Here is a 57,671-nt window from a genome sequence, read left to right on the forward strand (position 1 = left end):
GCGACCCCGACCTTGGCAAGGTCGTGCTCTACCAACTGAGCTATTCCCGCATAACCAATTCTTGGTGCTTTAATCGCGCCGACAAAACAGTAAAAACTTCATCGGTACGGGGAGCGCATTATACGAAAAATTAAGATACTAGCAAGGGTTTGAACTCAAATTTTTTATTTTTTTGTTCGTTTGATGATAAAACAATCACAGTGATGATTTTATCATCGCTGATTGTTAAATAAGAATTTCAACGTGTTAAGTTTGTTAACCTTTTACTTTCTTATAATGACGTCACCTAATCTTCCACTCTCAAACCATCAACGCTTTCAAACTCGCGAGTGTAATTTGCCATAATGATATCTCCCAAACAATGCCATATAACTTGAGCATATGGCATTCTTAAGATTGCTATAATACTGGGTACTCTAGAGCCCGTTATTTAATAAACGTTTCTCGGTAATAAACCAGCTCGGCAATCGACTCGCGGATATCATCCAGCGCTTGGTGGGTATTTTTCTTGGAGAATCCAGCAAGGATCTCAGGTTTCCAACGGCGGGCTAACTCTTTTAATGTACTCACATCCAAATAGCGGTAGTGAAAATAGCTTTCCAATTCTGGCATATAATTAAATAAGAAGCGGCGATCTTGACCTACGCTGTTCCCACAGATTGGTGATACGCCTTTTGGTACCCATTTTTCTAAAAATTCAATGGTCGCTAACTCAGCTTCACGTTCACTAATCACACTTTTACGGATTCGCTCGACTAAACCGCTATTGGTATGAGTATTTACATTCCACTCATCCATTAATGCCAGCTGTTCCTCGGTTTGATGAACCGCAATAACCGGACCTTCCGCTAAAATATTCAGGTTACTGTCAGTCACAATAGTGGCAATTTCAATAATACGATCACGAATAGGATCGAGTCCGGTCATTTCTAAATCGATCCAAATTAAATTATTCTCATTCTTTTGCATGATATGCCCTAACTGAATACGGTGGAGTTAAGGTATGATAACACCCTTCGTGCTATCAGTTATAGGTATGTCATTTTTGAACAACGTACCTATCGGTTATAATATAGACGCCAAATTATTTATGTGAGAGAGGTCAGGTGGCTAAGCAGAAACTTTCGAAAGGCCAACAGCGCCGCGTGCAAGAAAATCATCAAAAAAGACTCAAAAAGCAGAAAACGATTGAGATTGATGATAGCCAATTAGGTGAGGCTCAAGAGGGCTTAGTGATTAGCCGTTTTGGTCAGCATGCGGATATTGAAGCCGCAGATGGCACCATACAGCGCTGTAACCTGCGCCGAACCATCTCATCCTTAGTAACGGGTGATAATGTTGTCTGGCGCCCTGCTCTCAATACCCAAAGTGACATTAAAGTGAACGGAATTGTGGAAGCGGTTCATGAACGCCACTCTGTCTTAACTCGCCCTGATTATTATGATGGGCTCAAACCGATCGCTGCTAATATCGACCAAATCGTGGTAGTTTCTGCGATTTTACCTGAATTATCTCTGAATATTATCGATCGTTACTTAGTTGCCTGCGAGACAACAGGAATTCAACCCATTATTGTCTTAAACAAAGTTGACCTGCTAGATGATGAAAATCGTGAGTGGGTTAGCGATTTAATGACAATTTATACGGATATTGGTTATCAAGTCCTCGAAGTGTCCAGCCACACAGGCGAAGGAATGGAAGCACTCACTAACATTCTAGCAGGGAAAGTTTCCGTCTTTGTCGGTCAATCTGGGGTAGGTAAATCCAGTTTATTAAATACATTACTCCCTGATAATGCACAGAGCATCTTAGTCAATAATGTTTCCGATATCTCTGGTTTAGGACAACACACCACGACAGCGTCTAGACTCTATCATTTCCCACATGGGGGCGATGTTATTGACTCACCTGGGGTACGCGAGTTTGGTCTATGGCATCTCACGAAGGAACAAGTCACTAAAGGGTTTGTCGAATTTAAAGATTACCTTGGCGGCTGCAAATTCCGTGACTGTAAACATTTAGATGATCCTGGATGTTTGCTGCGAGAGGCGATGGAAGATGGCAGGATTGCCGAATCACGCTTTGAAAACTATCACCGTATTTTAGAAAGTATGGAACAAGTGAAACTGCGCGGTAACTTTACCGCTAAAGAAAAATAATCCCCAAAATCAGTCTAAAATAAGTTAGTGGGCGCTTACATTCGATCGATCGTTTCACCCGCTTTCTGAAATAATTCGAAAGCGCATTAGTTTCGGTTACAATAGCGCCCTTTCACTAACTTACCTTTAAAATTCAGAGGTTAACGTGCTAGATAAAATCAAAATCCGCTTGCAGTTTATGCTGCCTAAACAAGGGCTTACCCAACTTGCAGGATGGTTTGCTAGTCGAAATGTGGGCATTGTCACCCAGTGGGCCATAAAACTGTTCGCTAAAGCGTATAAAGTGAATATGAATGAAGCTCAAAAAAGTGAGTTAACAGCGTATTCAACCTTTAACGACTTTTTCATTCGTACGCTAAAAGATGACGCACGCCCAATTGTGGCAACCGAACATCAACTTGCACAGCCAGCAGATGGCGCAGTTAGTCAGTTAGGCTCTATTGATAATGATTTGATTTTCCAAGCAAAAGGTCATAACTATACCGTTGAAGCCTTGCTGGCAGGTCAATATGAATTAGCGGATAAGTTCCGTAATGGTGATTTTATCACCACCTATTTATCCCCAAGTGACTATCACCGCGTCCATATGCCGTGTGATGGTTTATTAACCGAGATGATTTACGTTCCTGGCGACCTTTTTTCTGTTAACCCATTAACCGCAGCCAACGTACCTAATTTATTTGCACGTAATGAACGTTTAATCTGCGTATTTGATACCCCTTTTGGTGCCATGGTACAGATTTTAGTCGGGGCAACCATTGTCGGTAGTATTGATACCGTTTGGAGCGGTTGTGTTAATCCACAACGTGAAGGCGTAATCAAACGTTGGACTTACCCAGAGCAAGATGAAGAAGGGGCAATTTTCCTACGTAAAGGGGAAGAAATGGGTCTATTCAAGCTGGGTTCTACTGTCATCAACCTGTTTGAACCAAACAAAATTCGTTTTAATGCATCATTGATCCCTGGCTATGCAACCCGCATGGGTGAGCTGTTAGCAGAGTCTGTTGATGGACAACAACGCACTGAAACTGTTAGCTAATCATTTAAACTATAATTAAGTTATCTATCGCTGAAGGAGCTCCTCACTGTGCGTTTGATTATCAGTTTTTTACTTAGCCTGTTAATCGTTTTTTCATCTTATGCGGCGCCAGCCTCCGTACAAGATGAAGCACAGATTACGCAGGAGCTTAAACAGCTTGATCCAAGCAAAAACCCGAAGGACGCTGAGGTTGCTCAAGCGTTACAAGGGGCATTGAGCTGGATTAATGAAGCCCGTGAGTCAGATAGAAAAGCCAAGTCATACCAAGATGCGATTGATAATTTTCCTAAGATTATCAAAACAATCCGCCAGAATCTGCTCAATGAAGCGGATACACCGCCTGCCATTCCCACCAGCATTAGCTTAAGCGAATTAGAGCAACGCATCACCCAGCTCAGCAGCCAGTTGCTTGACCAAGGTCGATTAATGCAGCAAGAACAGGATAAAGGGCGCGAAATTAGCGAATCCCTAAATGTTTTGCCGCAACAATTATCTGAAGCGCGCCGCCAGTTAACCGATGCATCAACACGGCTTCAATCGCTCAATACTCCGGGAACACCATTAGCAGAAGCTCAATATACACTAGCTCAAGCCGAAGTAAGCGCTCGCAAATCTACTGTGAATGAGCTAGAAATGGCGCAATTGTCTGCCAATAACCGCCAAGAAATTTCCCGAATGGCGCTTGAGCTTGAGAAAAAGCGTTATCAACGCCTAGAGCTTGAGTTACAACAGTTACGCGATTTCCAAAACACTCAGCGCCAACAGAAAGCCATTTTGGCGTTAGAACACACGGAAATGTTGGCGGAACAAGGTGAATTGACGCCGTTCTTAAAAGAGCAGCTTGATATCAACCGTAAGATGTCTCAAGAGTTGACCGAGCAAGCTCAACGTATGAGTGCCATCACCACCAATCAAACAGAGATTTCCACAAGCATTCGTAATGCACGACAAGCGCTGTCAACGATCCGTGAACAAGCTCAGTGGATCAGCAGCTCGAGCACCTTAGGGGAAGCACTGCGTACCCAGCTTTCTCGACTGCCTGAAATTCCGAAAAGCCAACAGCTTGACCGAGAAATGGCAGATTTACGTGTCCAGCGCTTAAATTACGAAGATATGCTTGAGCGCCTCGCTAAACTCGACGTTTCTGTACAAGAAAGTGCGAATGATTTAAACCCTGCTCAGTCGCAAGTGTACCAATCCTTAATGAAAACCCGTAAAGAGCTATTAACCTCACTTATTTCGGGTTTTGACGGTGAAATGTTGGAGCTAACCAAGCTCAATGTGGCGACAGGACAATTGACTGATGCATTAAAAGAAGTGAAAGATGCATCAAACCGCTATCTCTTCTGGGTTGCGGATGTTCCAGCAATTAGCATCAATTACCCTGTTATTGTGGTCACAGACATGACCCAATTACTATCACTGGATACCCTCTCCCAGTTGGCCGGGGCACTAGAGGTCATGGTCACCAGCCAAGATTCATTCTTGTATCTGCTGGGTTCTATTATCTTAGTGATTTTTAGTGTCAGTACACGTCGCCATTATCAAGCTTTCTTAGACCGCTCTAGCTTGCGTATTGGCAAAGTGACACAAGACCGCTTTTATCTAACGATTCGTACAATTTTTTGGTCCATTATCGTTGCACTTCCCCTGCCCATGATGTGGTCGGCTATTGGTTACGGGTTGCAAAGTGCTTGGCAATATCCGATGGCAGCCGCTATTGGCTACGGTGTTAGCGCAACCACCCCGCTGCTCTGGCTATTTATGATCAGTGAAACGTTTTCACGACCAACAGGACTATTTATTGCGCATTTTGGTTGGGATAAAGACGCGGTCAAACGGGCAATGCGCCATTATCGTTTAGCGATTTTTGTGATTGTCCCACTTGTGATGGCCATCATCACCTTTGAACACTATAGCGAAAGAGAGTTTTCTGCGACCTTAGGGCGCCTCTGTTTCCTCATTCTGTGTGTCGCATTAAGCTTAATCACCAATAACTTACGCCGTTCTAAAATTCCATTATATTTGGACCGACACGGCTCCGGTGAAAACTTAATCAATACCGCATTATGGTGGCTGATCTTTATTGCCCCTGTGATTGCTGCATTTTTCTCCGTATTAGGGTACTTCTCTACCTCTCAAGCGTTATTAGCTCGCTTAGAAACATCTGTGGCGATTTGGTTTGTGATTTTGATTGTCTATCACACTATCCAACGCTGGATGTCGATGCAACGCCGTAAATTGGCATTTGAACGGGCTAAGCAGCGCCGTGCGGAAATGTTAGCTCAACGAGCCAAAGGGGAAGAAGACGCACAATTTCCGAATGCCAGCGGCGAAGGGAATATTGATATCGAAGAGCAGGTTATCGATCTGGATGCCATCAGCTCCCAGTCTGTGGGATTGGTCCGCTCCATTCTCACGATGATAGCGCTGGTGTCATTAATTTGGTTGTGGTCTGAATTGCATACTGCATTTTCATTCCTTGAAAATATTCGTTTATGGGATGTCACCTCATCTATCAATGGTGTAGAAACTGTTCAAGCCATTACCATGGGGTCGATTTTTATCGCCATCTTGGTCATTATCGTCACTGCACAATTAGTGAGAAACCTGCCCGCACTCTTGGAACTGGCTGTACTTCAACATCTTGATTTAACACCCGGTACCGGGTATGCCATCAGTACCTTAACCAAATACAGTATTACCATTATAGGGACCATTGTCGGTTTCTCCATGTTAGGGATCGACTGGTCGAAGCTACAATGGTTGATTGCCGCAATGGGGGTTGGGTTAGGATTTGGTTTACAAGAGATTTTTGCCAATATTATTTCTGGTTTAATGATCTTATTTGAAAAGCCAATCCGTATCGGGGATACCGTCACTATCCGTAACCTAACGGGCAGTATCACCAAGATTAATACCCGTGCGACCACCTTAACGGACTGGGATAGAAAAGAAATTATTGTGCCAAACAAGGCATTTATTACCGAACAGTTTATTAACTGGTCTCTGACTGACACCATTACCCGTATCGTGATGACTATCCCTGCTCCGGTGGATGCCGATAGCGAAAAAGTCACTGAAATTATCCTTCGTGCAGCGAAACGCTCGACAATGATCCTTGAAAATCCTAACCCTGAAGTCTATTTAGTGGACTTACAGCAAGGGATTCAAATTTTCGAGCTACGGGTGTATGCCGGTGAAATGGGGCATCGTTTACCTGCACGCCACGAAATTCATCAACATATTTTGGAAGCTTTTGCGGAACAAGGAATTACCTTACCATTCCCACCTTTCCAAGCGCGTGTCGATGTGCGTAATAACACACTGCAAAGTGCCACAAATAACCTTTCAGGTCGCAATCCATCACGTGGTACTGGGGAGCTCTAAGTTTTAAGTTTATAGAGGGAGCTTGCTCCCTCATTCTTACTCGCAAAAAAGGCAATATAATGATCCATACAGTGGAAGCCCAAGACGAATCCATCAAATTGAGAATCACGCAATATGAGCGAGTGGGCTCCATACTGTTTTTTCTGATCCCATTGGTGATTTTACTGATTGTTGGCAAAAGCTTTGCCTTTAATACACTCTATCTATGGCAAGGCTTGAGTCTGCTATATTTGGTGGCTTATCGTTTACAAATTCGTCGATTGTCGACCCAAAAGCTACAAATCATGGTGCGTCGAAGCTGGGGATATAATCGGTTTTATCGCTTCTGCTGGGGATATTTGATTCTGTCGATTATTGGATTGACGGGATACCTACTGATATCCCGTTAAATTGAGGTAGATATTTAGCTTTCTTGGTTGTTACCGTAGGTTTTAATGTAATTGTCAGCAAGCTTCTGTGCTTGTTTTAGCTCTTCTGCACTCAGCTGTTCTGCAATTTTTTTCTGTAAGCGCTGACTCTCTTTGTTTCCACTATACACCGCGGTAGACAACCAAGCATAAGCTTGCTGAAGGTTCTTTTTCACCCCTTTACCCTCGGAGTACATAACCCCTAAACGGTCTTGGGAGTTAGCATCACGCTGTTTCGCTGCTTTTCTGAACCAGAATACCGCTTTTTCATTATCTAATGCGACACCACTACCTATCGAATACATTTGCCCAATTTTAAATTGCGCAATGACATTGCCGCTTTGTGCCGCTTTTCTAAACCAATAGGCGGCTTTTTCGAGATCTTGCTTGACCCCTAAGCCCTGTGCATACATGGTTGCCATATTTGTTTCTGCCCGAGTATCACCATTTTTGGCAGCTTCTTCATACCACAACATCGCTTTATCATAGTCACGGCGCACACCAAAGCCATTAACATACATCGTTCCCAGTCGGAACTGCGCGTCTGAGTTACCTTGATCCCCTGCTTTGATAAACCACTCAGCGGCCACTTTCGAGTCTTGAGAAACCCCCTGACCTTTGAAATAACGCTCACCTAATAGGAATTGAGACGCGGGATCGCCTTTTTCAGCTAACTGCGTGATTTGCTCTATCGTCGTCTGTTCACTTGCTGTTGTAGGTTTCGCCGGTGTAGCAAGTAATAATGAACTATAACAAACAGATCCTAACAACAGCGCTAACGCAATTTTTTTCATCCTAAACAACCCTCAACAGTGCAGTATGGCAATTGGCAACACAGTAATACCCGTTATTATCGGCTGATCTTTCAGATTATACAGCCCAAACTTGCTTTTCATCTGAGTAGTTTAAATTTACTCGCCAACAGACAAAATAGGATAAACACCTTAATTTAGATAAATAGCACTTTTCGTTGCCATTTCATCTCAAAGGTAAATAAAAAGCCAGATAGCTTTTTATTCTATCTGGCTTTCTACTAATGCACATACAAAAACTAATTATTTGTTGTCTAAATATTTACTTCTCAAATAACGCGCTACCGCATCATCTTGGTTAGAACCGATCACTTCCATATGAGGCAATGCATCTTTTAGCAATTGATGAGCATTCTGCATGATGCAGCCTTTACCCGCTAGCGTCAGCATCTCTTTATCATTCATGCCGTCACCAAACGCAATGCTATCATGGGTTCCATAGCCATGTAATGCCGTCACTTGCTTTAACGCTTCCCCTTTAGACACAGAGCCTGCCATCACTTCAAGGCAACTACGTAAGGAGAAAGTCACATGCACTTTATCTTTCCAGCGGCGCTGAATTCGCTGCTGAAGATCCACCAGTAAATCATGATCTTCACTGGTGTAGTACACCTTACAGACTTCAGAAGTTGGAAAATCATGACGATCAAACAACTGATAATTAAAGACGGATTCCTTAAAAAACTCTTTTTGCTCTGGGCTTTCACGGTTAATAAACCAATCATCACCATGATAGTAGTTAGTGATGATTTCTGGATGATCAAACTCCATTAAGCAGAGTTCCTCAGAGATATGAGGGTCAACATTATGCTCAAAAATCAGATCACCATTTGTATTGTGAATACGAGCACCGTTCGAAGTGATCATATAGGCATCAATCCCCAGACCATCACGGATCTGTGCAACATCGATGTGATGGCGCCCCGTTGCGAATACAAACCGCACACCTTCTGTTGCCACAAGCTGCTTGAGCGTATCTTTGGTGTATAACGTTAAATCATGATTGGGAGATAAAAGTGTTCCGTCCAAATCGGAAGCAACAACCGGATATTTCATACAGGATCCCTAACTATGGCTAATACTGCTCAAAAAAATCACAAATTGCATTGAGTGCCATGGCTCTCAATGCATCTATTTCAAATAGGATTTCGTGGTGAGCCCCTTCGATAATGAGGGGTAATTTTTCTTCTCGTCCTATTTGCGCTTTTTGCCGACTTTGACAAAAAGCTTGTAGCTCTCGATTGCTGACCACCTTCTCTTCGCTCGCTTCAAGTAGCATCAGAGGGGTCTCAATCTCTCCCGCTTTCGCAACCAGCTCTTTGCCAATCGCAAAACTTTCTCGTAACCAGTGGTAAGTTGGACCACCGAGACGTAATTCAGGATAATCCGCATAGTAACGTAAGTAACGTCGATAACGTTCTTGGCTATGGGTTAATACATTGATTAAATAAGGTAATGGCTGCCACTTCCCCGTTGATACAGCGTAGTCATTTCGCACACTTCGGCGCGGTTCTGCCCGCTCAACAATAAAGCTTGCTAACCAATGGGGCATCGGTAAATTGACCCCAATCATGGGAGCACATAATGCAGCAGCATCAAATGTCACGTTGTCTCGAAGTAAATAACCCGCGAGAATAGCTCCGCCCATTGAGTGCGCCAGTGCATAGCATTTAAGATAGTGGCGATCTCTGACCTCTAAATCAATGAATTTAGCGAAGTCATCAATGTAATCTGTAAATTTTTCAACGTGTCCTTTTTGCGGATCGGCTAACATACGCCCAGATCGCCCTTGTCCACGATGATCAATAATAAAAACATCAAAACCTAAATGATAAAAATCATAGGCAACTTCAGGGTATTTAACGTAACTTTCACTGCGACCTGGTGAGATAACCACCGCTTTGTGATGCTTTGCATGAATAAAACGCACATAGTGAATAGGAAGCTCATCAACACCGAGAAATTTCCCCTCTTCACGTAACTGCCAAAAATCTAAAAGCGGACCGTTGGTAAAGGCCGAAAACTCAGTTTCTCGATTTAACCAACTGGCTTTTAGACTATCTGGCGACATGGCGTTTCCTCATTCATAACCTTCTAGATGGTCTTGGATCAAGGTCATAAATGCCTCTCCAAAACGTTCTAACTTACGCTCGCCCACCCCATTGATCAGCAAGAGTTCAACCGGTTTAGTTGGGCAATGCTCTGCCATTTCAATTAACGTTGCATCATTGAAGACCACAAAAGGTGGGATATTCTCTTCATCTGCGATGGATTTACGTAATTTACGCAATTTGGCAAACAGCTTCTTATCATAATTGCCATGGTAAATTTTGTTTTGTTGATTCCGGCTTTTGGTGACTAAAACTCGAGGAACCGCCAACTGTAATGGCATTTCGCCTCGGAGTATCGGTCTGGCCGCTTCGGTTAACTGTAATGCTGAAAAATGGGTAATATTCTGGGTGATCATCCCTAAATGAATCAATTGGCGCAATACACTCACCCAATGTTCATTCGTGTGTTCTTTACCAATGCCATAGACTGGTAGCTTATCGTGCCCTAAATCACGGATCCGCTGATTATTCGCTCCCCGTAGCACTTCAACAATATAGCCAATACCAAAACGCTGTCCAACACGATAAATGCACGATAAAGCTTTTTGTGCATCCACTAATCCATCATAGCGTTTTGGTGGATCGAGACAAATATCGCAGTTACCACATGGCTTTTGGCGGTTTTCACCAAAATAATTCAGTAACACCAAACGGCGACACGTTTGTGCTTCTGCAAACGCGGCGATCGCGTTCAATTTATGACGTTCAATATCCTGCTGCATTCCTGCCGGCTTTTCTTCTAAGCACCGACGCAACCATGCCATATCCGCAGGATCATAAAATAGAATAGCTTCCGCCTCGACGCCATCACGCCCTGCTCGTCCTGTCTCTTGGTAATACGCTTCAATATTACGAGGGATGTCAAAATGCGCCACAAAACGCACATTGGATTTGTTAATTCCCATCCCAAATGCGACGGTCGCCACGACAATTTGCAGGTTGTCTTTCTGAAAAGCATCTTGTACCCACTCACGCTGAGCATTTTCTAAACCCGCATGGTAGGCCGCAACACTTAAACCTCGCTTTTGTAATCTTTCTGCGGTTTCTTCCACTTTGCTACGGCTATTACAGTAAACAATACCGGACTTGCCTTTTTGAGCCTTAATGAAAAACCAGAGTTGATCTAACGGCTTATATTTTTCGACTAAAGTATAGCGAATGTTTGGTCGGTCGAAGCTGCTAACATGGATTAATGGGTCGTTCAGTTCCAATAAACGAACAATATCAGCGCGAGTAGTTTCATCGGCTGTTGCCGTCAGAGCCATCACTGGTACATTAGGTAACGCGCGGCGTAATTGACCTAATGAACGGTATTCTGGGCGAAAATCATGGCCCCATTGGGAAATACAGTGTGCTTCATCTACCGCCAGTAAGGCGATATCCCAACTCTCCAACTGTTGAATAAAATAGTCAGTCAGTAAGCGTTCTGGTGCCACATACAAGAGTTTAATTTTCCCTTGGGTGCACTGTTCCATGATTTGGCGTTGTTCGAGAGAAGTTTGCGAAGAGTTCAAACAGGCGGCTTCAACACCGTGTAATTTCAGTTGGTCGACTTGATCCTTCATCAAGGATATCAAGGGAGAAACCACCAATGTTATCCCTTGTTTCACCAAGGCTGGAACTTGATAACAGAGCGATTTTCCGCCCCCCGTAGGCATCAATACTAAGCAATCGCGACCATCGAGGATCCCACCAATGACAGCATCTTGCCCTGGACGAAAGGATTGATAACCAAACGTGCTGTTTAGCACATTTTCAGCGAGTGAAAGTTGATTGATAACGCAAGCGGTAGACACGAATTTCCTCTAGAGGTTGAAACAAATAGCTGCCCGAAAAGAGCAGCTATTGGCAAGATATTACCTTGAATTGACCGGAATGTCTGCCCAGATCACATGATATCGTTCAGCATAACACCGATACCAAAACGCGTTTGACGGTAGTTATAGTCTATCATCGACTCACCATAACCACTAAACAGTTGGGTATAAAGGCGCACATGTTTCGTCATCGGGTAGCTCCATCCCAACTCTGCATTGCCATAACCAGAGTTCCAGTTATAGTGTCCTGCTACCGAAATTACACTTTCGCCAAGGTCATAGCCCACTTTGACGCGATAATAACCAAGGTATTTATTGATATCTGGGTTGTCATCACTGCTTTCGCTTTCAGGAATGCGGTACCACGGTTTTAACTCAACTTGCCAATCCCCTTTTTGTGCCATCGCTCGGGCATAAACTCGATTCCAGCTACGAGATGTAGGATCTGAACGACCGTTCGACTCGTGGTTAAAACCTGTTTCAAACTCACGTAACGTCCAGCCAGCAAATTGGTTATCTAGCGCCCAGCCCACAAAAATTTGGGGTTGATAGTTGGTTTCACGAAATGGTGAAGATTCTTTCTTGTTACTTAGTTGCCACCAAGAACGCTGAGTATAAGAGGCGGCGAGCACTGAGTTTTCCCCTGCGATGCCACGCCAAATTGGAAATGCCAAACTCAATTGGAATTTCACTTCATCGTTAAGCGCATCATTCCCCCAATCATAGCTCGCGATGGCTTTTTTATTCATCGACGAAGTATAGGTATAAATGATGTAGTTAGGTTCGTAAGGATATAAAACAAAGGGGTTATCATAATTTTGCAGTAACCCAGAAATAATACTTCCGCGAACGGGGGTATGATTTGCTGCATCCTGCTGTGCCGGTTCTTCGGTATTATCAGATGCAAAGAGTGAAACAGACCAGAAACAGAGCACAGAACTCAACAACATTTGTAAAGCGCGCATTTGCCATTCCTATTTCAACAGCAGTGAAAAAAAATTTGTCTCATTTTACACCGAAACATGATTAACCGTTGAAAGATTATTCATTTGTTTTCTAGATATTAGCACATACATAATGTTAACTTATGATTAACATCATAGACAAGGATCCTAAAATGAATGACCGCATCTATACCTTCGAAGAAGCCAGTAAATTTATGAGTGATGCTTTTATCTACAAAATGCCATTTAATCAACTGCTTGGGATTGAGCTTTTGCAAATGACGGATGACTTAGTTCAATTGTCCGTAAAAAATCGCCCTGAACTTATTGGAAATTTTACCCAAAATATTCTGCATGGCGGTGTTATTGCATCCCTGTTAGATGTGGCAGGAGGCATGGTCTGTATCAATCGGATCCTACAACGCATTGACACTCTCACATATCAAGATATTGCAGATAAGATGTCAAAGATGGGCACTATCGACTTACGCGTTGACTACTTACGTCCTGGTCGTGGTGATGTATTTATTGCGAGCGCCAGCTTACTCCGTGATGGCAATAAAATAGCAGTAACTCGCAGTGAATTGCACAATGAAAAAAACCAACATATTGCGACGGCAACGGCGACTTATTTAATCGGATGAAACACCCCAATAAATAATTAATAACCTCATTAACTAATAGCTTGTAAAAAAACCTGAGCAATGTCACATTAATGGCATCACACATCGAACCATCCGCTTTCTTGGTTTCGATCTCTCAGTTTGACTTTATATCAATTTCAGAGCTATTCATGAGCCAACAAAATACTACCAAAGGCGTGTTATGTGCCTTAGGCGCTTATTTTATTTGGGGTGTTGCTCCCATTTATTTTAAATCTATTAAAGAAGTTCCAGCCGAAGAAATTTTGACTCACCGGATTATTTGGTCATTTTTCTTTATGCTGCTACTGCTCACTATTTCACGCCATTGGAGTTATTTCCGCCAAGTATTAAAACAACCTAAAAAAATCTTAGTCTTAGGTGTCACTGCGGTAACAATTGCGTCTAACTGGTTGATTTACATCTGGGCAGTAAATAATGGTCATATGCTACAAGCCAGCTTAGGATACTTTATCAACCCTCTGGTTAACGTACTGTTTGGTATGCTATTTTTGCATGAACGTTTTCGTAGAATGCAATGGGTCGCGGTTGGACTAGCATTGACGGGCGTGTTAATTCAGCTATGGCAGTTTGGCTCTGTGCCTATCATTGGGTTAAGTCTTGCGGTGACATTTGCAACCTACGGATTATTACGCAAAAAATTGGGGGTTGATGCCCAAACAGGCATGACATTTGAAACCTTATGGTTACTACCTGTTGGTATCATTTTCTTATTGTTCTTTGCAGATAGTCCTACAAGTGACATGACGATGAACAGTTGGCATTTAAATATCCTCTTAATTGCCGCAGGGATTATCACCACTGTTCCATTGTTGCTATTTACTGAAGCTGCCAATCATTTAAGGCTATCAACATTGGGCTTTTTCCAGTATTTAGGTCCAAGCATTATGTTCTTACTGGCCGTCTTTATGTATGGTGAAGTGATGACCCAAGAACTGCTCATCACATTTGGCTTTATCTGGGTTGCATTAATTTTATTTACTTTAGATGCGTTATATACACAGCAGAAGCTTAGAAGAAAATAACATTTAATTTTTCCTATTATGGGCATTCGTGCCCATAATATCGGACTTAAATTAGTGCTAACACGCTAATTATATTATTTTGTTTATATAGGTTTCATTTAATGGAACTAGAAAGATTAAATTATTTTATATAAATAAGTGATTTTTATTAAAATTCAATTTAACTTTTTATCATTTTTATCCCGTTTTCAACCTCTTTAAAGCAAACCCGTTTTATTCTTTTATTTCAATAAATTACAAATATTTTAATCACTTGATTTTAGATAAAAAATGATTCATATTTAACTTACATTAAATTCTACGTTATTTATTTACCTTTCAAACATCAACTCGTTGAAATAAAACAGTATATTTATTTATTGAAATAAATGATTGCTTAATAGGAGCTTGATAATTATATTGTACGCCGCTTGTATTCACCCCAGCGGATGGTAATGGTCCGATTCATTACTGACGTTTCATTAAAGTGCGCACGATGACAGTGATTTTATATTCTGTCCTGGTGCGAGGTTTTCTGAAATTGAATACAAAGCGTCTACCACATACCTAATTCAATAATTAACGTATGTAAAAAACAAGACATGTAGTGCTATAGCTGAAGTTATATGGCTGCATTTTTAGGTTCACTCGGCCTGTGTATTCAGACAGAGTTAACGTTGTTAAGGGCTTTTGGGAAGGGCTTCAAAATGCAACAGAATACCGTTCAAATGAAACGTGTACTGACCACCCCTGCGTTAGTGTTTTTCGGGCTTGCCTATATGGTACCGCTCGGGATTTTTACCACCTATGGACAAGTTACTGTATTAAGTGAAGGCCACCTGCCTATCGCTTATTTAATTACACTTGCTGCTGTCTTCTTTACAGCCATGAGCTATTGCCGCATGACCAGCGCACTCCCACTTTCTGGGTCTGCCTATTCATATGTGCAAAAAACCTTTGGCGGCACTCTTGGATTTCTTGTTGGTTGGGCACAACTACTGGATTATCTATTTCTTCCGATTATTAACTACATTGCCATTGGGATCTTTGTCCACGAAGCACTCCCCAATATCCCAATGCCAGTGATAATCTGCTCAACCATTGCGATTGTTAGCATCATGAACATTCTGGGTATCAAACTGGTATCTTGGATGAATATGCTGATTATTCTGATGCAATTTGTGTTTATCGCCATCTTCTTATACATCTGCTTCCAAAATGCCTATGTTTTAGATGTCGAAGCACTAATGGCGCCATTAACGGTGATGTCATCACAAGTATCAGGGCTCTTCGCCGGTGCTGCGGTACTGTGCTTAGCCTTCTTAGGCTTTGATGCTATTTCGACGATGGCAGAAGAGACTAAAGATGCTCGTCGTGCTTTACCAAAAGCCATTTTATATACCGTATTTATCGCGGGAGCGATGTTCATTGCTATCTCTTACGGCGCACACTTAATGTACCCGGTATGGCAAGACTTTATCCCGAACACCGATGTTGCCAGTATTGCAGTGATGCAACAAGTGGGCGATAAAATGAAGTGGATCGGCGCATCCTTAATGGCATCAAGCTTTATTACCGCTTATGTTATTGGTGTATTTGCTTCCGCAATGACATCTCAAGCCAGTATTGTGCGTATTTTCTATGCTATGGGTCGTGAAGGTGTGCTACCGCGTTCTATCTTTGCCTATTTACATCCACGCCTGAATACACCGGTATATTCCATTATTTTTGTGGCGGTAGCTTCGCTGCTGTCTCTTGTGCTATCTCTTAGCATGGTTGCCTCCATGATAAGCTTCGGTGCACTGATCGCCTTTACCTTCGTGAATTTATCGGTCATTAAACATTTCTATATTGACCGTAAAGCTTCCTTGGATAATACCAAACTGCTCACGTGTTTGATTATGCCATCGATTGGGGTTGTTTTAACCTTGTGGTTATGGACAAGCCTAGATGCAGAAGCCTTTACAGTGGGTTTATGTTGGTTAGCCGCAGGTGCAGGTTATCTCACTTTATTAACCCATGGTTTTACTCGTCGTCCGCCTGCTATATCCGATGCCGAGACTGAGATGATTATCAATTAATTTTCCCAGTACCTTTCGTTGATTATGGGGAAGCTTATCTTCCCCATTGAGGTTGTTGACAAAGCAGGATAAAAACGTCGTTTTTCCTGCTTTGTGTTATCAGCCGAAAATCAATGAATTGATTTTCCTAATTATTTTCAAAACCTATTCAACCTGCCACCAAACCTAGCCGGTTTGTCAGCAGTCTGTATGGGGAAGTATATCTTCCCCATTATTTTTTTGGTTCTGGCTCCTTAGGAGCCCCTGATACAGACGGTTTACGATGAATAATAAAATTGCTGATGTTATTTATTTCAACGGTTATATCTATACCGCAGACAGTCAAGATAGCGTTGTTGACGCTATCGCCTTGAAAGATGGTTATATTCTTGGAACAGGGACTTCAAATGAATTGCATCAATATGTAGGTCCAGAAACAGAGAGCATCGATCTTGAAGGCAAAATGATGATGCCAGGGATCATCGATGGACATATGCACCCATTTTGGGGAGGCATTCAGCTTTTTGGCTGCCATCTGAACTATGAATCCCTGACTATCGAGCAAATTTTACAACGCGTGCAAAGCCACCTCGATAAAGACCCGCGCACGGGAGAAAATGACTGGCTAAAAGTCACTGCGTGGTTACGTCAAGGCATGTTACCTGCGGGTATTGATATGTATCGTGAAGATATGGATAAACTCAATACCAAACGCCCTGTAGTCCTGTTCTCCAATGACTGCCATACGCTATTAGCCAATAGCCGAGCGCTCGAATTATTTGGGATCTCTAAAGATACTCCTGAGCCGCCAGATGGCAAAATTGGTAAGTACGAGAATGGTGAACTCAATGGTATTCTCGAAGATGCTCCAGCCATGCGTGCTGCCGATAGCATTCCATCGATCCGCGATGAACAAGCGGTAGAAGTGGCTGAGCTCGTTCAAAAAGTATTGAACCAGCAAGGTGTCACGATGGTGATGGATGCCCGTGTTTCTGAGCAGCAATTAAACGCATTCCACCAACTTCAACAACGTGGCGAACTGACATTACGTTTCCAAGCTGCGCGAGAAATCACGCCTGATGATACGCCAAATGTTGCTGCGGTCGCCGCTGCGGTTGATAAAGCTGTTGCTTTCGCCAAAAAATGGCACCAAGCCGAATGGACACCAGCACCTGGCATCGGATTACGTAACATCAAAATGTTTGTGGATGGTGTGCTGCAATATCCAACCATGACTGCGTCATTACTACAGCCATATCGTGTGAATAAAGGCACCGATAGCGCCCCTAATTGGGTTGAAACCGATAACTACGGCGATCTCTATTTTACCGCTGAGATCCTCAATGAGCTACTCGAAAAAATTGCTGCCGCAGGCTACGATCCTCACTTACACACTGTAGGAGAAGGTGCCGTCTCTATCGTGTTAGATGCGATTGAAAAAATGCGAGCTGCACATCCTGAAAAAGATATTCGCCCAGGACTCGCTCACAATGAGCTGGTTGACGCTAAAGACTATGCGCGTTTTGCACGTCTAAACACTATCGCCTGCTTATCATTCCAGTGGGCTGCTCCAACACCTGAACTGGCTGCATTCGAGAAAAACATGCTCGGTGAAACCCGCTTCCAGCAACTAGAGCCTATTGCTAAGTTTATTGATGCAGGTGCCGTGGTTGCTTTTGGTAGTGACTGGCCAATCGATGATTTTGACGAATGGTATGATTTGAAAGTCGCAGCCACACGTCGTGGACGCGATATTAATGGTCAACCCGCGCCAAGACTCGATAATGATCGGGACATGACTGTGATTGAAGTTTTGCGTTCTGCAACAATAGATTCCGCTTATGCACAGCATCGTGAAGATGTTGTCGGATCCCTTGAGGTGGGTAAATTTGCAGACATGATCGTGTTAGATCGCAATGTATTTAAAATACCTGCTGATGACATTGAAAATGTGAAAGTCTTGCGCACTATTGTTGGGGGTAAAACTGTTCATATTGCTTCGTAGTTTTTTAATTAGTTAAAATAGTAAAAAGTGCCCCAATTATATTGGGGCACTTTAGTTTGAGTGCTTGATATCCCAACCGGTAATAAGAAAGAAGAAAGAGTGGGGAATTCATTGTCATTAAATTGAATTAATTAAAATTCTCTCCCCACTCGGTGATTAATTGATTTCGTAATCCAATTTCACCTGAACGACTGTATTGTCATTATCAATATGCAAATAGCTTAATCTATCCTTTATTAAAAATGAGCAACCCAATATTGTTACGCAAATAGAAACTACAGCTATCATTGCGTACTTTGTCATTTCTCCTTGACCTCTCTTTTATTAAGAGGCACACTCCCGATTGTCTGGTTGGGAGTGCAGCCTCGTTGGTGAATATCACTAACGGGGCTTTTTCTTTCCCAGACCAAAAATAAATGCTTGAACTGAGCAAGATCAAGCACCCAGCAAAAGAGTAGCAAAGTTACAATAGCGAAAATATACCTGTTTGCACTTATCTTAATGAAATATTTTAATAATATTCAAATCTGTAATTAAATATCAATTTTCGTTTTGGATTATTATTTATCATAAAAATAATTAATTTCTAATTTATTAATTACTTTAGGATAAAAATTAATTTTACTTTTTTCCTCTTTTCTCTCTTGCAAAAGAAAAAAGTTCCCGTTAATATCCGCCGCGTTTTCATTCAATCAATTCACTGCAAGGAGGTTCATCATGACAACAATTAATCAAACTCTTTGCAGGCAGACCCAGAAATAGTCTTAAACGTAAAAATAATCTTAAACGTTAGTCCAGCTATCTTCTCAAAACTTGCCTGCTAATTACCTTATTTTTCACTTTAGAAATGAGTCAATAGCTTATGGGCAATACCCTTCATTCTGTGAGCGAACATGTTAATTACATCGCTACAGAATCTACATGGATTGAAAGTAAAGCAATCCAACAATTACAAACAACAGCAAATTTACCCAACATGCTTGCCGTCGTTGGTATGCCAGATTTACATCCTGGTCGAGGTTATCCAATTGGTGCCGCATTTTTCTCAGAAAAACGCTTTTACCCTGCACTGGTAGGCAATGATATTGGCTGTGGAATGAGCCTATTCCAAACAGATATTAAGCGAGCAAAAGTTAACTTAGATAAGCTAGAAAAGCAGCTTTCTGATATGACTGACCACGCTTCCCAAGAATGGCTAGATGAGCATGTGCCTGACAAAATGAAATCCCACCGTTTTATGACGTCACTTAGCTCGATTGGTGGTGGTAATCATTTCGCAGAATTTCAAGCCGTTGATAAGATTTTGAACACTGAGCTGTTCGAGCAAAGCGGTCTTGATAAACAAAAATTACTCTTGTTAGTACACAGTGGCTCGCGTGGTTTAGGGCAGTCTATTCTGCGCCAACATGTCGAACAACATAGTCACAACGGGCTCGATGAACATTCCGATGAGGCCGCAACTTACCTAAATGCTCATCAAGATGCATTGGATTTTTCGCAGCTCAATCGCCAGTTAATCGGGCTACGCATGATGCAACAAGTGAAAACGTCAGGCGAACAATATTTGGACTTGAATCATAATCTTGTAGAACCTTGTCGTATTGATGAGACAGATGGCTGGTTACACCGCAAAGGCGCAACCCCCGCTGATCGTGGTATGGTGATTATTCCCGGTTCTCGAGGTGATTACAGCTATTTGGTCGCACCAGTGGCTAATGAAATTAGCTTGAATTCCCTCGCGCATGGTGCTGGTCGAAAATGGATGAGAACTGAGTGTAAAGGGCGATTATCTCACCGCTACACGCCACTCCAATTGTCTCGAACATCCTTAGGTAGCCGAGTCATTTGTGCCAATAAGCAATTGATTTATGAAGAAGCTCCACAATCCTATAAATCAATTGATACCGTGATAGACAGTATGGTTGATGTGGGGATTATTCAAGTCATCGCACGTTTAATCCCCGTAATCACCTATAAAACCAGCGGAGACTGCGAATGATCTTATTACAGTTTTCTTCTGCTCAAGGTCCTGAAGAATGTTGCATTGCAGTAGAAAATGCATTTGCATGTTTTGTAAAAGAGGCTGCTTTACTCAAGGTGAATACCGAATTACTAGAGTCATGCCCATCTAAGCAAGGGCTAAAATCAGTGCTGATTGCTTTAGACGGTATACATGCCGAAAAAATGGCAGAACGTTGGAGTGGGACGATTCAATGGCAATGTCAAAGCCCGCTGAGACCACGCCATAAGCGCAAGAACTGGTTCATCAGTGTGATGATGTTTACACCAATACAACCTTTAGAAAACAGTGAAATCGAATATGAATTTACTCAATCTCAAGGTGCAGGGGGACAGCATGTGAATAAAACATGTTCCGCCGTTCGTGCCAAACACGTAGCAACCGGAATTAGTGTCAAAGTACAATCGGAGCGTAGTCAACATGCTAATAAAAAATTAGCCAAGGAACTCATCCATTGGAAGCTTTGCGAATATCAATCTCAACAGCTAAACACGTTAGATAAACAACGCCACCTTTCTCACTACCAGATTGAACGAGGAAATGCGGCATTAATTTTCACCGGCAAAGAATTTAAGCAAATGAACTAAAAACAGGGGCGCCACACTATTGCGTGGCACCCCATGATTACGCATTAAGCACAAACAGGATAACCAAGATAAATATCACAAGTAGGATACGTCGAGGCAAATGAGCTGATGGTATTATTACCCATAAAGCTGCTATCAGCAGAATCCATCGCGGTGATCTGCTCAGCTAATCGTGTTGCACGTGAAGAACCAAAGCAATCAGGTAATTGAGGTTCATTCAACGTATCGAGCTCTGCACTCACCATCTCAGACAAACGAATACGCTGCGCATCTAACGTTGCGAATTCTCCATTGATCCATTGGTTTTGGATAAATAGCGATATTACCGCATGGCGCACAAAGGGTGAATCTGAAGGGATTACTGAAGGGAATGGGGATTCCGTATTCGAAAATGACGCCAAACTCAGCTCTAGCGCATTAATACTGTCCATAACTTTATCAAAGTTATCTGCATCACCAATAGTATTAATATATTTTTCTATTTCCACGATGTTATTTTTAATAATTGAAAATTTTTCTTTATTATTATTTAAATTCATCTCTTCCTGATATATGAACTTATCGGTGGGTTTAATCTCCCGGGTTGTTAACGTATCTAAACTTCTACCTGTATGTTCTCTTAAAATATTAATATTTCTTTGCTGCTCTTTTTCATAAACTGCAAACTTTGCACTATAATCTTCAAATTTCAACTTAAACGAATTAAACTCGATTTGTGACTTAAATTTATTATTTAAACTCATTATATAATTCATCCTTTATTTATATTTTGAAATAGAAAATAAACTCATCTGATTTTCATTAAAAATCAAAATTAAAATAATCTAAAATATGAAAAATGACAAAATCATAGTTTATATACTACGTTTAGTTTTATTATTATGATGATTATATAACAACCAGCCCCCTAACGGGGGCGGCATACAAGGGGAACGTTAAAGTATTTTTTCAGTTAAAAACCAACCCGCTATACTTTCACGCTTATTTTCTGTGGGTAAAACTTCATGAGGAAAATTTTCTGACATAAAAAAGATCATTCGCCCTGCAACGGGTTCTAACTTAAACAAATGATTATCTTCATGGTCATAAACAACCAATTCTCCACCATCTTGAGGCTGCCATCGCTCATTCATATATAAAACCGTTGTGATTTTACGACGTCCAACTCCTCGCGGGTTATCAACATGTTTTTTATAGAATCCACCATTGGGATAGCGGCAAAAATGGGTTTCAAAATCACGTAAACCAAGATAAAGCTGACGATTTAATGCTTGCCTGATGTGCTCCATCTTATCCATATAACGCGCAACAGCATCTCCCATCTCGGGTTCTAACCAAATTGTTTGGTCGCCACGAATACTTTTATTACCCTGCAATGAATCACGATGCCCAATGCGAGCGTCTTGTAATTTATCGGGGATACAATCTTTAATGGTATGAATCTCTGACAGATTCAGAAAATCGTCCCACACATACCAACCTTGTGAAGCAAGTGAATCAATAAGTTGATCAATTGACATGATGAATTTAAGAGTGGTTACTAGGTAAGATTTTATACTTTATTAGTGGAAAAATTTAAAATTAAAAACTCAAATCCTAATGATTCAATAACCCTATCAATGCGAATCACTAAAACATTATGATTGCGAGAGTAAAACAAACAACTCCTTTTATATCATTAGCATAGAAAAATTGGAGACAAAAAAAGGACTTAAACAAGATTAAGTCCCTTATCTCATCAGCGAGAAATTAGTTCACTAATTGTAAAACTATTTAAAATTAAGCGCACATTGCTGTTCGACCAACACCGCCACAGTCACAGAAAGGAATTGATGCTTTCATAGAATTTATAGGCATAGAATTGATTGGGTTCTCTGCTGAAAAATAGCCTTCATTCGTGGGTTCAAAGCCTGACTGCTGTTCGGAAAGCATATCCAATAATGCAGGTTGTACATCTAATTGTACGGGATCTTTCATTGCCTTAAGCGCATCTAACTCAATATTCAAACGTTCTTCATTTATCTTTTTAACTAAAACGTCAATTTCATAGCGCACTTTGGCGAGTTCATCATTTTTTTTATTAAAATTAGCAATAGGCGTGAAAATCATCCCTCTCAATCCGCCATGATTAGTGAAGTCTATTTTTTCAAAGTTATTTTTTGGTTGATTCCAACTTTCATTATTCTTTAAATCTTGTTGAACTTGTTTAATATAAAAATCAATTTCATTTTGACTATAAAATACATTATTTTCTTTCAAATCAGTAAGGATGGACTCTTGTTCCAACAGAGTATTATGGCTTAGGCTTACTTTATTCACTTGCTCACGCAAGCTATTATTTATTTTATTCTTAACTGCATCCATGGTTTGTTGCATTTTATTAATACCATGCCTTCCAGATATTAATAATTTTTCACTCACAGAATTCATATTCTCTATGGCTGCATTGGCTCTATCATTTAATTCAGCCAATAACTCTTTACTTCTTTTTATTTTCACTCTAACTAAATCTAATTTTTTATCTAAATTAGCAAATATTTCCATTTCCATATGATAAATCTCCATTGATTATTTTAATTAATTAAAATTCAATCGGAGACTATAGTAATTTAACGTAGAAAACAAATATTTAAATTATATGTTTTTAATATAAAAATAAAGAGAATTTATTATAATTTGGGGGGATTTATTTTTGAGTGAGCACCGCGATTCTTTGCGGTGCTATATTTAATCTGGATCTACAACATTTCTAATCGAGCATAAGACGCTACCAGCCATTTAATGCCTTGTCCCTGAAACGCAATTTGCAATCGGCAATGCTCACCACTTCCCTCAAGGTTAATGATGGTGCCTTCGCCAAATTTCGCATGTCTGACTCGCTGCCCTAATGCATAACCTGAATCATTCTGGCTGATTGGCGTACCAAGACGTTGATGACTGACAGGACGAGAAACTGTCGCTCTTAAACGTACCTCTTCCACACATTCTGTTGGCAACTCACCAATGAAGCGAGAAGGACGATGATAAACTTCTTTACCATATAAACGACGGCTTTCTGCATAGGTAATCGTCAGCTTTACCATCGCACGGGTAATCCCTACATAAGCCAGACGACGCTCTTCTTCAAGGCGGCCGCTTTCGTCCATAGACATTTGACTTGGGAACATACCTTCCTCCATTCCTACGATAAATACCACAGGAAATTCAAGCCCTTTAGCAGAGTGCAATGTCATCAATTGAACGGCATCTTGGTTGACATCAGCCTGTCCTTCACCAGACTCTAATGCAGCGTGAGATAAAAATGCCTGTAATGGCATTAAATCTTGGTCTTCATCTTGATAGCTAAAGTCACGTGTCGCGTTGACTAACTCTTCCAAGTTTTCAATTCGAGCTTGGGCTTTCTCACCCTTTTCTTGCTCATACATTGCTCGTAAACCGGAATCATTGATCACTCGGTCGGCTTGAACATGTAATGGCATCTCTTGGGTCTCTTTCGCTAATGCTTCGATTAACTCAAGAAAACGTTCAATTGAACTCGCAGCCCTGCCGCCCAATACCTGTTCGCGAAGTAAGTACTCACAACTCTCCCATAAAGTCAGTTGCTGATCCCGAGCAGTTTGACGAACTGTATCCAATGTTCTCTCACCAATGCCTCGCGTTGGTGTGTTCACCACACGCTCAAAAGAAGCGTCGTCATTACGGTTAGCAATCAATCTCAAGTATGAGAGCGCATCTTTAATTTCTTGGCGCTCAAAGAAGCGCTGGCCGCCGTAAATACGGTATGCCATCGCACCTTGAATTAACGCTTCTTCCATGACACGAGATTGGGCATTACTTCGGTAGAGGATCGCGCAATCTTGTAAAGCACCACCGTTTTCATGCCATTGCTTGATGCGTCCAACCACATAGCGGGCTTCATCAAGCTCATTGAAGGCACAATAAAGGGAAATAGGTTCGCCATCGCCGCCCTCTGTCCACAAATTTTTACCGAGTCGGTCACTATTATTGGCGATGAGCGTATTCGCTGATTTCAAAATATTATTGGTTGAACGGTAATTTTGCTCAAGACGGATAGTTTCAGCGCCGGGAAAATCATTCAAGAAACGCTGAATATTCTCAACTTGTGCACCACGCCAACCATAAATTGATTGGTCATCGTCCCCCACGATCATCACTTTGCCCGTATCGCCAGCTAATACCCGAATCCAAGCATATTGAATGCTGTTGGTATCTTGGAATTCATCCACCAAGATATTAGTAAAACGCTCACGGTAATGCTGGAGAACATGAGGCTTGTTCAGCCATAACTCATGAGCACGCAACAGTAATTCAGCAAAATCCACCAGCCCAGCGCGATCACAGGCTTCTTGATAGGCTTGGTATACCTTCAACCACGTCGCCTCTACTGGATTACCATAACTTTCAATATGCTGAGGACGCAGCCCTTCATCTTTTTTACCGTTGATGTACCACATACCTTGGCGAGGTGGCCACTGTTTCTCATCGAGATTCATAGCTTTAAGTAGACGGCGGATCAGACGATATTGGTCGTCACTGTCTAGAATTTGAAAATCTTGTGGCAAATTGGCATCTAAATAGTGCTGACGGAGTAAGCGGTGTGCTAAACCGTGGAAAGTACCAATCCACATTCCACCTTCGCTGGTTCCCACTAACTGATTAATACGATGACGCATTTCTGCGGCAGCTTTGTTGGTAAACGTCACAGCCATAATCGAAAACGGAGACGCATTTTCCACCGACATTAGCCAAGCAATGCGATGTACCAACACACGCGTTTTACCGCTCCCCGCCCCAGCGAGTACCAGTAAATTAGTTCGCGGGGCGGCAACCGCTTCGCGTTGTTTGTCATTAAGACCTTCGAGCAGATATGAGACGTCCATAGTTACCATCAAAGCAAAACAGTGACTTGCACCACTGTGGGGTTACTGACAAAGAGGGAGTAAAATGTGGTTTTTCACTCTTTGTGTTATTAGGCGAAAATCAATAAATGATTTTCCTCGTTTATTTTCATAAACCCAAGAAGCCATTTCAAAACCCGATGGATTTGGAAATAGTTTAACAGTGGCTTACACCACTGTGTTTTTATACAGAGAGAGGATTATACCAATGACAAAAGAGAATCCAACCGACAAATTTCTACGTGAGGTAATAAATGCCCTTCTTTCTCGTTCATCAACGTTGAATGGTCCACGTTAAACCAGCAAGCTTGCATTCCACTTTTGATTGCCCCTTCCACATCCGTTAGTAGGTTATCCCCAATATGTAAAATTGCGCTAGGCTCAATGTTTAAGCGCTGAGAGGCTAGATGGTACATATCACAATACGGTTTTGAGCGCCCATCAGGACCTGCTTTTAAGACAAACTGGAAATATTGCCCTAACCCACACTCTTGTGGTTCTGCATTACCGTTAGTGATGGCTACCAGTGGTAATTTTTCGGCTAATTTTGCTAACGTTTCATGTGTTGATTGCGGCACATCGATTTGGTTACGCCAGTAAGTAAAGTGCGACATAATCTCATCCGCACCTTTCAGAGCATCTTCTTTACTGTAACCATAGTGGCATAACATCATTTTCGACGATAACCAGCGCCAACGGGTAATATCATGACGAATATTGGGTTCTTGCTCTTCAACTAAATAACGAAATGCATAAATATCATCGTTAGTAAAATGATGAAAACGCGGGTCATATTCACGGATAAACCGTAAAACTTCCTCTTCGGTTTTATCAATTACTGGGTGGTTGTCGTACAACGTATCATCCAAATCAAACGTCATCGCTTTGATGGGTGATAACGGACGGTAAAAGTGCATTAAGATTTCTCCCTCTTCGCTCGCGGATGCGCCACATCATAAACATTTGCGAGATGTTGGAAATCAAGGTGGGTATAAATTTGGGTTGTTGAGAGATTGGCATGACCCAATAACTCTTGGACCCCGCGTAAATTACCACTTGATTCGAGAATATGCGTTGCAAAAGAGTGGCGTAATTTGTGGGGATTGATATGGCTATTCACCTCTTGTTTGATTCCCCATTGTTCGAATCGCTTTTGCACATTACGATTCGAGATACGTTTACCACTTTGCGTCGAAATAAATACCGCACCATCAACTGGCTCATACAATTCACGCATTTCAAGCCAGCGCTTTAACCAGCTTACCGCTGTTTTTCCTAGGGGAATTTTACGTTCTTTGCTACCTTTCCCCATCACCCAAACCTCGCCTAAATCGAGATCTAGATGCTTCACATCTAAGCCAACTAACTCAGATAGACGTAATCCTGCGCCATACATCACTTCTAACATCGTCCTATCTCTCACGACGAGAGGGTCACCACTGTCCATATTCAATAATTGAGAGATTTCATCCACATCCATATTTTTGGGCAGACGTTTTTTGGCTTTAGGTGCATGGAGAGTTTTCACCGGATTTGCAGGTAGCTCCCCTTGCTGCACCATCCAATCACAAAAACTGCGAAGGGCTGAAAGCCTTAGTGCCATACTCGCGGCTTGTAAGCCAGTTCGACGGCTTTTCGCCGCAATACTGCGCCCTAAGGTAATATCCAGTTTTTGCCATTGATTGACTTTTAGCTCACCCAAAATTTGGCACACGACACTTAATTGACGACGATAATTGGTGATAGTCACTGGACTTAACCGCCGTTCGACGCGCAGATAGCGAAGAAAGGCTTCGACTTGGATCATCAGCCCTTCTGGCTGAACGTCTACAGACGCTCTATCCATTGACATAATAACCTCGGTAGGATTTGAGCCACTTTTTCCAGCATCACTGTTCCCATACCATGTTGATAGTGTTCACGGTCGCGGCTACTAAAAATAACCATACCTGACTCACCATGATGACCAAACAGTGAAATCGCCACTGAACCTACATTTTGTGCATCAGGCAGTAAAAGTTGAAGTTCAGGACCATTAAGACGACCAAGATAATTGAGGCGATCCCCAAAACGCTGAATACGTACAGGCTCGAAAATACGACGCGGAAGCACTAATTCGTGAGCATCTAATGGGGCGGATAACCGCCAACTGTCACTAAACAGGCGTACTGATGCTGATAAACCCAGTTTTTTTGCCCAACGGTTTAATGAAAATAACATCTCCCGCAAACTGTTTGCAGAAGACATCTCAATCACAAGATAAAGAAGTTCATCGAACAGCAGCCCATTTTCATGCGCCTGTTCCACCATGAAGCGAATATCCTGTTCAAGATTTTTAATTTTTTGACGTTGACGACTCATCACGAGCTCAGGAAGCGAAATAGCCTCCTGAACAACGTGAGGAACCTTGATTTGCTCAGCAAGAGATACATTGCGAATAAAGAAATAAGGGTTCTGTTTTAAATATTGCACCACATCCTGCTCATCCATTCGCTGAGCAATCTCTGGCACCGTTTCACGCTTATCCATTATTCCCCTCTTTGCACTCAATCAAGATTAAATTTGGATCACTCCATCATAGACATGGGTTGCAGGTCCCGTCATGTATAACGGCGATCCGGGACCATCCCAACTAATATCCAGAGAACCGCCTGGTAAATCCACGCGAACTCTGTTCGCTAACAACCCCTGCCCAACACCGACGGCCACAGCCGCACATGCCCCACTCCCGCATGCTTGGGTTTCCCCTGCACCACGTTCATAAACACGTAGACGAATGTAATCCGCACTGACAACCTCCATAAACCCGATATTGGCACGTTCAGGGAAGCGCTCATGGCTTTCTAGTGCAGGACCTAAAACTTCCACTTCAGCGGTCTGTACATTATCGACTTGTACAACACAATGGGGGTTTCCCATCGAAACAACCCCCGCAAACACTGTACGTTCTTGTGCTCGAATAATATAGGTTTTTTCCGCTTTCACGGCGCGAAATGGAACGTTTTGTGGCTCGAAATCAGGCTCGCCCATATTCACGCAAACATCATCATTTTCATTAATGGTAAGAGTCATGCGCCCTGATTGAGTGCTCACTTTAATTTTTTGCTTGTTCGTCAGTCCTTTTAAGCGCACAAAGCGCGCAAAACACCGTGCACCATTGCCACATTGTGCCACTTCGCTACCATCCGCATTAAAAATACGATAATGGAAATCAAGATCGGGATCATAAGGGGCTTCCACCAGCAAAAGCTGATCAAAACCAACGCCAGTATGTCTATCTGCAAGGCGGCAGATCAGCTCTGGTGAAAAATAGACGTTCTGTGTGACGCCATCTACCACCATAAAATCATTGCCTAGACCATGCATTTTTGAGAACTGCAATTCACGTTCCATAGCAGAGGCTTACTGTTTATTCGCAGCAGGCTCTTTGTTTGAGCTGCTTGGAGCTTTAGGTTGCACGTCAGATTTAGCAGGCGCAGCTGCATTGTCTTCAGGCGGAAAATACAACGGACCTTTTAAGCCGCAGCCTGAAAGGGTAAGTAAAACGAGAAGTGCACTAAGCCCAAATAAACTTTTTTTCATTATGTTTCGCCTGTAAGACTAAATTTTGCAATCTGATATTTCACACAGTAACAGGAGTCGCTTTTCAAATCACGCCTGTTTATCAAACATATTAATATTATATACGTTAAATAATTCAAATGGCATCTCACATCTGAGATGTGAGCCGTTTGACCCCTGAACACATTCAACCCTATAATTTCGCCTAAATAAAAGTATAAACAGGAAATACATCATGAACGATAGCGAATTTCATCAGTTGGCAGAGCAATTGCTTAGTTCGATTGAAGAACATTTAGATAATTACGATGGCGATGCAGATATTGATAGTGAAATTAATGGCGGCGTCATGACATTGAGTTTTGAAGATGGCAGTAAGATTATCATCAACAAACAAGAAGCGTTCCACCAGATCTGGTTAGCGACAAAACAAGGTGGCTATCATTATGATTACAAAGATGGAAAATGGATTTGTGACCGCTCAGGTCAAGAGTTTCTGTCTATGTTAGGCAATGCAATTACCTTCCAAAGCCACTTCCCTTTTTCGTTCTAAACACGCACTCATTCTAAAACCACAGGCAGAGGCAATAATATACTCTGTCTGTCGTTTATCACGATTAAAACCAATAATCATATTACGCGTGCTGTTTAGATAGGCTTAGCGGCTCAGGCGAGCTTAATGGTGGTGCAGAGGGGTAATCATCATTATCTTCTTCGTCTGCAGTAAATGGCCAAGTCGCATCAGAAAAGACCATGACTTGCTTTTTGCCTGCCTCTTCTACAATTTGATAAAACTGAGGTAAATTGAAATTAATAAAGTTCGCACCGTAAGTAAAACGGTCATGGGAAGATGAGTAAAATTTACTCACATCACGCACCAATTCTTCTTTTGAACCTTCGCAGTGAGAATAGATTTCCACGCGATTGGCTTCATCCAACACGTAAATATTAAAGCCAGTGTTGTCGTCAGTATTTTCAAAGAAAAACTGCACAATACCTTCACTTGCGTAGCCATCAACAACCGCAGGAAGATGATTATCCCCCTTCGCTTGTAATTTTACTGGCCAACCATGCAATTTGTTATGGGAGATAGCGCCATAGAACTCAACCGCATTTTCAAGCTTTTGCACAGAAACGTTTAAACGTTCAAAGAACAGACCCCATGTTTGCCCAGCGATACGCAGAGCCTTAAAGCGCCCTGGCTCATTATGGTTACTGGATAAACGCAGCTCAATACACTCTGATACCAACTGTTGGACACGAGTACGAATAAGACCGCGTAAATGTTCGCTATAACAAAATACTTCAACTGCCTCTGGCGGCGCCGCGTCTTGGTGCATTTTGCCAAGGATGGTTTTCAGCGCTTCTAACATACACTGCTCACCACTGAAATGCAGAGTACGAACCTCATTCCATGAATTACGGTACAGCAGGTCAATGCTGCTAATCAGGCATTTTTGTGATTCACCAAAGCTGAAAATATCTAGCTTTCTAAAATCCACATGCACCACTTGCTCAGAGTAAACCTGAGTCGGGTCTTTCTCCAAGTTAACAATAATGGCTAAGTGGCGGATTTCACATGGACTATACAATGCTTTAGGGGTTGGAGCTGGCAATCTTATTGGGAAATGGCTCGATACATCATGCATTAATTCCAATAACTTACGCTCATCGCATTGGGACTTGCCATGATGCATATGGACTTGCGTATTTTCAGTCAGTAACCCATTAAAATAGGCCCACGCCACTAACTTATTCAAATAGCGGTTATATTCTAAAGGTTGATGACCAATAATGGTGTCAATTTGCGGTGCTTGGTTATACAGGTACCAACCACTGCGATTTGCACGACCTTCAGGGACATAAATAAACGTCAGATGCTCTTCACTGAGGTCTGGCGAAATCTGAGGGTTAACCAGAGTCACTTTCCCTGGTAGCGCTTCAAAGGCCGCATATAACTTACGGGTTAATACCCCAATATCTTGTGGGCTAGCACTAACACTTAAATTATTACGGCGCGCAAACCGAATTAAATTACGGTAACTTTGCATCATCGTATCGAGCAGCTCATTATGAGCTTCACGTACTCGCTCAATTTTCCATTGGTTACGCGTATCCAATAATGCCAAACGCTCTGAACTCCATCCCCACGATTCCACTAACTGAGACAACACATCACGACGCCAACCTGAACACGAATTACCTTCATCTTCAGACAGTTTTTCACAGACTTTGAGATAGAAACAGCGGCGAATTAAATCTAAACGTGTTGAGTCGTTAATTTCAGTCAAATAACGAGTAACACGTTCCAACATCAAACAGTATGAATCCAACCCGTAACAGACAATTTCACCTGCATGTAAATGACGTTTGAATTCTAACGCTAATAATTTACCGTGTGGATAATCCCAAGAATAGGATTCCAGTAAAATGCTTTTTAATACCGCTTTATAAGGAGAATCGACACTTTTATACAGCTGCCACAGGCTCGCGCCAAAGTATTCCGCAGCTGAAAGTTCACCAAGGCCCCCTAAATCTAGCCATTCGTTTGGTGTCAAAACGCCTTGCGCATAGAGTCCCATGACATATTCGTCATAGTGTTGCTCTTCCTCAACAGGGACCATCGTCCACAATAAGCGTTTTCCGGCCATTCTTACCGCAGTACGGTAAAATTCATCCAGCAGTAAAATATGTTGAGTAGAACCGCAATCTTCACCACCGATATGTCCACTCGCATTATGGCGAAAACGGTTTTCATCAATTAAAAAAATCGTGACATCAATCCCCAGAGAAGCTGCCCACTGTTCGATTAATGTGCATTTTTTCTGTAGGAATCGTTTCTCTTCGTTATCTAACCAAGAAGGATGACAGACCCAAACGTCAATATCTGAACAGTGACTTTGGCCCACTGAAGACGTACTTCCCATCGAGTAAATGCCCGTAATTGGCAATTCACCATTCGCTTGGTTTTTGGTGGGTAAAAAACGTTCTAAAGGTTGTAACCATTTGAGTTGTTCTGCATCGGGAGAAAAGAAACAGACACCATGAGGGACGTTGCCTTCAATATAACCCGGCATCATTGGATGATGATAATGAAACAAAACCGGCAACAAGTTGTAAACCTTCGAAAAGGTTTCACTCATAGAAGCCGTCGCGCGTTCCAACCGCAGTTGGTTTATCGCATCAAGTCTTTGCTTTAAAGTTTCAATATAGAGGTACAAAGGTTACGCCTGACTGAATGAATGTAATGACAAACCTGGGGGAATTTTCCCAGCACCCAACAGATAGAGAAAAACTTAAATTACTTTTCAAAGGGATTGTCGGAAACGTGATCAATTTAACACCTTGGAGCAAAAGGGTAAAGTAGATCACAGAATTTTTCCCGTCTATTTTTAGTACAAATTATTTTTCAACATATTGTATAAAAAGACTTTTTATTTTTGTATCACGGAAATATCCCTTGTTTTTCAATGGAATAATATCAGTGCCGTCGATTGTCTAACAAAAAGGCAGCCATAATCTAAATCCAGCTTAGTGCTGTCCGGCTCTACGCTTACTCGCTTCAACAAAAATCGCTTAATCCGCTCTCCATTTTATTTTAAAAAAAGCACGAATAGCTAAAGAATTTTGTTATATAGATCTTTTTTTACCCGTTTTTCTTCACTCTCTGCCCCAAAAAGATGTAAAAAAGCGAACGTAAGATTATTCACTCTCTCTGCACACTCACTGAATATCGTTCATTCTGCGACCAACTGGAAAAATGGCCGCTAACATGTTAAAACTAACGCCAATTGTATGGTTAATCTGCGGCAATATTCGCCTGAGAAAACAGTGAAATGACATCAACAAATATCGTACGCATCGCGACGCGTAAAAGCCCTCTCGCTCTATGGCAAGCTTATTTCGTCAAAGCGAAACTCGAGCAACTCCACCCAGGTTTACAGGTAGAGTTAGTTCCAATGGTCACCAAAGGGGACATCATTTTAGATACCCCATTAGCAAAAGTGGGTGGAAAAGGATTATTCGTCAAAGAGTTAGAGTTGGCTTTACTCGAAGGGCGTGCAGATATTGCCGTTCACTCCATGAAAGACGTCCCCGTTGAATTTCCTGAAGGGTTAGGTTTAGTCACCATTTGTGAGCGAGAAGACCCACGGGATGCATTTGTTTCAAACCATTATGCCAATATTGATGCGCTTCCTGCGGGTAGCATCGTCGGGACATCCAGCTTACGTCGCCAATGCCAATTAAGAGAATTACGCCCGGATCTCGTTATCCGAGACTTACGCGGCAACGTGGGTACCCGCCTATCCAAGCTTGATAATGGCGAATATGATGCCATTATCCTTGCAGTCGCTGGTTTAAAACGCTTAGAGCTCGATGAACGTATCAAAACCGCGTTGGAACCAGAACAATCTCTACCTGCGGTAGGACAAGGCGCGGTAGGCATTGAGTGCCGTTTAAATGATCAACGTACTCGCGATTTATTGGCAAAATTGAACCATGATGCAACATCGATTTGCGTTCTCGCGGAACGTGCAATGAATATGCGCCTCGAAGGGGGTTGCCAAGTCCCTATTGGCAGTTACGCCATCTGGCAAGGCGATAAAATCTGGTTACGTGCCCTTGTGGGAGCGCCAGATGGTAGCCAAGTCATCCGTGGTGAGCGTTTAATCGCACCTGTGGATGCAATCCAAGCAGGTATTTCTCTCGCGGAAGAGCTGCTTAATAAAGGCGCGCGCGAAATTCTAGCTGAAGTCTATAAAGGAAATGCACCAGCATGAAGGTCCTTGTTACTCGCCCTGAGCCATCAAGCTCAGCGTTGATAACAGCCATTAATGCAATAGGGGCACAAGCTTATGCTGCCCCCCTAATTACGATTGAAGCTGGCGCGGAACTGAATACGTTAATCCCACGCTTAGATGGATTATCGAAAAACGACCTCGTCTTTCTTTTGTCCAAAAATGCCGTCTGGTATGCAAATTTAGTGCTGCAACAAGCAGGACGAGACTGGTCAGATAAGTTATCCTATTATGGTATAGGACAATCGACAGGACACTATTTTCAACGGTTAACTGGACAGACTATCCATTGGGCTGAAGCGGGTGAAACCAGCGAAGTGTTACTCACTCACCCTGACCTACAAAATTTAACCGGAAAATGTGCCATACTCCTGCGAGGAAATGGTGGGCGTGAGCTTCTTGCCTCAACATTGCGCGCACGAGGTGCCAATGTTGATTACTGCGAATGTTACGCAAGACGCCCTGTACCGTATGATAAAACTGAGTTTAACCAAACTTGGTTTAACGCTGATATCACTGACATCGTCATCACCAGTGGAGAAATGTTAACGTTGCTTAATGATTTGCTCTCTGAAGAGATGAAACAATGGTGGTATTCCCGCCGACTACTGGTTGTCAGCGAACGAATTGCAGAAAAAGCCCACCAAAGTGGGTGGCGTCGAGTCTGCGTAGCAACTAGCGCAGAGAATAACGCTTTACTTGAAGCATTAATTTCAACCGATATGGGATGCTAATTTATGACGGAACAAGACAAAATTACCGATACTGTTAATGATGAAGTGGTCACCGAGAAGCAAAAATCTCGCCAGCCTGCACCTTCATCCAAGCAGAAACGCTCTGGTCTTGCAGTCAGTGCGATTGCTATCGCAATCCTCGTCGTCATGGGCGGCGGGATGTACTACTTTACTCAACAAAGCAATGCGCAATTAGTTCATGATAACAATCAACTGAAACAGCAAGTTAGTGAGCTAGTTGAGCAACAAAATGCCGATAGACAACGTGTTGATGCGCTCATTGCCAACAATACCGAACTGAAAAACCATGCTCGTGATTACGAAGATCAACTCAATCGTCGCATGCAAGAATTACAAGCCCATGTCACCGCACTTTCCAGCTCTGATGTAAAAAATTGGCTGATCGCACAAGCTGATTTTATGGTGAAAATGGCAGGTCGAAAATTATGGAATGACCATGACCCTGTTACAGCGGCGGTCCTCTTAAAAAGTGCGGATACCAGTCTGGCGGAAATGAATGATCCGAGCCTACTCGATATCCGTAAAGCCATCGCTAATGATATGAATCGTTTAGCCGCTATCAATCAAATTGATTATGACGGTATTATTTTGCGCCTGAATCAGTTAAGTAATGACGTTGATAACTTACGTCTTGCTGATTTAAATAATGGTGATGCGCCAGAAGAAACTGGAACAGATGTCAGTGAGGACATCGCTGACTGGAAAGATAACCTCGCGCGCAGCTGGAAAAGCTTCACGAGTGATTTCATCACCGTTCGTGCTCGTGATGGCTCTGAAGCCCCACTATTAGCGCCGAATCAAGATATCTATCTACGCGAGAATATCCGTTCCCAACTGCTTATTGCGGCACAAGCAGTACCTCGTTATCAAGAAGAGACCTATAAACAGTCCCTTGAGCAAGCCTCAACATGGGTGCGGGCGTATTTTGACGTGGATGATCCAGCAACTAAGGCATTTTTGACTGAGCTGGATGATTTAATCAATCAACCTATCGACGCAGATATGCCAGAAGCCTTAGAAAGCCAAGCTAAGCTGGAAAAAGTGATGCAAACGCGAGTACGTAATTTGTTATCTCAAAATCCAGAACCAACTGGTGTTTCCGAAGATGCCGCGCTTGAGGCGGTAAAAGAATCTGACAAAGCCGCCCAAGAGGCAACGGCTCCTGCGGATACGCAAACCAACAAACCGGACGTTGCCGTCGAAGCTCCTGTAACGGGTGCGGCAAACGCCCCTGAGCATAAGGGGTGATCATGATTAAAGTCTTTGTTCTGTTTATCGTTTTGATTGCTGGCATTATTTTGGGTCCCCTGCTCGCTGGGCACCAAGGTTATGTATTTATCCGTACCGATAGCTACGATATTACGACCAGCGTCACTAGCCTTGTGTTGTGCTTTATCTTGCTGCAATTTGTATTGTTATTCTTAGGCTGGTGTTACCGCCGTTTTATGAGTACCACCTCACGGACAAAGGGTTGGTTTACGGGTCACAAATACCACAAAGCCCATACCCAAACCCAGAAAGCCTTGCTCAAATTAGCGGAAGGGGATTTAGAACAAGTTGAGAAGTTGATGAGTAAACATGCTGATTTCTCGCAGCAACCCGTCATTAACTACTTGATGGCAGCAGAAGCAGCGCAACAACGTGGTGATAGCTACCGTACTCATCAATATTTAGACAGAGCCGCCGAAGCCGCAGGAAAAAACCAACTCCCTGTCGATATTAGCCGCGTTCGAATTCAGCTAGCAGAAGGTGAAATTCATGCTGCGCGTAATGGAATCGATAAATTACTCGACCAAGCACCACGCCACCCTGAAATTTTACGCCTAGCAGAACAAGCTTACCTAGGTACTGGCGCATACCAAGCATTAATCGAGCTGCTGCCAATCATGGCGAAAGTTCAATTACATAGCGAAGATGAGCTTGAAGCCCTAAAACTCAAAGCTTACAAAGGGCTAATGAACCAGTGCATGGCTGAAGGTGGAAGTGATGGGCTAAAAACGTGGTGGAAAAACCAGCCTCGTAAAGTCCGCCATGAAGTCCCTCTACAATCATTCCTCGCTGAACATTTAATCGAGTGTGGGGATGCCCGTAGCGCAGAGAAAATGATTATTGAGGGATTAAAACAGCAATATGATGAGCGTTTACTCCTCCTGATCCCAAAATTACACAGTGATCAGCCAGAAGCTATTGAGAAAACGTTACTAAGCCTTGTAAAACAGTCTGGCGCAACGCCATTACTAAATAGTACATTGGGCATCCTTGCACTACAGCATGCCCAATGGGAAAAAGCAGAAACCTACTTTAAAGCTGCATTAGCACAGCGTTTCGATGCCTATGATGCAGCTTGGTTAGCGGACGCTTATGATAAGCTACATAAACCGCATGAAGCGGCGAAGATTCGCCAAGAAGCGCTAACGCACTCTCTGAAACAAGAGCGAACATAGTCTTAAATTTCTACGCATACCTATTTAAAAACGCCTCCTAATCCGAGGCGTTTTTTTGTGATTAAAATCGAGTCATCTTTAAAAGATAATCGTTCTAGGCGTCATTTTTAGGCAATCGAGGTAAACCGCATATTGCTATGTTATAAAAGAGACACATAGTGTATAAATGGTCGTATACATTTTCGTTTTGAATGGTTTTAGGATAAAGATATGAATGTAGTGAAAACTCTCTGGCGTTGGATTGTAGCGAGTCAAAATCGTTTACAGATCTTTTTTGACCTGCTACTTCTGATTTTATCTCCATTTATTTTTATTTCGATCATTGGATTCAATACCGCCGATCTGAATAAAGATATCTTTATTATTACCTTTATTATTATTGCCTACACATATGTAACTCGCTGGATCAGCAAGTGGTTAAGCAAAGAGAAAAAAGCGTAAGTACGATAATGACTTTTCTTTCCTAATGCTAATCAGGTTAGGAAAGAAAATAAAAACGCAGATTAATACCAAAAAAAACACCTGCCGAAGCAGGTGTAAATACAATCAGGTCTACAGACGGATGGTGCCTCACTCAACGTTTCGCCCGTTCGTTGATGGTAAGAGGATGAGCTCTTGATCATCTAAGTTGGACAATAGGCACCGATAATCGGCTTTGCGTCATCTCTGGGTTTATGAAGCATTGCTATCATAAGAAGTGAGATGAGCATCTACATATTTAATAATGCAGGATGCGTGCCAACTTTTCCTATCCTCCTACTTTTTCCATTACCTTCCTAATTTTTCCGTATCACCTCGGTTTTTCTCGTTATTTTGCATCGGCTCAATTCACCCACTGCGCTCACGGCACGTTATGGGCTATGCCCCATTATTAAGGTAGATTTTCTTGTCTCAATTTAGAGACATCTTAATGCAGTTAAAAATTTACTCTTATAAATCAATGAGTAAAATGTCTCTTTTTGGAGACATTAAAATGTGGGTTTGTATAAAAACCACGACACTTATTTTTTATATAAAAAACAATATATTAGAGACCATGATTTAATATGAAAAATTCAATGGTGACCGAGACCCAAAAGGAGCAGAAGAGGAGAGGAGAGGAGAGGAGATTTAGAAAATAGCAAGCAGACTCGTTCAGCAGTAAGTATGAAAAATAAATATTACTAAATGCAAAAACCCCGCTATTAAGCGGGGTTCTTTAAATTGGTCGGCGAGAGAGGATTCGAACCTCCGACCCACTGGTCCCAAACCAGTTGCGCTACCAAGCTGCGCTACTCGCCGAAATGTACTGCTTCACATCAATTTTTTTCGTGGTGCGAAAGGGGGGACTTGAACCCCCACGTCCATAGGACACTAACACCTGAAGCTAGCGCGTCTACCAATTCCGCCACCCTCGCAATGTCACAAAAAAAATGGGGTGGCTAATGGGACTCGAACCCACGACAACTGGAATCACAATCCAGGGCTCTACCAACTGAGCTATAGCCACCATAACTTCACTTTTTTCAAAGCGTTGCTATCATACTACATACAACGTCATTTTGCCAACCGTAGCGACGCGCTAAAACTGGTGCGCCCGACAGGATTCGAACCTGAGACCTCTGCCTCCGGAGGGCAGCGCTCTATCCAGCTGAGCTACGGGCGCTTAACGCCGTTGCGGGAGAGGATAGTACGGATTTATCTACCCGCTGTCTAGTCCTTTTTGAAATAAAAATATCGATTGCTTGCCTTTTATCCATTTCGTCGAGAAAGAGAGCATTTTTGCCCTCTTTTTCGCTCGGCGCACATAAAATTGCCGAGAAAATATCTTCCCTAGGCTTTTTTACTGCGGCCGTTTAACGCCTGAATTAGAAAATAAAGCAAAGAAACCGCCCCTAAAAAGAGTGCACCGACAATTAATGACATCCGCGTATCTGGGTTTATTGCCATGCCCACGAGTACACAGGCCAAAAAGAGTAACGTGGCATAGTTGACCCACGGAAATAAAATTGATTTAAACGGGTGTCCCACTAATTTTTCTTTATTTTGCTGGCGAAAACGAATTTGGCTAGTGAGCAAAACTAACCATGGCACCATCCCTGGTAAGACGCTTGCACTGTACACGTACACAAACACTTTTTCTGGATTCGGGATGATGTAATTCAAGCTAGAACCTGCCACGAGGCACAATATCGTAAAACCAACACAGCGTGCGGGAACGCCATTTTTCGTGAGTTTCAGTAACCCACTCGGGAGCTGCTTATTTTGCGCTAACGCGTACAGCATGCGGCCGCCACTGTACATGCCACTATTACACCCAGACAGCGCCGCAGTAAGCACCACAAAGTTAATCACGGCTGCCGCAGAGACAATCCCCACTTTAGCAAAGGTTAACACAAACGGGCTCCCTTGCTGCCCGACCTCAGTCCACGGAAATAAGGTAACAACAATAAAAATCGCACCTACGTAGAAAATCAAAATACGCCATAAAATGTTATTAATGGCTTTTTTCAGCGTCACTTGCGGGTTTTTCGCTTCTCCAGCCGTGATCCCAACTAACTCAACACCTTGATAGGAAGCCACAACGATACACAGTGCAAATAAGAAGCCTTTCCAGCCCCCCGCAAAGAAGCCACCATGTTCCGTCAGGTTACCTAGGCCAATCGGCTCAAAGTTATTTCCAAGGCCGAAAAAGATTAAACCTAAACCAATCAGGATCATGACCACGATGGTGGTAACTTTAATCATCGCAAACCAAAACTCTAGCTCACCATACAAGCGAACGGCAGCAAGGTTGGCCAATGCGACTAAAACCACAGCGACTATGGCAAATACCCACTGAGGCACATCTGGGAACCAATATTCGGCGTAAACACCGATGGCGGTAATTTCGGAGATCCCAACCGCTACCCACATAAACCAGTAACCCCATGCAGTGAGGCATCCCCAAAATGGGCTCAGATACTTATAACCGAAAGAGGCAAACGACCCCGTGACAGGTTCAAGAAACAGCATCTCCCCCATGGAACGCATGATGAAGAACACAAAAATACCCGCAATAATGTACGCCAGCAGCACGGAAGGCCCTGCCCATTTTAACGTACTGGCTGAGCCCATAAATAGCCCAACACCAATTGTTCCTCCTAGCGCAATAAGCTCAATATGCCGAGCTTCTAACCCGCGCTGAAGTCCCTGTTGTGGATTCCCCATAAATACCCCTGTCATCAATTATTATCGTTAAATCACAGCGTGAATTGGAACGGAATTAGTCATAACCACTGTAATTTATTAAAAACAGCCGACTCGCCGACTGAAAAGCATGTCATAGACCCAAATTAGAGAGAAAAACCATGATCTACATTTATTTTTGATGAATTATAGAAATATTTGAGGAAAGAGACCAGCGAATACGCAGTTGAATAATTCTGCAATCCGTATGGAAGGTAAATAACGTGATAAGCAAACAAAAATAAAGCGGGAAAAGTTAACCTTTATCCCGCTTTATTCGTCAGCCATTGCTTGGAAGCAAACTTATAGCTTACCACCGTAGTAATAGCCTAAAAACTTCAGTAACTTAAACTGACGAGTGATACGTGAAGGTTGGGATAACAAGCGATACAGCCATTCTAACCCTAAGTTTTGCCACACTTTTGGAGCGCGCTTCACATGGCCTGTAAAAACATCGTAAGTTCCGCCAACGCCCATATACAGCGCGTCTGGATGAACAACACGGCAATCACGCATAAAAAGTTCTTGTTTTGGTGACCCCATGGCAACAGTGACAATTTTAGCACCGCTTGCATGAATGCGTTCAAATAAAGCGCCGCGGTCTTCTGCGGTAAAATAGCCATTTTGCGAGCCAACAATGTTCACATTCCACTGAGCGCGCAGTTTACTTTCGGTTTGTTCAAGAATTTCAGGCTTACCACCAACCAAGAACACAGGCGTACCTTCACGCCCTGCTCTTTCCATCAGCCCTTCCCATAAATCTGCACCTGCAACGCGGGAAACCTGAGCTTCTGGGTACTTACGGCGGATTGCACGCACAATGCTGATCCCGTCGGCATATAGATATTCTGCTTGACCTAATAAGGTATTTAGCGCGGCGTCTTTTTCCGCAATCATCACTTTTTCCGCATTAATCGCGACCAAAGTTCCCGTTTTGGTTTCGCCCTTCGCAAACAAATAATCCAAAAAATGGGCCATATCTTTAAAGCCCCAAATATTATGTCCACGAATCGAATACTGAGGAACAGATGAAGATTGAATTGATGACGGTTCCATGATGCTTCCTTAACGACTTTCACGTTGTTGGCTTCTCAAGAAAGAAGCCGTTTTTGTGCGGATAAGCCCCGCACTTTCAAATAACCAATACAGGAGTTTTGCCAAAATCAGGCATAACCCGAAAATTAAGCAGAAAAAAACCACCCGCGAGACAAAAGAATCGACGCCTTCCCGCGCTAATACGATAATGTTGAAAATCGCACCGAAACAAAATGCCTGCATAATTGCGGCTTTATAGCGGTTTGGCTCTTGCAAGCTCATACCATAGATCCAGTCAAACCACTTAATAATCAAGCCTACAGCGATTGCACCAAGCGGAATGAAAATCACCCCGCCCATCACCACTAATGAGCCAATCAAGGTCGGGGAAATGGCTAAGCCAGAATGGTTATTCAACACTTCCCAAGTAAAATAGTTCGCTGAGTTCAGCACAGTATCTGGCCGCTCAGGCCACACCCACGACGGAATAAACACATAGAAATCACGAATGATCGGCGCAAGCCCTTGGAAATCCATCTCATCATAATGACTGAGTAATAAGGCGAGATTTTCCCATGGTGAGAACGTATCTCGGGTCAGATACAAGAAGGTGTAATACGCCTCCGAACCGCTTACATCCAGCCCATAACGTTTTAATGCCAACCAGAACATCCCGACAATACTAGCGACGCCAGCCGCACCCAGCATCCATAGCGTAATCCAGCCTCTGACGATGCCGATAAATAAAAATAGTGCAAAAGCGATGATGATATTCGCGCGTGTTCCGCCCACGATAACGTAGGTTAAAAAACCAAAGGCTACAGTACTGATAAGGAAGAAAATCCAGCGTTTTTGCGTTGGCCGTAGAAAATAGACAATCAACATGGCAGGGATAAAGAAGTAGAAAAACCGCTTCAATGCGACCCCTGATACTTGGCTGGAGAAAATTTGACTGTAGGATTTCAACTTAAACAGTAAAAAACCGTTCTGCATAAAGAAGATCCCCACCGTCACTACCGCGATAGCGATTAATAACATGCAAGTGAGGTTGGTTTCGACTTTATTCATGCTAAACAGCGCACGCCGTGAAGTATCCACTCGACGGGATAAGCGCGTTTTATAGGCTACATAGTAAATGGCATAAAAACTGGTTGCCGCAAGCTGCGCATACAAAAGATAATCCGCTGTCACAACTGCCACATCAAACTGGAACACTAAGGCACAAGTGAGTGGAAAACCAAAATAAAACGTCAATAAATACAACATTGAAAAGAAAATGTTGAAGTTAAAGCGAACACGTAAAAACTCTTTATACAGCAAGGTGCCAATAAAGATGATTGATATCAGGTAGACCAGCGCTAAGCCACCTAACTCCGTTAGCGTCATGCTCGCCCCTCCGCAACACTGAGGATAGCTTTCCAACCCTCAGTAAAGTTTGGAGCAAAAAATTCAATATTGGCTTTATCCAACAACGTCATTTGGCGCTGAGCTTCATCCACCAGCGAGGTTGTTAACTCATCACCATAGAAAAATACGGGCACATTTTGCGCCGTTAAGTCCTGCCAAAACGTATTTTGGCGACTGATCACAAACGGAATACCGAATTGAATTAATAAGCAAACGGTACCAACCCCTTGCTGACGGTTAAAGATAAAATAACCAAGATCACAGGTTTTCAACACGTTAAGGTAATCACTGAACGCCATACGCTCTTTGAGTATCTCGACCTGGCCCGCTGAAAATGCGCTATTTGCCGCCTCTTCCACTTGTTGAATATAAACTTGATTGTTCGCTGGGTACCCCATTGGGATAATCACACGAGCCTTGTCACCAAACTGCTGTTTAATCGCCCCCAGAGCCTCTACATGACGATTAGAACGGTCGCCCGAGTTACCGAGCAGGATAGTCAGCTGCTCACCTTCACGTGGCTTACGTTCACTTACCGTTAAAGCGGGGTCCATTCGTGTTGGGAAATACAGCACAGAAGCGGGGACTTTGGGATTCGACTGGTGGAAATAACATAAATCGCCCCGCGTGGCACAAACATGCCCCACCTTTTTTTGTGCCAAACGACGTAAAACATAGAACAACTTAAATTTCAGTGAACTAGACTCTTCATACAGGTCTGCCCCCCAAATATGCCACCAAAACTGGTGAGTCTTGATTTGGCCAAATAACAGTGCCAGCCAAATTGGTGCATTAAATTGCCCATGGAAGAAGAAACGGGTGCGTCGCTCTGCTTTTGCCCGTTTTATCACACTGTTTGCGATGGATTTTTTATTTGCAAAAACGTCAATTTCGAGCTGCGGATAAGCGTCAGCAAGCCCCGCATCATCGCTTACGACCATAAAATGCGGTTTTTGTGACGGTGCCATTTCTTGGCTAATAACGTCATTAAAAAACGTTAAAACCGTCTGGTTATGATGTGGGAGGTTCGATCCCAGTACATGTATTAAGGTTGTCATGCTCGCCTACGGTAAATCAAAAATACGCAACAACATAAAGTAAAGTATACGATATAAGTGGCCATATAGGCCTGTGTCGCACCAACCGCGCCATGCTCAGGGATAAGCCAGTGAGCAAACCCCATCAGCAACACAAATTGACTCAATTCTGTTAGGACATAAAAACGCAATGCGGCTTTGGCTATTACCAAATAACCAAACACATATGCACCAACTTTCAGTACGTCACCCACAAGCTGCCAAGCGAATAAGTCCCGCATTCCTGTAAATTTCTCAGAAAATAGCAGCCAAATGGCAAAATCACGCAGGAGCCACACCATAAAACTGGCGACAGCAACAGCAGGTAAGACAAATTTTAAGGCTTTAATAATTTCAGATGAAATTTCGCTTTTATGCTGTAAACGGGAAAGTGTCGGCAATAAATACACCGAAAATGACGCAGTAATAAACTGCAAGTAAGCATCTGAAATTGTACTCACCCCAGCCCATAACCCTACATCGTCCCAGCTATAACGCTCTGCTAATAGGTTTCGCATCATGATATAAGCGACAGGCAACGTCACCGACGTTAACAACGCCATGATGGTAAACTTACCCAAGTGCGTTGCAATGGCTTTATCCCAAGCGGGTTTCAGCATTGACAATGCAAATTGTTTGCGGCGAATAATCATCAAACCGGCGGGCAGGACAACCAAGGCTGGTACAAGCGCTAAGCCTGCAAGCGCGCCTTCATATCCCCCCAAGGTATAGCACAAATAATAGGCAACAACACCCACTAAGCTCCCTAAAATGATAGCTTGAGCGTTGCCTGATGCATCTCTATAACCTTTTAAGATAGCTAAGAAGTAGTTTGCGTATGCAATCCCCATCTGAATAAATGCCACAGCATAAATCACAGAGGCATAATCAGGGCTATCAAACAATACCTGACTGATAGCGCCACTAAATAGCAAGAAAATAACGGCTAATAACGTTGAAAAGCCGAGAATTAGCGTTGATGATGTCCCTAAAACAGCACGAAGTTTGACTGGATCTTGATGGTGCTCTGCCACATATTTTGTGACACCATTGAAAATCCCCGCGCCAGATAACACACCAAGAACAGTGATCAATTGACGGAAATTCCCCGCCAACCCAACGCCACTCGGGCCAAATGCAATTGCCAGTAATTTAACGATAAGCAGGCCAGCCCCGATTTTAATCAGGGTAGACCCAGCTGTCCAAACAGAGGCTTTAGCTAACGACATTAGGCAAAGAACGCCTTAATGTGCTCGATAACTGTTTGTTGTTCTGCATCTGTCATGTTGTAGAACATCGGCAGACGCACCAGACGGTCACTTTCTTTGGTGGTGTATTTGTCTTCACCATGGAAGCGGCCAAACTCAATTCCTGCCGGGCTTGTATGCAGTGCAACATAGTGGAATACGGTTAATACACCGTGGGATTTCATAAACTCATTGAATTCAGAGCGTTCTTCCACATCTTTCAATTTGATGTAGAACATGTGGGCATTCTGAACCAGGCCTTCAGGCACAGTCGCTAACACTAAACGGCCTGCATCCACCAGCGGTTGCAATGCTTCGTAGTAACGTTTCCACAGCAGTAAACGGCGTTCGTTAATTTTGTCTGCTTCTTCCAGTTGAGCCCACAGGTATGCCGCTTGTAAGTCAGATAATAGATAGCTTGAACCAATGTCACGCCACGTGTATTTATCCACCTGCCCACGGAAGAACTGGGTACGGTTTGTGCCTTTTTCACGAATGACTTCAGCGCGGCTGATTAAGTCTTTATCGTTGATTAAGGTCGCACCACCTTCCCCACCAGAAGAGTAGTTTTTGGTTTCATGGAAGCTGTAGCAACCAATGTGGCCAATTGTTCCTAACGCCTTGCCTTTGTAGGTTGACATCACACCTTGGGCTGCATCTTCAATGACGAATAAATCATGTTTTTTGGCAATATCCATGATGGTGTCCATTTCACACGCAACACCTGCGTAGTGAACTGGCACAATCGCACGCGTGCGTTCGGTGATCGCCGCTTCGATTTTAGTTTCATCAATGTTCATGGTATCTGGGCGGATATCCACAAAAACAATTTTTGCACCGCGCAGAACAAATGCGTTTGAGGTTGATACAAAGGTAAAGCTTGGCATGATCACTTCATCGCCAGGCTTAATATCAATCAGGATTGCCGCCATTTCTAATGATGCGGTGCAAGATGGCGTTAACTGTACTTTTGGGCAGTTAAAACGCGTTTCCATCCACTCTTCACAACGTTTAGTGAAGCCACCATCACCACACAGTTTGCCACTTTCCATGGCTTGTCTCATATACTCTAATTCAGTACCTACAACGGGTGGTTTATTAAATGGAATCATGTTGTCCCCTGTATAGCCAATAGGCGGTACTGGCAATCGCCGCACCGCTACGTGAATAAAGATTTAATGCCGCAACATTACTCATTTGGGTGGCAACATTTAACTGTCTTTTTTGGTGTTGCACACACCAGTCGAACGCCGCAGACATCAACTTGCGACCAATCCCTTGCCCTTGCGCTTCAGGCATTTTTGCTAATAACCCGATGCGTGCAGTATCATCGTCAATATGGCGCAAACTCACAAAGCCTAAAATGCGGCCTGAGGCGTCTTTGACTAACAAGCAAGTATGGTCAAACGTACCCAGCACGGCTTTTTCTATCCACAAAGCGTAAAACCGCCCGCTATCCCCTTCACGATACCAAGGAGCACGAAAGCGGCTATTACTAAAGACAGAGGCAGCAGCTTGTTGTAACAAAGGGACGTCATCCACTTGTGCTGCAACGACGCTATCTACCGCCGTTAAACCTGCCTTTAGATAAGCATTTTCTGTGCCAATAGTGAGAGCAAAGTCCATTTCCCCTTCGACAAATGAAAAACCCATACTGGTTAAGTCATCAATCAACCGCGTTTCAGACGAGGCTACCTTGGCTTGGGTAATATCGTACGCATCCATTTGATAAGCAAGGATAGTCTCGAGGTTATCCCCCGAGAAATTTAACTTTGCAGTTGAGCGATGAAAAAAGTCGCTCTCCCACTGTAATCCATCAATACTGGCGCGGACGGACACGGAGTAAATCCTCTAAATATTGCCCATAACCGGTTTTTTTCAGTTGCTGCGCAGACTCCGCAACTTGCTCATCCGTTAACCAGCCATTACGCCATGCGATTTCTTCTAAGCAGGCAACTTTAAAACCTTGACGTTTTTCAACGGTTTGGACGAATGTGCCCGCTTCAATCAAGCTGTCGTGAGTGCCAGTATCTAACCAAGCAAAGCCACGACCGAGGAGCTCAACATTTAGCAATCCACGTTCTAAATACATTTGGTTGATGGAGGTAATTTCTAACTCCCCACGCTCTGATGGTTTAACTTGCTTAGCAAACTCAACCACTTGAGAGTCATAAAAATATAACCCTGTGACGGCCCAATTAGATTTCGGTTTAGTCGGTTTTTCTTCGATGGATAAGGCTTTGAAATCATCATCAAATTCCACCACCCCGAAACGCTCAGGATCCATCACTTGATAGCCAAATACCGTCGCGCCTTGAGTACGCTCTGCAACGGATTTCAATTTCGGGCTGAACGAGTGGCCAAAGAAGATGTTGTCCCCTAAGACTAAACAACAGCTATCACCATTGATAAATTCTTCGCCAATAATAAAGGCTTGGGCTAATCCATCAGGTGACGGCTGCTCTGCATAGCTCAGTTCAATACCGAACTCATGTCCATCACCCAATAGGCGTTTGAACATTGGTAAATCATCTGGCGTTGAAATAATTAAAATTTCGCGAATGCCCGCTAACATCAAAACTGAAAGCGGGTAGTAAATCATTGGCTTATCATAGATAGGCAACAATTGTTTGGAAATACCGCGGGTAATTGGGTGCAAACGCGTTCCCGATCCCCCTGCTAAAATAATACCTTTCATGGTTTCACCTAATTGCCAAGGCCTAAGCGTTCACCTGCGTAGGAGCCATCTTGTACACGACGCCACCACGTTTCGTTATTCAAATACCACAAGACCGTCTTACGAATGCCAGACTCGAAAGTTTCTTCAGGTTTCCAGCCCAATTCACGCTCAATTTTTGCCGCATCAATGGCATAGCGCATGTCATGACCTGGTCGGTCTTTCACATAGGTAATTAAATCGCGGTAATGTGCCACACCTTGTGGTTTTTGCGGGTGTAACTCTTCAAGCAGCTCACAAATGGTTTCAACAACCTCAATATTGCGACGTTCGTTGTGCCCACCAATATTGTAAGTGGTACCAGCCTGTGCCGTTGTTGCTACCAGATGCAAAGCACGTGCATGGTCTTCCACAAACAGCCAATCGCGAATTTGCTCACCTTGGCCATACACTGGCAGTGGTTTGCCTGCCAAGGCATTTAAAATAATTAAGGGGATCAATTTCTCAGGGAAATGATACGGCCCGTAATTATTTGAGCAGTTGGTGATCATGGTTGGCAAACCATAGGTTCTTTGCCATGCACGCACCAAGTGGTCGCTGGATGCTTTAGAGGCAGAGTATGGGCTGCTTGGCGCATAAGACGTTGTTTCTGTAAAGAAGCCTTCTGGACCATCTAAATCACCGTACACTTCGTCTGTCGAGATGTGGTGGAAACGAAATGCGGCTTTTTTCCCTTCATCTAACGCAGACCAATAGTGACGTGCAGCTTCTAACAGTGTGTAAGTACCCACAATGTTGGTTTCAATAAAGGCAGCGGGTCCATCAATAGAGCGGTCAACGTGGCTTTCTGCTGCCAGATGCATAACTGCATCAGGCTGATATTGCGAGAAAACATGGTCAAGTGCTTGTCGATCGCAGATATTGACTTGCTCAAACGCATAACGTTCGCTGCTCGCGACTGGCGCAAGGGATTCAAGGTTGCCAGCATAAGTCAGGCAATCAACCACAATCGCACTGTCGCTCGTGTTCTCAATGATATGACGAACCACTGCGGAGCCAATAAAACCCGCACCTCCGGTGATTAGAATGCGTTTCAACGCCAAACTCCTTTTGTATCCACAACCCATTTTTGTGGGATTGCTGAACCTTGAATGCCTTTAAAGACATTATGGTCAACTAACATCAGGATCACATCCGCTTCATTGACGGCTTTTTCAATGGAAACTAACTCAGAAATACCTTTCAATGAAGTCGGTAATTCTTCGATATGTGGCTCAACGGCGTAAGTTTTACCCGGATTCCAATTCGCAACCATTTTCGTGATGTGCATTGCTGGGCTTTCACGTAAATCATCAATGTTCGGTTTAAACGAAAGGCCGAAACAGGCAATGGTGACTTCGCTGGCTTTTTTGCCCGTTTCCACTAAGCAATCAGCAACAGCGGCTTTTACTTGGTCAACCACCCAAATTGGTTTGCCATCATTGACTAAACGTGCAGTGTGGATCAAGCGTGATTGTTTCGGGTTTTGAGCAACAATAAACCATGGGTCAACAGCGATACAATGGCCACCAACGCCAGGGCCTGGTTGTAAAATATTCACGCGCGGATGGCGGTTTGCAAGGCTGATAAGCTCCCACACATTGATATCTTGCTCTGAACAAATTAATGATAATTCGTTGGCAAATGCGATATTAACGTCACGGAAGCTGTTTTCCGTTAATTTGCACATTTCTGCGGTTCTTGAATTGGTGATCACACATTCACCTTCAAGGAAAATATTGTATAGCTCACTCGCACGCAGTGAAGATTTTGGTGTCATACCGCCAACTACACGGTCATTTTTAATTAATTCGACCATAACTTGGCCCGGCAATACACGCTCAGGGCAATAAGCCACATCGATGTCTGCATCTTCGCCTGCTTGGTGCGGGAAAGTTAAATCTGGGCGCGCTTCCGCCATCCACTGAGCCATTTGCTCTGTCGTACCCACTGGAGAGGTAGACTCAAGGATCACTAAGTCCCCTTTTTTCAGTACAGGCGCAATCGACTCCGCCGCAGAACGAACGTACGCTAAATCGGGTTCATGATCGCCTTTAAATGGCGTTGGAACAGCAATCAAATAAGCATCAGCTGGCTGTGGTTTTGTAAAGGCTTTCAAATGGCCTTCTTCAACGGCTTTTTTCACCACGATATCAAGTTCAGGTTCCACAATGTGGATTTTCCCCTGATTAATGGTATCCACCGCATGTTGGTTAACATCTACACCGACAACCTGTTTTTTACGTGATGCAAAGGCTGCTGCTGTTGGTAAACCGATATAACCAAGGCCAATAACAGAAATAGTTTCAAAACTCATAATTTCACCTGATTACTTTTTAATGCTGTAAGAATACGCTGACAAGCATGACCATCCCCATACGGGTTATGTGCGCGGCTCATTTCATGATATTCCGCATCATCTGTCAGTAACCGATTAACTTCGTTAACAATTTTTTGTGTATCTGTTCCCACTAAGCGAACCGTCCCCGCGTCAACCGCTTCAGGTCGCTCAGTGGTATCTCTCATCACCAGAACAGGCTTGCCGAGAGAAGGTGCTTCTTCTTGAATACCCCCTGAATCTGTCAGAATCAAATAGGCATGATTCATTAAGTAGACAAATGGAAGGTATTCTTGAGGGCTAATTAAAATAATATTATCAATATCGTGCAAAATACGTTTTACAGGCTCACTGACATTCGGGTTCAAGTGCACAGGGTAAACCACCTGTACATCTGGGTGTGCCTGTGCAATTTCCGCCAATGCGTGGCAGATACGCTCAAAACCACCACCAAAGCTTTCACGACGGTGGCCTGTGACTAAAATCATTTTCTTATTGGGGTCAATAAACGGGTAGTTTGCACCCAATTTTTCCATCATGTGCTGGTCGCTCATGACCCGGTCTCGCACCCATAACAACGCGTCAATCACGCTGTTGCCTGTCACAAAAATATGGCTGTCTGGAATAGACTCTTTTAGCAGATTTTGGCGTGAATTTTCCGTTGGCGCGAAGTGATACATCGCTAAGTGCCCTGCAATTTTGCGGTTGGCTTCTTCAGGCCATGGGGAATATAAGTTCCCTGTACGTAAGCCAGCTTCAACGTGCCCAACAGGAATACGATGGTAAAATGCAGCAAGGCTCGTTGCCATGGTGGTTGCGGTATCCCCATGAACAAGGACAACATCAGGCTGAAAATCTGCAAAAACACTTTTCAAACCTTCAAGGATACGACAGGTAATATCGGTTAAATCTTGCCCTGGCTTCATAATATTGAGGTCGTAATCTGGAGTGATCTCAAATAGTTTCAGTACTTGATCGAGCATTTCACGATGCTGTGCGGTGACACAAACTTTTGCTTCAAAATCAGCATCATTCGCCAGTGCATGAACCAACGGTGCCATTTTGATGGCTTCTGGTCGTGTGCCAAATACAGTCAATACTTTCACAGTGACTCTCTTATATTTATCGTTTGCAGTGTGCTGCTTATTTAATCTTAATGACTTTTATCAAGCCACTGACGAAGATGTCAGTGGCTTATCCCAAAATCAAGATGGACGACGGCGAGAAAGTACCACTCCGGCACCCACTAACACCCCTATAGCACCCCATAGAACCATCATAAAGGCTCGACGCGGGCTATCGCGTTTGACTGGATCTTCAGGCGTACGCAAATAACGGTAAGCTTGAAAATTATCTTGGAGAGTCGGCCCTACGCTTAATGTTGATAACATTGCGATGTTTTGGTCATAATCTGAGTCATGATCCGGGCCTGTTGCTTTTAATGTTTCAATTTGCGCCTGCAATAATGGGGCACCTAACATAAACATTTTAGAATCAGGAATTTCATCTACGGGTGTTGTACTTTGATTACGCACAATACCTTGTTTTTCAGCAACTTTGAGTGCTTGTTCCAGCACATTCAAACGTCTTTCATAAGCAGCTGTTGCTACCATGTTTTCACGTTTAACCAATGCTTTCATGGATTGCATTTTGGTTGCCCAAGTACCTTTAATTTCATCATTCAGATTCGCCGTTGCACGTTGATTCGCAAATTGCGTGTATTGACGTAACAACTGGTTTGCATCTGTTGATGTTTCAGCCACTAATTTAATGCTATCTGTTAGATTTTTTACTTCATCCGCGGGTGTAAACTCAATATCATTAATGAGTTCATCCAATAAGGCGGCATCCGCTTTTGGATCATTTTCTAACCGCTGTTTGTAATAATCTGTGCTCAACCAAAATTGACGGCGAGTATCGTAAGAGCCGAGTTGCTTAGTAAACTCTTGATAAGCTTCTTTCGCAATTGTCGGCAACTGCCCTTCTTGCCCCGTAACATTAATACGAGAATCAAGGTTACGCAGAAACTGTTGCTGAGAATAATAACTTCCCAAATTATTCACAGTAGGCAAATCTGTGATCGCTGTTGCACTCCACTTGGGCTGCATGAAATAAGATGCACCCAATGCAATTGCCGCAAAAATCACAGCAAATGCAACGATCCATATTTTTCCTTGCCACAAAGAACGGCATAAACCACGGATATCCAATTCTGGCTCTATTGGCGTTTGATGCTGACTCGGTTGTGTTTCTGAGTTATTCACTGCACAGAACCTCTATTTTTGTTTTTTCGTTACCGTACTGCACCTCTACGCGCTTTACGTCTAACTCGTTTGATAAAACGGGCGACTTTCCAAGCTCGTTTGATGCAATAACCATACATCATAAATACAAGCAAAAATAATGCCAACATTACCCATTCAGGCACAAATGTTAAGCGTTCACCAATAATACCAATGCATGCTAAAAATGCAGCTGACAATGTAATCAGTACAAATGCCCCTTTCGGTGTAAAGCCAGAACGCATAATTAAATGGTGAATATGCTGACGGTCAGGCGAGAATGGACTCATACCTTTACGAATTCGACGATACATTATCGCAACCATGTCCATGAGTGGGATTGCGATAATCCACAATGCGGTGACAGGGTTGATTGGGTGAACCTCTTCCTGTGTCGAAGCGACCAAAATCCAAATAATGGTAAACCCAATTAAAGTACTTCCCGCATCCCCCATAAAAACTTTAAACCGGCGACCTAACACTCCAAGATTTAAAAGGATATAAGGAAGAATAGCTGCAATAAAAGCAAAACACCAAAATGCGAGTGCATAATTGCCATTGTTGTACAGTAAGAAACCTAATGCGCCAAAGGAAACCGAAGAAAGCCCGCCAAGTAGTCCATCAATACCATCAACCATATTAAAGGCATTGATCGCAGCCCAGACAGCAAATAAGGTCACAATATAACCAAATGGCCCTAACACTAACTCCCATGGCCCAAAGGCATGACCTAATGATTCTAATTTGAGACCTGCGGCAGTCATCATCACAACAGCAACAATCGCCTGAACCCCAGCCCTTAATTTCACGCTAATATCAAATCTGTCATCCAATGCACCGATAAAGACTAATAACCCAGCACACGAGATATATAACCACTTGTGAGGGATGTATTCCTCTGTGATATAAAATGCAAAACAGATCCCAAAGAAAACGGATATTCCTCCAACAAGAGGAATAAGTCCTACGTGTTTCTTTCTGAAGTTAGGTTTATCAACTAACCCGATTTTTATTGCAACAATACGGGCAAAGAAAATAAAAACCAACGAAAACAAGAAGACGTAGAAGAGGTTGGTTGCAAAGTGTATGATGTCCACTGTTCGACTCTCTTAATATTTTTTATTTAACTATCAATACTAAACTTTTATTGGCGAATGCCGATAAAAATGCAATCGCTACTGCATTATCATCTCAGTAATAAAATCTACTATAAGACGAATCTATATTCATAAAGAGATTACTGTAACATTATTAAAAAACACACATTATTCGTGTTGTTTATCCAATAATGAAATCTTACACATTTTATACTTAATAGCTGCAAGATGCATGCCATAAAAGCAATACACTGAAATGGGGTTAATCAATTGATTACTTCTACAACACCTCATATTTTTTAAATAAATCAAAAAATTAATTTCAATTGAAATCATAAACCAGATAAATAAAGTTAAATTATTCCAACGATACTTATCGTAAATAATCAATTACTCACATCTTAAATAATAAATCAATCTACCAAACTCATATGGGTAGTAAATGTGAAATAAAATATCCTCCTGCTTTCAAAATCAACATAACTGTAAGAACACTAATATTTAAGTCGGCGTTCATTCAAATCTGTCATACGATACCTAGATACAAAAAAGGTGCCATTTAGGCACCTTTTGTTGAAGCTTAAAACTCAAACAACTAAGCTCTCTTCATAAAGTCAAAGAACTCTTCGTTAGTTTTTGCCATTGCAAGTTTACTAATGAGGAACTCCATTGCATCGATCTCACCCATTGGATGGATAATTTTGCGCAGGATCCACATTTTTTGCAGTTCATCTTGAGATGTGAGTAATTCTTCTTTACGTGTACCTGAGCGGTTGTAATCAATCGCAGGGAAGACGCGTTTTTCCGCAATCTTACGAGAGAGGTGCAGTTCCATATTACCTGTACCTTTAAACTCTTCGTAAATCACTTCATCCATTTTCGAACCTGTATCAACCAGTGCAGTTGCAATGATTGTCAGACTTCCACCTTCTTCAACATTACGTGCAGCACCGAAGAAACGTTTTGGACGATGTAAGGCGTTTGCATCCACACCACCCGTTAACACTTTACCGGATGAAGGAACTACGGTGTTATACGCACGAGCAAGACGCGTAATGGAGTCGAGTAAGATAATGACGTCTTTTTTATGCTCAACCAGACGTTTCGCTTTTTCGATAACCATTTCGGCCACTTGAACGTGACGCGCAGCTGGCTCATCAAAAGTCGAAGCGATAACTTCACCTTTAACTAAGCGCTGCATTTCCGTTACTTCCTCAGGACGCTCATCAATCAACAGAACCATCAGAACGCAATCTGGATAATTGTGTGCAATGTTAGCGGCAATATTTTGCAGTAACATTGTTTTACCCGCTTTTGGCGGAGCAACAATCAGACCACGTTGGCCACGGCCAATTGGTGCAGCTAAGTCCAAAACACGCGCCGTTAAATCTTCTGTTGAACCGTTACCACGTTCCATACGCAGACGATTATTTGCATGTAATGGGGTTAAGTTTTCGAAAAGGATTTTGCTACGTGCGTTTTCAGGTTTGTCGTAGTTGACTTCGTTGACTTTCAGGAGGGCAAAATAACGTTCACCTTCTTTAGGTGGGCGAATTTTTCCTGAAATGGTGTCACCTGTACGCAGGTTAAAACGGCGGATTTGGCTAGGGGAAACGTAGATATCATCAGGACCTGCGAGGTAAGAACTGTCTGCGGAACGGAGGAAACCAAATCCATCCTGCAATATTTCCAGTACGCCATCGCCGAAAATATCCTCACCACTTTTCGCATGCTGCTTCAAAATGGAGAAAATAATATCCTGCTTTCTCATACGGGCTAAGTTCTCTAGCCCCATGTTTTCGCCTAATGTAATCAATTCTGATACTGGCGTATTTTTTAATTCGGTAAGATTCATAATGGTGGGTTCTTTAACTCGGGGTAATTCTCGAACTATGAACGTTAATTGACGGCAACTTATTTTATTAAGTGGCAGTTTAACTTAACTGCCCTGTTGGTAGCCAACTCAATAAAAGCCAACAACAATGCATAAAATTTGTGCTAGCCACTGCTAAGTCTGTTTTAACATATGACCATGACTCATCTGAACGATGTACAGCATATTATTAGAAACACATTCAACATTAGCAATAGTTTTTTGTACATTTAAGACAACATCCATCCCAATATCGCAAGTTTAGTTTCAGTTTCGCATTTAAAAACACATTTTACTGAACACTAATTTTTCCCGATACGTTTTTACATCCGAGGATCTAAAGACGTTTTATGTCATTACTGCTGCATATGCGCTATCTTTAAGGTATATGAAAAATTTATGTGAAACAACAATACTGAATCTAGCGGGTGCTTAACTCAATGTCTATGTTTTCAGTTTTCATATTTAAAATCATTGCGCCATTAGTTTTGATCGTTGAAAATCATGACAATACTGAACTAACTAGCTTGATATATTAAGATAAGAGCAATGGAATACAGGGTAATTCATACGGGTGCTACACGAGGAATAGTGATAACTTATCATGGTTAAGTAAGGACGTCTAGCGGCTCTCTTGATAAAATAGATGCACCGCTAAACGTTTTAGATCACATATAACGGTAACTTACAGATTTTCGTCTAGAAATTCTTTCAGTTGCGTTTTAGATAATGCGCCAACTTTTGTTGCTGCGACACTACCATTTTTGAATAATAACAGTGTCGGGATACCACGAATTCCGTATTTTGGCGCGGTAGCCGGATTATCATCAATATTCAGTTTTGCGATGGTCAATTTGCCTGTATATTCTTCAGCAACTTCATCAAGGATAGGCGCGATCATTTTACAAGGACCACACCATGCTGCCCAAAAATCGACGAGAACAGGTGAACTTGATTTCAGAACTGCAGTTTCAAAGCTTGCATCAGTTATATGTATAATTTTGTCGCTCATGTTGTACTCCAAAGAATCATCTTTTTGCAGACTTAGTGTAACATTATTGGCAGCAGTATGCTTTATTTCAAAAGATACACTTTCGTAAACCAACCGTTAACTGATATTCTAACATACTATGAGTAAAGCACACTTGACAGAAAAGAAGTTTTCCGACTTCGCATTGCACCCTAAAGTCATTGAAGCTCTGAACAAGAAAGGCTTCAATTATTGTACGCCAATACAGGCGTCAACATTGCCTTTCACTGTCGAAGGCAAAGACGTTGCGGGACAAGCGCAAACAGGTACAGGTAAAACGTTAGCATTCCTAACGTCGACGTTTCATTATCTATTAACCCACCCTGCTATCGAAGGGAAAAAAGCGAATCAGCCGCGTGCACTCATGATGGCGCCGACTCGTGAATTAGCTGTTCAGATTTACTCTGATGCCAAAGAGCTGGCAGAATACACAGGCCTGAAAATGGGCCTCGCTTATGGCGGTGATGGCTACGACGAGCAGCTAAAAGTGTTACAAAATGGTGTCGATATCCTTATTGGAACGACTGGCCGCCTTATTGATTATGCAAAGCAAGGCCATGTGGACTTAGCTGCGATTCAAGTCGTTGTGCTTGATGAAGCTGACCGTATGTATGATCTTGGTTTTATTAAAGATATCCGTTGGTTATTCCGTCGTATGCCAGGGGCTGCGGACAGACTAAACCTATTATTCTCAGCTACATTGTCTTATCGCGTAAGAGAACTCGCCTTTGAGCAAATGAATAGCCCTGAATATGTTGAGGTTGAGCCTTTACAAAAAACCGGCCATCGCATTAAAGAAGAGTTATTTTACCCTTCTAACGAAGAAAAAATGCGTTTACTCCAGACCCTACTTGAAGAAGAGTGGCCT

The 57,671-nt window shown here is 42.7% G+C and carries 48 protein-coding genes and 4 tRNA genes (1 of these 52 running past the window's edge); 17 read left to right on the forward strand and 35 right to left on the reverse strand.

From position 1 onward, the window contains the following. Positions 1-426: 426 nt before the first annotated feature. A complete protein-coding gene (gene orn / locus ABWP91_RS16540) occupies positions 427-969 on the reverse strand; it encodes an oligoribonuclease (protein WP_006658163.1) in 543 nt (180 codons plus the stop codon). Positions 970-1,106: 137 nt separating this feature from the next. Here orn and rsgA point away from each other — a divergent pair, with 137 nt between their 5' ends. From rsgA to ABWP91_RS16560, 4 genes are all read left to right on the forward strand, one after another. Continuing rightward, positions 1,107-2,159: a small ribosomal subunit biogenesis GTPase RsgA gene (rsgA, locus tag ABWP91_RS16545; RefSeq protein WP_006662381.1), complete on the forward strand. Its 1,053-nt coding sequence runs from the start codon at positions 1,107-1,109 to the stop codon at positions 2,157-2,159. A gap of 145 nt (positions 2,160-2,304) precedes the next feature. Next, complete coding sequence (gene asd, locus ABWP91_RS16550; RefSeq protein WP_353244178.1) at positions 2,305-3,198, forward strand: archaetidylserine decarboxylase; 894 nt, start codon at positions 2,305-2,307, stop codon at positions 3,196-3,198. A 48-nt stretch (positions 3,199-3,246) separates the two neighbouring features. After that, a complete protein-coding gene (gene mscM / locus ABWP91_RS16555) occupies positions 3,247-6,588 on the forward strand; it encodes a miniconductance mechanosensitive channel MscM (protein ID WP_006658166.1) in 3,342 nt (1,113 codons plus the stop codon). A 59-nt stretch (positions 6,589-6,647) separates the two neighbouring features. Next, the gene (locus tag ABWP91_RS16560; RefSeq protein ID WP_006658167.1) at positions 6,648-6,977 is read left to right on the forward strand and encodes a hypothetical protein; all 330 of its coding nucleotides are present in this window, start codon (positions 6,648-6,650) and stop codon (positions 6,975-6,977) included. Between the two features lie 14 nt (positions 6,978-6,991). Here ABWP91_RS16560 and ABWP91_RS16565 read toward each other — a convergent pair whose 3' ends face one another. The 5 genes from ABWP91_RS16565 to pldA all read right to left on the reverse strand — a co-directional run bounded on the left by ABWP91_RS16565 (position 6,992) and on the right by pldA (position 12,700). Then, the gene (locus ABWP91_RS16565) at positions 6,992-7,789 is read right to left on the reverse strand and encodes a tetratricopeptide repeat protein (protein ID WP_006658168.1); all 798 of its coding nucleotides are present in this window, start codon (positions 7,787-7,789) and stop codon (positions 6,992-6,994) included. A gap of 261 nt (positions 7,790-8,050) precedes the next feature. Further along, the gene (gene yigL / locus ABWP91_RS16570) at positions 8,051-8,863 is read right to left on the reverse strand and encodes a sugar/pyridoxal phosphate phosphatase YigL (RefSeq protein ID WP_006658169.1); all 813 of its coding nucleotides are present in this window, start codon (positions 8,861-8,863) and stop codon (positions 8,051-8,053) included. A 19-nt stretch (positions 8,864-8,882) separates the two neighbouring features. Further along, positions 8,883-9,878, reverse strand: coding sequence for a lysophospholipase L2 (pldB, locus tag ABWP91_RS16575; protein WP_006658170.1), 996 nt, complete (start codon positions 9,876-9,878; stop codon positions 8,883-8,885). Between the two features lie 9 nt (positions 9,879-9,887). Next, positions 9,888-11,714 (reverse strand): ATP-dependent DNA helicase RecQ, encoded by a 1,827-nt coding sequence (recQ, locus tag ABWP91_RS16580; RefSeq protein WP_006658171.1) that lies wholly within the window; start codon positions 11,712-11,714, stop codon positions 9,888-9,890. Between the two features lie 92 nt (positions 11,715-11,806). Next, the gene (gene pldA / locus ABWP91_RS16585) at positions 11,807-12,700 is read right to left on the reverse strand and encodes a phospholipase A (RefSeq protein WP_006662375.1); all 894 of its coding nucleotides are present in this window, start codon (positions 12,698-12,700) and stop codon (positions 11,807-11,809) included. 152 nt (positions 12,701-12,852) lie between these two features. On the opposite strand from pldA, the gene ABWP91_RS16590 reads away from it, so the two are divergent. The 6 genes from ABWP91_RS16590 to prfH all read left to right on the forward strand — a co-directional run bounded on the left by ABWP91_RS16590 (position 12,853) and on the right by prfH (position 21,017). Next, positions 12,853-13,323: a thioesterase family protein gene (locus ABWP91_RS16590; RefSeq protein WP_036963225.1), complete on the forward strand. Its 471-nt coding sequence runs from the start codon at positions 12,853-12,855 to the stop codon at positions 13,321-13,323. 149 nt (positions 13,324-13,472) lie between these two features. Continuing rightward, positions 13,473-14,366 (forward strand): EamA family transporter RarD, encoded by an 894-nt coding sequence (gene rarD / locus ABWP91_RS16595; protein ID WP_112860783.1) that lies wholly within the window; start codon positions 13,473-13,475, stop codon positions 14,364-14,366. Positions 14,367-15,052: 686 nt separating this feature from the next. Continuing rightward, the gene (locus tag ABWP91_RS16600; protein WP_036963223.1) at positions 15,053-16,426 is read left to right on the forward strand and encodes an APC family permease; all 1,374 of its coding nucleotides are present in this window, start codon (positions 15,053-15,055) and stop codon (positions 16,424-16,426) included. 262 nt (positions 16,427-16,688) lie between these two features. Continuing rightward, a complete protein-coding gene (locus tag ABWP91_RS16605; RefSeq protein ID WP_006658176.1) occupies positions 16,689-18,410 on the forward strand; it encodes an amidohydrolase in 1,722 nt (573 codons plus the stop codon). An 862-nt stretch (positions 18,411-19,272) separates the two neighbouring features. Then, complete coding sequence (locus ABWP91_RS16615) at positions 19,273-20,409, forward strand: RNA ligase RtcB family protein (protein WP_006658179.1); 1,137 nt, start codon at positions 19,273-19,275, stop codon at positions 20,407-20,409. Continuing rightward, entirely contained in the window at positions 20,406-21,017 is a 612-nt protein-coding gene (gene prfH / locus ABWP91_RS16620; protein ID WP_006658180.1) for a peptide chain release factor H, read from the forward strand. The genes ABWP91_RS16615 and prfH overlap by 4 nt, the downstream gene beginning before the upstream one ends. 44 nt (positions 21,018-21,061) lie before the next feature. Here the strand turns inward: prfH and ABWP91_RS16625 are convergent, their stop codons facing one another. From ABWP91_RS16625 to lptM, 9 genes are all read right to left on the reverse strand, one after another. After that, the gene (locus ABWP91_RS16625) at positions 21,062-21,760 is read right to left on the reverse strand and encodes a hypothetical protein (protein WP_112860781.1); all 699 of its coding nucleotides are present in this window, start codon (positions 21,758-21,760) and stop codon (positions 21,062-21,064) included. 192 nt (positions 21,761-21,952) lie between these two features. After that, positions 21,953-22,537, reverse strand: a complete 585-nt coding sequence (locus ABWP91_RS16630) for a 2OG-Fe(II) oxygenase (RefSeq protein WP_006662367.1) — start codon at positions 22,535-22,537, stop codon at positions 21,953-21,955. Positions 22,538-22,796: 259 nt separating this feature from the next. Beyond that, entirely contained in the window at positions 22,797-23,567 is a 771-nt protein-coding gene (locus tag ABWP91_RS16635) for a hypothetical protein (protein WP_353244179.1), read from the reverse strand. Between the two features lie 188 nt (positions 23,568-23,755). Continuing rightward, positions 23,756-25,918: a DNA helicase II gene (gene uvrD, locus ABWP91_RS16640; RefSeq protein ID WP_006662365.1), complete on the reverse strand. Its 2,163-nt coding sequence runs from the start codon at positions 25,916-25,918 to the stop codon at positions 23,756-23,758. 218 nt (positions 25,919-26,136) lie between these two features. Further along, entirely contained in the window at positions 26,137-26,853 is a 717-nt protein-coding gene (yigB, locus tag ABWP91_RS16645) for a 5-amino-6-(5-phospho-D-ribitylamino)uracil phosphatase YigB (protein WP_006658185.1), read from the reverse strand. Then, positions 26,853-27,782 carry a tyrosine recombinase XerC gene (gene xerC / locus ABWP91_RS16650; protein ID WP_006658186.1) on the reverse strand — a complete coding sequence of 310 codons (930 nt, stop codon included), beginning with the start codon at positions 27,780-27,782 and terminating at the stop codon, positions 26,853-26,855. Before xerC ends, yigB begins: the two co-directional genes overlap by 1 nt. Then, positions 27,764-28,465, reverse strand: coding sequence for a DUF484 family protein (locus ABWP91_RS16655; RefSeq protein ID WP_353244180.1), 702 nt, complete (start codon positions 28,463-28,465; stop codon positions 27,764-27,766). Before ABWP91_RS16655 ends, xerC begins: the two co-directional genes overlap by 19 nt. Positions 28,466-28,492: 27 nt before the next feature. Then, complete coding sequence (gene dapF, locus ABWP91_RS16660; RefSeq protein ID WP_006662364.1) at positions 28,493-29,317, reverse strand: diaminopimelate epimerase; 825 nt, start codon at positions 29,315-29,317, stop codon at positions 28,493-28,495. Positions 29,318-29,338: 21 nt separating this feature from the next. Beyond that, positions 29,339-29,518, reverse strand: coding sequence for an LPS translocon maturation chaperone LptM (lptM, locus tag ABWP91_RS16665; protein ID WP_006658189.1), 180 nt, complete (start codon positions 29,516-29,518; stop codon positions 29,339-29,341). 214 nt (positions 29,519-29,732) lie between these two features. Between lptM and cyaY the strand changes: the two genes are divergently transcribed. Beyond that, the gene (gene cyaY, locus ABWP91_RS16670) at positions 29,733-30,050 is read left to right on the forward strand and encodes an iron donor protein CyaY (protein WP_006658190.1); all 318 of its coding nucleotides are present in this window, start codon (positions 29,733-29,735) and stop codon (positions 30,048-30,050) included. An 82-nt stretch (positions 30,051-30,132) separates the two neighbouring features. Here cyaY and ABWP91_RS16675 read toward each other — a convergent pair whose 3' ends face one another. Continuing rightward, entirely contained in the window at positions 30,133-32,718 is a 2,586-nt protein-coding gene (locus ABWP91_RS16675) for a class I adenylate cyclase (protein WP_006662363.1), read from the reverse strand. Positions 32,719-33,333: 615 nt separating this feature from the next. On the opposite strand from ABWP91_RS16675, the gene hemC reads away from it, so the two are divergent. The 5 genes from hemC (at position 33,334) to ABWP91_RS16700 (ending at position 37,936) form a co-directional block, all read left to right on the forward strand. After that, positions 33,334-34,278, forward strand: coding sequence for a hydroxymethylbilane synthase (gene hemC, locus ABWP91_RS16680; protein ID WP_353244181.1), 945 nt, complete (start codon positions 33,334-33,336; stop codon positions 34,276-34,278). Next, positions 34,275-35,030 (forward strand): uroporphyrinogen-III synthase, encoded by a 756-nt coding sequence (locus ABWP91_RS16685; RefSeq protein ID WP_006658194.1) that lies wholly within the window; start codon positions 34,275-34,277, stop codon positions 35,028-35,030. The genes hemC and ABWP91_RS16685 overlap by 4 nt, the downstream gene beginning before the upstream one ends. A 3-nt stretch (positions 35,031-35,033) precedes the next feature. Continuing rightward, positions 35,034-36,299 (forward strand): uroporphyrinogen-III C-methyltransferase, encoded by a 1,266-nt coding sequence (gene hemX, locus ABWP91_RS16690; RefSeq protein ID WP_353244182.1) that lies wholly within the window; start codon positions 35,034-35,036, stop codon positions 36,297-36,299. Positions 36,300-36,301: 2 nt separating this feature from the next. Further along, complete coding sequence (gene hemY / locus ABWP91_RS16695) at positions 36,302-37,495, forward strand: protoheme IX biogenesis protein HemY (RefSeq protein ID WP_353244183.1); 1,194 nt, start codon at positions 36,302-36,304, stop codon at positions 37,493-37,495. Positions 37,496-37,705: 210 nt separating this feature from the next. Beyond that, on the forward strand, positions 37,706-37,936 hold the full coding sequence (locus tag ABWP91_RS16700; protein WP_006658197.1) for a DUF4014 domain-containing protein: 231 nt from the start codon (positions 37,706-37,708) through the stop codon (positions 37,934-37,936). Between the two features lie 763 nt (positions 37,937-38,699). On the opposite strand, the gene ABWP91_RS16705 is transcribed toward ABWP91_RS16700, so the two are convergent. The 19 genes from ABWP91_RS16705 to trxA form a co-directional block, all read right to left on the reverse strand. Next, positions 38,700-38,776 (reverse strand) — tRNA-Pro (locus ABWP91_RS16705). A gap of 30 nt (positions 38,777-38,806) precedes the next feature. Continuing rightward, positions 38,807-38,892, reverse strand: a tRNA-Leu gene (locus ABWP91_RS16710). A 16-nt stretch (positions 38,893-38,908) separates the two neighbouring features. Continuing rightward, positions 38,909-38,984 (reverse strand) — tRNA-His (locus ABWP91_RS16715). Positions 38,985-39,063: 79 nt separating this feature from the next. Continuing rightward, positions 39,064-39,140 (reverse strand) — tRNA-Arg (locus ABWP91_RS16720). Positions 39,141-39,307: 167 nt separating this feature from the next. Continuing rightward, on the reverse strand, positions 39,308-40,684 hold the full coding sequence (thrP, locus tag ABWP91_RS16725) for a bifunctional threonine/serine APC transporter ThrP (protein WP_353244184.1): 1,377 nt from the start codon (positions 40,682-40,684) through the stop codon (positions 39,308-39,310). Positions 40,685-41,005: 321 nt separating this feature from the next. After that, positions 41,006-41,758, reverse strand: coding sequence for a lipopolysaccharide N-acetylmannosaminouronosyltransferase (gene wecG, locus ABWP91_RS16730; protein ID WP_502935822.1), 753 nt, complete (start codon positions 41,756-41,758; stop codon positions 41,006-41,008). 9 nt (positions 41,759-41,767) lie between these two features. Continuing rightward, complete coding sequence (wzyE, locus tag ABWP91_RS16735; protein ID WP_353244185.1) at positions 41,768-43,123, reverse strand: ECA oligosaccharide polymerase; 1,356 nt, start codon at positions 43,121-43,123, stop codon at positions 41,768-41,770. Continuing rightward, entirely contained in the window at positions 43,120-44,202 is a 1,083-nt protein-coding gene (locus ABWP91_RS16740) for a TDP-N-acetylfucosamine:lipid II N-acetylfucosaminyltransferase (protein ID WP_353244186.1), read from the reverse strand. The genes wzyE and ABWP91_RS16740 overlap by 4 nt, the downstream gene beginning before the upstream one ends. Beyond that, complete coding sequence (gene wzxE / locus ABWP91_RS16745; RefSeq protein WP_219244965.1) at positions 44,199-45,449, reverse strand: lipid III flippase WzxE; 1,251 nt, start codon at positions 45,447-45,449, stop codon at positions 44,199-44,201. The genes ABWP91_RS16740 and wzxE overlap by 4 nt, the downstream gene beginning before the upstream one ends. Further along, the gene (gene rffA / locus ABWP91_RS16750; protein ID WP_353244187.1) at positions 45,449-46,579 is read right to left on the reverse strand and encodes a dTDP-4-amino-4,6-dideoxygalactose transaminase; all 1,131 of its coding nucleotides are present in this window, start codon (positions 46,577-46,579) and stop codon (positions 45,449-45,451) included. Before rffA ends, wzxE begins: the two co-directional genes overlap by 1 nt. Beyond that, positions 46,566-47,306: a dTDP-4-amino-4,6-dideoxy-D-galactose acyltransferase gene (gene rffC / locus ABWP91_RS16755; RefSeq protein WP_353244188.1), complete on the reverse strand. Its 741-nt coding sequence runs from the start codon at positions 47,304-47,306 to the stop codon at positions 46,566-46,568. The genes rffA and rffC overlap by 14 nt, the downstream gene beginning before the upstream one ends. Beyond that, positions 47,284-48,165: a glucose-1-phosphate thymidylyltransferase RfbA gene (gene rfbA, locus ABWP91_RS16760; RefSeq protein ID WP_353244189.1), complete on the reverse strand. Its 882-nt coding sequence runs from the start codon at positions 48,163-48,165 to the stop codon at positions 47,284-47,286. Before rfbA ends, rffC begins: the two co-directional genes overlap by 23 nt. Positions 48,166-48,173: 8 nt before the next feature. Then, positions 48,174-49,241 (reverse strand): dTDP-glucose 4,6-dehydratase, encoded by a 1,068-nt coding sequence (rffG, locus tag ABWP91_RS16765; RefSeq protein WP_353244190.1) that lies wholly within the window; start codon positions 49,239-49,241, stop codon positions 48,174-48,176. Continuing rightward, positions 49,238-50,500, reverse strand: a complete 1,263-nt coding sequence (gene wecC / locus ABWP91_RS16770; RefSeq protein ID WP_353244191.1) for a UDP-N-acetyl-D-mannosamine dehydrogenase — start codon at positions 50,498-50,500, stop codon at positions 49,238-49,240. Before wecC ends, rffG begins: the two co-directional genes overlap by 4 nt. Then, positions 50,497-51,627 (reverse strand): non-hydrolyzing UDP-N-acetylglucosamine 2-epimerase, encoded by a 1,131-nt coding sequence (gene wecB / locus ABWP91_RS16775; RefSeq protein ID WP_273827726.1) that lies wholly within the window; start codon positions 51,625-51,627, stop codon positions 50,497-50,499. Before wecB ends, wecC begins: the two co-directional genes overlap by 4 nt. A 99-nt stretch (positions 51,628-51,726) precedes the next feature. Continuing rightward, positions 51,727-52,785 (reverse strand): ECA polysaccharide chain length modulation protein, encoded by a 1,059-nt coding sequence (wzzE, locus tag ABWP91_RS16780; RefSeq protein WP_353244192.1) that lies wholly within the window; start codon positions 52,783-52,785, stop codon positions 51,727-51,729. Between the two features lie 29 nt (positions 52,786-52,814). Then, positions 52,815-53,900 carry a UDP-N-acetylglucosamine--undecaprenyl-phosphate N-acetylglucosaminephosphotransferase gene (gene wecA, locus ABWP91_RS16785; protein WP_353244193.1) on the reverse strand — a complete coding sequence of 362 codons (1,086 nt, stop codon included), beginning with the start codon at positions 53,898-53,900 and terminating at the stop codon, positions 52,815-52,817. A 595-nt stretch (positions 53,901-54,495) separates the two neighbouring features. Next, entirely contained in the window at positions 54,496-55,755 is a 1,260-nt protein-coding gene (gene rho / locus ABWP91_RS16790) for a transcription termination factor Rho (RefSeq protein WP_353244194.1), read from the reverse strand. Between the two features lie 703 nt (positions 55,756-56,458). Next, positions 56,459-56,785 carry a thioredoxin TrxA gene (trxA, locus tag ABWP91_RS16795; protein WP_353244195.1) on the reverse strand — a complete coding sequence of 109 codons (327 nt, stop codon included), beginning with the start codon at positions 56,783-56,785 and terminating at the stop codon, positions 56,459-56,461. 118 nt (positions 56,786-56,903) lie between these two features. Between trxA and rhlB the strand changes: the two genes are divergently transcribed. Then, positions 56,904-57,671: the 5' portion of an ATP-dependent RNA helicase RhlB gene (gene rhlB, locus ABWP91_RS16800; protein WP_353244196.1), read on the forward strand. The gene runs 519 nt beyond the window's last position; only the first 768 of its 1,287 coding nucleotides appear in the window; the start codon lies at positions 56,904-56,906; its stop codon lies beyond the right edge, outside the window.

The organism is Providencia sp., from assembly GCF_040396775.1.
GTDB lineage: Bacteria > Pseudomonadota > Gammaproteobacteria > Enterobacterales > Enterobacteriaceae > Providencia.

Coding starts and splice junctions, on each gene's coding strand:
- orn (WP_006658163.1), bottom strand. CDS start 969: ATGCAAAAGAATGAGAATAATTTAATTTGGATCGATTTAGAAATGACC.
- ABWP91_RS16560 (WP_006658167.1), top strand. CDS start 6,648: ATGATCCATACAGTGGAAGCCCAAGACGAATCCATCAAATTGAGAATC.
- ABWP91_RS16565 (WP_006658168.1), bottom strand. CDS start 7,789: ATGAAAAAAATTGCGTTAGCGCTGTTGTTAGGATCTGTTTGTTATAGT.
- yigL (WP_006658169.1), bottom strand. CDS start 8,863: ATGAAATATCCGGTTGTTGCTTCCGATTTGGACGGAACACTTTTATCT.
- pldB (WP_006658170.1), bottom strand. CDS start 9,878: ATGTCGCCAGATAGTCTAAAAGCCAGTTGGTTAAATCGAGAAACTGAG.
- pldA (WP_006662375.1), bottom strand. CDS start 12,700: ATGCGCGCTTTACAAATGTTGTTGAGTTCTGTGCTCTGTTTCTGGTCT.
- ABWP91_RS16590 (WP_036963225.1), top strand. CDS start 12,853: ATGAATGACCGCATCTATACCTTCGAAGAAGCCAGTAAATTTATGAGT.
- rarD (WP_112860783.1), top strand. CDS start 13,473: ATGAGCCAACAAAATACTACCAAAGGCGTGTTATGTGCCTTAGGCGCT.
- ABWP91_RS16600 (WP_036963223.1), top strand. CDS start 15,053: ATGCAACAGAATACCGTTCAAATGAAACGTGTACTGACCACCCCTGCG.
- ABWP91_RS16605 (WP_006658176.1), top strand. CDS start 16,689: ATGAATAATAAAATTGCTGATGTTATTTATTTCAACGGTTATATCTAT.
- ABWP91_RS16615 (WP_006658179.1), top strand. CDS start 19,273: ATGGGCAATACCCTTCATTCTGTGAGCGAACATGTTAATTACATCGCT.
- prfH (WP_006658180.1), top strand. CDS start 20,406: ATGATCTTATTACAGTTTTCTTCTGCTCAAGGTCCTGAAGAATGTTGC.
- ABWP91_RS16625 (WP_112860781.1), bottom strand. CDS start 21,760: ATGAGTTTAAATAATAAATTTAAGTCACAAATCGAGTTTAATTCGTTT.
- ABWP91_RS16630 (WP_006662367.1), bottom strand. CDS start 22,537: ATGTCAATTGATCAACTTATTGATTCACTTGCTTCACAAGGTTGGTAT.
- ABWP91_RS16635 (WP_353244179.1), bottom strand. CDS start 23,567: ATGGAAATGGAAATATTTGCTAATTTAGATAAAAAATTAGATTTAGTT.
- uvrD (WP_006662365.1), bottom strand. CDS start 25,918: ATGGACGTCTCATATCTGCTCGAAGGTCTTAATGACAAACAACGCGAA.
- yigB (WP_006658185.1), bottom strand. CDS start 26,853: ATGCACTTTTACCGTCCGTTATCACCCATCAAAGCGATGACGTTTGAT.
- xerC (WP_006658186.1), bottom strand. CDS start 27,782: ATGGATAGAGCGTCTGTAGACGTTCAGCCAGAAGGGCTGATGATCCAA.
- ABWP91_RS16655 (WP_353244180.1), bottom strand. CDS start 28,465: ATGGATAAGCGTGAAACGGTGCCAGAGATTGCTCAGCGAATGGATGAG.
- lptM (WP_006658189.1), bottom strand. CDS start 29,518: ATGAAAAAAAGTTTATTTGGGCTTAGTGCACTTCTCGTTTTACTTACC.
- cyaY (WP_006658190.1), top strand. CDS start 29,733: ATGAACGATAGCGAATTTCATCAGTTGGCAGAGCAATTGCTTAGTTCG.
- hemC (WP_353244181.1), top strand. CDS start 33,334: ATGACATCAACAAATATCGTACGCATCGCGACGCGTAAAAGCCCTCTC.
- ABWP91_RS16685 (WP_006658194.1), top strand. CDS start 34,275: ATGAAGGTCCTTGTTACTCGCCCTGAGCCATCAAGCTCAGCGTTGATA.
- hemX (WP_353244182.1), top strand. CDS start 35,034: ATGACGGAACAAGACAAAATTACCGATACTGTTAATGATGAAGTGGTC.
- hemY (WP_353244183.1), top strand. CDS start 36,302: ATGATTAAAGTCTTTGTTCTGTTTATCGTTTTGATTGCTGGCATTATT.
- ABWP91_RS16700 (WP_006658197.1), top strand. CDS start 37,706: ATGAATGTAGTGAAAACTCTCTGGCGTTGGATTGTAGCGAGTCAAAAT.
- thrP (WP_353244184.1), bottom strand. CDS start 40,684: ATGGGGAATCCACAACAGGGACTTCAGCGCGGGTTAGAAGCTCGGCAT.
- wecG (WP_502935822.1), bottom strand. CDS start 41,758: ATGGAACCGTCATCAATTCAATCTTCATCTGTTCCTCAGTATTCGATT.
- wzyE (WP_353244185.1), bottom strand. CDS start 43,123: ATGACGCTAACGGAGTTAGGTGGCTTAGCGCTGGTCTACCTGATATCA.
- ABWP91_RS16740 (WP_353244186.1), bottom strand. CDS start 44,202: ATGACAACCTTAATACATGTACTGGGATCGAACCTCCCACATCATAAC.
- wzxE (WP_219244965.1), bottom strand. CDS start 45,449: ATGTCGTTAGCTAAAGCCTCTGTTTGGACAGCTGGGTCTACCCTGATT.
- rffA (WP_353244187.1), bottom strand. CDS start 46,579: ATGATTCCATTTAATAAACCACCCGTTGTAGGTACTGAATTAGAGTAT.
- rfbA (WP_353244189.1), bottom strand. CDS start 48,165: ATGAAAGGTATTATTTTAGCAGGGGGATCGGGAACGCGTTTGCACCCA.
- wecC (WP_353244191.1), bottom strand. CDS start 50,500: ATGAGTTTTGAAACTATTTCTGTTATTGGCCTTGGTTATATCGGTTTA.
- rho (WP_353244194.1), bottom strand. CDS start 55,755: ATGAATCTTACCGAATTAAAAAATACGCCAGTATCAGAATTGATTACA.
- trxA (WP_353244195.1), bottom strand. CDS start 56,785: ATGAGCGACAAAATTATACATATAACTGATGCAAGCTTTGAAACTGCA.